Consider the following 57,671-nt stretch of genomic DNA (forward strand, 5'->3'; position numbering starts at 1 on the left):
GCCATCTTTCCTTTCAATGATTCATCTTTTGTACCATAGGCAAGATATCCGTACAATCGCAGGTTCCGGCTAAATGCTGCTGTAGTACCGAGATCAAAGCGGAAACGCATTCCTTCCAGCGGGTTACGGCTGATCCATTTATACCAGGGGCCTATTTCTACTTTGCCCAGTTTAATATGACCATCTACTAAAAAAGTAACGGTATTACTGAGTTGCCGGAATGCCGGCATTGATTTTAGTGTATCCACTAACGTGATAGCGTGCAGTTCATTGGTGGTGAGTGCTTCCGGGCGATGTTGTGCCAGGAAATCATTAGCGGTAGTGAGGGCACTATCGGGAATCACCACTTCTTCCTTTTTTTTGTTGGTATTCAGTTTTTGGGTGATATAAGGTTGGTTTACCTCCACATGCTGATATAGTGTTGTTTTCCTCCCGATAAAGGTTGTTTTTTCTTTCCCTAACGGGGCCAGCTCCGCAATAAATTTATCTTTGGTTACCACCCATTCCTTTTCGTTGAGCAAGGAAAATTCCTGGATGATGTCCAGTCTTTTTACAAAATTGATGTTCACTACTCCTGACACAGAAAGGCTGATCTTCTGCAAAGCCCAGGTAGCAGGGTGTATCCAGCAGTCGCCTGAAAAGAGGTTTTCACCTTCCCGCTTTGGTGTAAAAGCAAGGTGGTAATATTGCTGACCGCCAAGCATAACGGTATCAAGGCCTTTATAATTATAATATTTATCGCCTACGTTGCTGACAGGGCTCACAAACTCTTTTCCAAAGATGTACATGTAGTTGTCGTAGGTATTCACCTTTTGGTTGATACCGCCCATGTATTCCATCACGGATTCATTTTTGATACCGCTGCAACGTAGCGCTTTGATCTCTTCCCGCACTTTAGGTGGTGCGCCGGATACATAATAATCAGATATAGATTCGCTGAGAAATACCGGCAAAAAAGGCGTTTGTTCGGAGGTGCTGTCAATCTGCTGTATTACAAAAGCAAACGGGTGGAGGGTTTTTGAGCGTTCCCATCGCCGCTTGTTGAAGTTGGCCAGGTCTATTTCCAGTTTATTGTATAATTCCGAATGGTAGGTATCATAATGCCCTGGCGCGTTAGCCGGTTTATGTGCAACAATGTGCCGCCACCATACCAATCCTCTGTCGAGTTTTCCTTTTACCTCCACTCCCTGATTCATGGTGACTTCCAGCTGAACAAACAGCGGGGTTCCATTATCAGTTGCTTGTATGGGAATATATTTCACTGTGTATCCTACATAACGGATAACGAGCGTGTCGGCAGTCCTGAAACTTTTCTTCAGTCTGAATGTGCCGGCACTATCGGTCATGCTGCCAAAGCCAGCGGCTTTCCAGTAAACAGTGGCAAATGGTAAAGGTTCCTGTGTAAATTTGTTCACTGCTCTTCCGGTTATCGTCCCGGAGCTTTGTGCACACACTGCTCCCACCGATGCCAGCATGAAAAAAAGTAAAATCAATCTCTTAAGTATACAGTTGTAGGCACACGGCATTTACATTACAATTTCTTACAGTAGAAATCCTACAGTACGGTCACTTAAAAGACGGTAAATAATCATTTGCCCTCCATTAGAGAGAAAGAAAAAGCAGTCCTTATAGCTGATATTCATCCCGGGCTTAACAAACTACCCTTCTTTAATAACTGCCTGGGCCAGCTCATCCACCTTGTTATCATATGCCGCTTTACCTACCAAATGTGCATCTCTTACGCCTGCCTGCCAGGCTAAAAACTGCGCTTCCCGCATTTTTTCGTAGTCATTTTTCAGGAGCGTGGCTGCCTTCATTATTTTTTCAATCAACGCAGGCGTAAATTCTTCCTTATCTACTATGGTAATATAACAGGCAGCAATAAGATTTCTCTGGTATTCTTCTCTTCCATGCGACACTGCCCAGCCATATGATCCCTCTCTGGGTTGTGCCCTTGCACCCATAGTAGCCTTTCCTAGTCTTTCAGAATGCCCCATGAAAGCGGAAGCTCCGGTATGTGGCGCTCTTTCCTGCTCTTGTGCAGCTTCGCGTTCAGCTTGTGCATGCAAGCGCTGTTGTTCCTGCTCCTCCCTTTTTGCGGCCTCGTAATTGCCTGCCAGCGCATGCGGCGCCACTCCTATATGTACCGGTGCCACCGGTATCTTATGAAATCCTCCAGAAGGATCCCATACATCACCGGTACTATGAGATGGTTTGCTGGGATCCGGCTCTATAGCGTAGTGTAATTCTTCTGCACTTCTCAGTTTATCTATCACTTCTACTGCTTCACCGTGGGTCATAACAAAGTCATCTTCATTTATTTTCAGTGCCAATACCTGCAGTTTGAGATGAATGTAAATAGGTTTTACCACCTCCTGCGCCAGGCTTTGCATTTTCGCACTACGGGGCGTTACAGCCCCATCATCAGCAATAGTATGTACCAGGTCAAGAAACTCTTCTCCCGGACTACTTTGTTCCCTATTATTGTGTGGATCATCTAACCGGGCATCTGAACTTACCTTTCTTTTCTGGTAATCTGCTGAAATAAGATTGGATGTTAGTCTGGCCAATGCAGCCGGACCAGCAGATCTCGGTAAACTCAGGCGCTGTTTTAACAGGAGCTGATCTGCCTCGCTCATATGTTCATATAACCAGGCCAGCGCGCTTTTAGGAAATTTATGATGTGCATTGATCAGGCTTTCCTTGCCGGCATTCCAGCCACTCAAATCGGCTTTGGGATTTAGCGCACCCAGAAAACCTGCCGGAACGGGGTACTCCTCCGGATGAGTGGAACGCCTGGCCAGGTGCCACTCTACCCATTTTTTATGATCCCCTTCTCCTTCACGATAATCCTGCCTTCCGGGTGCTATTACTTTATACCACATATTCCCGGCTTCGTCTGCATACCATCTTACACCATCCATCAATGTATCCCATTCAAAAGCAGCTCCCCTTTCCCTGCTGGGATCCCATTTGGGTTGCAACACCTGTTTGGAATGGTCCATAGCAGGCAGGTAGCCTTTATCCAGCGGCAGCTCATTACCGGATTTCCGGAAAGCAACAACTGCTGGTAAAGCAATACCTGCAGAATGAGTATTATTAGCTACAGAACGATTTTGAAGATGATTAGACCGGGCTTTCTCGCGACGTTGTTCCATAGGAAAGTAATGAAAAGGTTATAGGAAGTTATGCAGGCATTAATGTACTGAAATCCGGTCATATTCACTGAAAAAAGTGGCTATGCTAATTACCGGTTGTCGGAAATCAGCTAAGTATTTTATCTATAATTGTTTCAAAAAAGTAAGCATCTAACAAAAGTTTCGGGACGTCACCATGCTCTTGTTCAATATACCTGGTAATATCCGTAAAATGTCCATGTGGGTCAACTTCACCAGGATTAAATCCAATAGCATGACCTAATTCATGTGCTAAAGTAACGATGGCTTCTCTCGCAGTTCCGGCATCCAGGTTAATGGTTATTCTTTGTCCTACTTCAAGACTTTCCCTGTTATTACTCCAAAAAGCCTCGGGAGTAGCTTTTGCATTATCCTTGGTTTTTCCAAAAACATCATTTAACTGAGCTCTGTCAAAAACAATATGAATCATGTTATTTAATGCCGCATGCCATCGTACTACAACTGCTGTTGCAAATGCTTCAATTCTCTCTGCCTTTACTGATTTTGCATTTTCTTTCGCAATAGAATTAATCATTGATGTATTGGCCTTCGCCCCGGTAGCGCTGACAAGGGTATGTAACGTTTGCTTAAAATACGGTTCAAGATTCTCTATGAGTATCTTACTCCATGCTGCAGGCTGAATATTTTTTATTGTTTGAATCAGTATCCTGCAACCATCCCGCATACTAAGTATATCTTCCTCCTTGACACGATTAGTAAAATGCAGTATAAATCCATCCACACCTATTACTGCTTTTTGTAACCCTATCCGATATTTTTCATCAGAACTAAACCCTTTTTCATATCCTTCCTCATCCTCCAAAGAATCATTTAAGTTATTCCAGATGCTTCTGTTATATGCTGTACGTATCTCTTCCTCGTTTACGTTAACTGCATAATATCTGCCACCTGAAATTGTTACATAACTTTCTTTTACTCCGAATTTATCATCCTCAAACCATTTCCAGTTTTTCAGATAGTCACGCATCCTTTTGGAAATTTTCACCGAAAACTCTTTCATGATACCACTATCAGGTGCTGCCCCTGTTGAAAGACTCCTGACCACCTGAATACTGAGCCCATTTTGTTTTTCGTCGGTATTAAAAGATTTTATACAAGCCAGAATAAGCGGGTCTGTAATTTCACTTCTTTCGGGCTCTATAGCAGGAGGTTCTGGCTTTTTAATTTCTTTTTCCTCTTTTTTCTCCTCCTCTTCTTTTCCGTTTTCTTCTTTTTCGTTTTCTTCATCTTCCACTTTATATTCCTCTTCTTCTTCAAAATCTTTATTTATTTCCTTCGGAAGACTGACATGAGCATTCCTATCCCATATCGTATCGCTCTTTTCCTGGTTTTGTAACGCTTGTATACCCGCTGATTTATCTTTAGGATTTTCAAGTGTAAAAAAATATTTCTTGTTCTCCGTATTATAAAACCATTTAAAACCGTCAATTACTTCATCCCACTCTTCAATGTTACCATCTTCTTTCTTTTTCCAGACAAATTGAAACACTGGCTGCGAAGAACCGGCAGGCGACAGCGCATCTTTATGCAATTGGAAAGGCTTTGTTAGTAAAGGAGGCATACCTGCTTTCTGCATCACAAACTGCGCTGGCATTGTCTGCGCCGGATTTTGTTGAACAGACCACTGGTCTTCTTTTAGCAACTGAACAGGAGTAACAGCAGGTAAAGCAATACCTGCAGAATGAACGTTATGGGCTACAGCACGACTTTCAATATGATCAGACCGGCTTTTCCCGCGATCCTGTTCCATGGGAAAATGATAAATGGGTTAAAGGAAATATACGGGTATTAAATTACTGAAATTCGTTGAAAAAAAATGGCACTAAAAAGAAAAGGCCGACTTAAAAGTCAGCCTTTTCTTTGTTCAACACCTGATGATCATCATCACCAGGTATTATTCCACTACAACAATTTTTCCGCTTGTCACTTGTTTAGTCGGATTGATTTTACTGTTGAAAATATTATACATATAAATACCTGCCGGTAAATCGCTGGTATTAATGCTGCCGGCTCCACTGATGTGTTCTACCTTCAGCATCCTTCCTTTGACGTCATACAACCGCACGATAATTGTACGCGATGCACCGTCCCTGATATTAATGTTTCCACCCCGCTGTACCATGGTTGGATATACTTTAATATTAGCGGCCATCTTGGTAAGCATAGGCGCCATTGTATTATCAGGACAACCAGTAAATGAAAGTTCTCCTATGGAGGTCCAGGCATTACCATTTACTTCACTGGTAGCTATCAGCTTCACATATTTTGCCTTCACGGTTGGATTAAATACCACATCCTGTGCAGCCGTACTGTTTACAAAGTTGCCGGTGGCCACCTGTGTCCAGGTAAGGCTATCGGTACTAACCTGCACCTGGTAGGCATTTATTCTGCCATTTACGCCTGCTTGTCTTGGCACGTAGGTAAGCTTACTCAGATCGTATCCTCCACCCAGGTAAATAGCTACATAATGCGGCATTGGCGCAGTAGCATTGTACCATTGTGTATGCCAGTAGGTATTGATATCACCATCAATCACATTGGTCACAGGTGCACTCTCTCCTACAATTTCCTGGCTATCGAACTGGTACACTCTCAGTTGTGTGCGTGGAATAGGTGTGTTACATGCGGTAATAACCGGCGGAGTACCCGGAATACCTACTCCCAGGCCACCCAAACCTGTATTAAACGTAGCTGTTACATAATAGATGGTAGCACCTTTTTTACTGCTGGTATCTCTGCCTGTATCAATAGTGCCTGCACCATCAGGGTATGGATTAGCTGGTGTTACATTGCTCACGCTGCTCTTCACTTTCACCATTTTAATGCTATCCCATGATTGTGCGGTAGCAGTTTCCCATCCTGTTTTTTCTGCCTGGCTGTAATACAGTGTAACGCTCACCTTGCCGGAAGTATTATTATTAGTGGGCGTAATCTTCACTGTTTTTGATGCCAGGTAATGCGCTGCAGTACTATCCCAGAACTGTGCGGAAGTAGTGCCTGCACGGTCTACCTTCACAGTAGTACAACCATAGTCAAAGCTGCTCTGGTTTTGCACTTTAGCGATAATACTACCGCTGGTATCTGCAAAATAAATAGTTGCATTTGGTCCGAGGTATTGTGTGGTACTGATATTTAATGCACTCGCAACTGCTGTAACAGACGGCCTGGTATTGATGATCAGGTTAGGTCTGGTAGAACCGTATCCGGGTGCATTGAAAGTACAGCCAGAACCACTGGTCTGACGCTGGAAAGCAGTAGGATTAGCACCACTTACCGATATGGATGCTACAAGGTTATCTCCCTGGTTGGTACCATCCGGATTATCATAACAAGACTGTATCAACAGGTTAGAATACCCATCCCAATAGTAAGGTTGTGAAAATGGTATTTGTACCCATCCGGTATCAGTAACACTAATGCTGCCTCCATACACGGCTGTCAGCGGACTCGCATCAAACTGTGTATTTGTGAAAGCTGTTTGTGGTGTTGCTGCTATGGCTACATTAAAATTCTGGAAAGTGCTGGTAGTGGTTACGGTTCTCGATATCACGTGATAAGCAACAGAATAGATATATCCTTTTTGTATGCCCGCAGCTCTTAGTTCATCTGCAGGGTAAATGGTCTGCGCTTTTTTATCAGATTGTGTGCCGTTAAACGGACTGGAAGCACTTCCGCCCGTTGTGCCGTTACCGTAAGTCAGGTTTACACGCGCGGTATCTCCTACCGGTGAAGCATCCGGATAAGTAATATTTACGCGGGCAGTTTGTGCAGATGGATTAGCCATAGCATTTGTTGTGCCGCTCACACTAAAAGTAAGCAGGGAGAACTTGCTCATGGGATCTGTTTTGCTGCCGTAAACCCTGATGGTGACAGGTCGCGGCGCTGTTTGCCCCGAAGCAAATATCAGTGTATCACTTGTTGTAGTGAAATTGCCGTTGGTGGTAACATCATAATCCACACCACGTATGGCTGATGAAGTAGGGCCTACCACCAGTTGTACATTGGCGTTGCCAGTAGGCGCAGGACTTACCGTCATGTTAACAACATAATCCGTATAAGGTTTACATCCCGACAGGCTGGTACCGGCCGCAGTAGTACCTATGGTGGTGGAGGCAAAAGAAATCAGTGGCGTGATCGCGTTATTTAACTTTGTACCAAAAACACCTCTTCCATAAAAGCTCACCCTTAATTCACTGCTATCGGCAACCCCATTATTGTAAGCAAATATATCTGTAATATCGGCTACTGTAGGCAGTCCTATGGAATAGAGCGACCAGTCCGTCATTGTTTTATTGCGGTAATAAACACCGCGAGCGGTAGCCAGGTACACAGATTCATTAGTGGAGAAACGGTCTTCCAGCAAACGGATCACATTCACCTGCGGCAGGGTGCCACTGATATCTGTGTAGGTGCTTCCCTGGTCGGCCGACCTGTACATCCTGCTACCACAGGCCAGGTACACCACGTTGCTGTCGCTGGAAATGGTAGTAACGCTGGCGGCTACACTGGTAGCTGCCGGTGCAGCTATGCTGGTAAAAACCGGCGAGGCTGCGGTGGCGTTGCGGCTGCGGTATACCTTCTGATTAGTAGTAACATAGTATACCACATTAGCACTGGCATTGCTTACATGCAGTGCGTTGATTTTTTCAGCAGTACTCACCAGTTGTGTCCAGGAAGGTGATGCAGCGGTAATGTTGGCACTCCTCCACAGGCCGGTATCTGCAGCAAAAGAAATAGCTGCATTTTGTGGCGTAAATTCCAGCTGCATATTATTAGTGCCGGTAAACGGTAAATTGTAAGAGGCATCGCTACCTGTTACCGATCTTCTTTTTCCGTTATAATAGTACACCTGGTTATTAGTGTTGTAGTCAAAGGCAGAGCGTGCGCCCCAGTCGCCTCCCCTGTTGGTAAACCAGGGATTGCTGCCGTATTTGTAATACAGCTCTCCGTTATCCTGGGTGCCTATGCTGATCATATCCCGTCTGATAGGGCTGTTGGAAGCGTGATATACTTCTGAGGAGGAAAGACCATTGCTCTTTGGCGTCCACGTGGTGCCGCCATCGGTGCTGAGCCATACGCCGCCATCATTGTAATCAAATAGTTTACTGGTGTTATAAGGATCTACTTTTATGCCATGCATATCAGTATGGATCATAACCGCCCAGCTGGACTCCATTTGTGTCCAGGTACTGCCGCCATTGGTGCTTTTCCAAACCAGGTGACCTACTATGTACAAGGTGTTGGCATTGGTAGGATCGGCGCACATGGAATAATTATAATTACCCTGCCCGGTAGTAGTACCCGAGTAGCCGTTGAGGTTAGGCGCTACATCACCTTTTACCTGGGTAAAAGAAGTACCACCGTTGGTAGACTGATACACAACACCTCCTGCAGACCCGCTGTTGGAGCCCACCATGGTTACATACACCCGGTTAGAGTCTGCCGGCGTCACTGCTACCCTGGTGCCTTTGGCGCCGTTGGCAGGCAGTGTTAAAGTGGTAGCTGTCCAGGTATCTCCCATATTGGTAGAAGTGTAAAAGCTGCCATCCATCGTCACGGCGAATATTGTAACGGTATTACTGACAGCTTTAAATGTCATGTCGGTAAATTGTCCGCCCACCAGTTGCTCCGTCCATGAGATACCGCCATTGGTGGTTTTCCAGATACCATCGTTGGTAGCTGCCACCAGTACATTGTGATCGGTGGGTGACATCAGCATCTCTACAGCCATACGGCTGCCGATGCTGCTGTTGGCCGGTAACCACGACTGTCCGCCATCAGTAGTTTTGTAAACGCCCAGGGAAGTACCGTAGTAGTTGGGATCACCTGTGCCCAGGTACATTATCTGATCATTGGTATTATCAATACAAACGGATGCACACGCAGCTTTAGGCAGTTCATCGGTGCCCTGCAGCTGCCAGGTGTTGGCGGTATCCGTGCTTTTCCATAGCCCCCAAACGCTGGTAGCATAGATCGTGCTGGCGCTGGAAGAATGGAATTTCATTTGTGTAACACGGCCGATACCATTGATCTGGCCGGAAGAATTAATGGGAAACAACACAGGACCTATGTTTCGCCAGTTACCATAATTCTGTGCAAGTGCTGTTGACGACAGCAGCAAACATGCAGGTAAAATCAGGGATAGATATTTACGTATATGCATTTCAGTTATTTCAGGTTGATGTGGGAAATGTTGTGCTGATACTACTCATATGATGAGTGTTTGCTAGTAGCGCTGCTGGGAGCCGCTGGTATCTTTCTCCTTCTCTTTCCTTTCCCTGGCCTCCTTGGCGTTGATATTGGTTTTCAGCTCCTTTTGTTTTTGCCAGATCTGGATTTGCTGATCCTTATTGAGGATAGTGCCGTCGGATTGTACATAAGGCAGTACCTGCCGCCGCCACCACTGGTATTTTTTATATTCAAAGGCATATTTCTGGCCTTCTTCCTTCTTTTCAGCAGACTCTTTTCGTTTGAATAACCCGAGAAAACCACGCTTCCTTTCGGAATTGTTTTTTACATCAAGTATTTCATCTTCCTCTACAGGTAATTCTTTGCCTTTCCAGTAATCATTAAAGGATTTGTCGATAACAAAAAAATTGACATTCGGATCATCCATCATTTTGATCCAGTCCGGTTCTTTGTTAGCCTGACGGGCATTGTTATGCTGCTGTGCCAGTGCCGGTGCGCCACCAAACAACAGAACTACCAGCAAGACATAACGCCATAGCGTTTTTTTGACAGATTGTTTTTTCATTGTACAATTTAATTTTGAGTTGGAACAAGAATTTTTGGTTGAATATTAACAGCTGTTACAGCACGCACGCAGCAGTGCAGCACAGCCATCAGAAAAAAAGAAAATACCTGTCTGATGTTTCATAGATCACCGGCTCCAGCCGGTAAACCTCCCGTATATGCGCTGACGTTAGTACGGCTTCCCGGGTACCACTGCATACCAGCTTTCCGTGATGCAGCAGTAAAATATTATCTGCAAACTTCGCCGCAATGTTAAGATCATGTACCACCCCAATGATCACAAGGTCCTGTTGTTGCAATAATGTTTTTAACAACTGCATAAATTGAAACTGGTAATGCACATCCAGGAAAGTAAGTGGTTCATCCAGCAACAGATAACGACAGGAACCAGGTACCGGTTCCCATATCTGCGCCATAATGCGGGCAAAATGTACCCTTTGCTTTTCACCACCGGAGAGGCTCATATAATCACGCTCCGATAATTCCTCCAGGTCAAAAAGCTGCATCGCTTCGTGGCAATAACGGATATCTTTTCTCACATGATTACCATGGATATGAGGATACCTGCCCATCATCACCACTTCCCATACCTTCAGCGGGAAAGATAATTCCATATGTTGCGACAGTGCTGCACGCACACGTGCCAGTGCCTGATAGCTCATCGTTTCCAACCGTTTTGTTTCGTACAATACGGTGCCTGCATGCGGTGATATTTGTCCGCCTGCTATTTTCAGTAACGTGGATTTTCCTGCGCCGTTAGGGCCTATTACCAAATGGAGTTTACCCGGTTCAAACCGGGCATTGATATTCTGCAATAAAATTTTATTGCCGGCTTTACAGGTAATATTGGATAACTGTATCATCAGAAATAATAATTTTTTTTCCGGAGCAGAAAGATGAAAACGGGTACCCCTGCCACTGAAGTAACAATACCAATGGGGAGTTCCGCCGGTCGTAGTAATAATCTTGCTGCGATATCGGCAAGGCTAAGCAACACCGCACCCGCCAGGGCGCTACCAATAATCAGGTAGCGGTTGTCGGCGCCTCTCCATATACGCAGGAAATGTGGCACTACCAGTCCCACAAAGCTGATCACGCCGGTAAACGCTGTTACTACCGCAATCATCACTACGTTGATAATTAATATTTCTCTTTTTAAACGTTGCACGGAAACACCCGCCAGCAAGGCTTCTTCTTCTCCCAATATCAACAGGTTCAACTGCCTGGCATTGGATAATGCACGCCAGAAACAAATCACCAGTACTACCGAAGTAATGATAACTGCATGCCAGCTGGCCCCTGAAAGCGTACCAAGATTCCAGAAAGTAATAGAGCGCGCCTGCGGATCGCGGGCAATATAAGAGAGGAAACCGGTACCACTCAGGAACAAAGCATTAATGGCGATGCCCATCAGCAAGAGTGTAACAATAGCTGTTTTACCCGCCTGCTTTTTTTCTGATAGTCCCAGTACCAGGAAAGTTGCCAGCATTGCACCGGTACATGCTGCTATAGGCAAGGTCCATTCACCGGTATTAAAATGTAACGTTGACCCAAGTACGAAATATAACGCGGCACCAAAAGCAGCACCGCTGGAAGTTCCAATCAATCCCGGTTCTACAATCGGGTTCCTGAAAAGTGCCTGCAGCAATACACCACCAACAGCCAGGGCTGCACCCGCCAGCAAACAAAACAGCGTACGGGGCAAACGTATCTCCATAAAAATACGTTCGTGTAGGGTCAGGTTACCGCTGCCGGCAACAGTTTTACCAAAGGCATGAAAGATCTCTGCTGTACTGATATCTATAGCTCCATAACAAGCCGACAGGATCATGGTAATGATCAATAATCCTGTCAGCAGAGGATATACTCCCCGGTATTGTTTATTTAGCTGCATGTATCAGTTTTTGAAAAGCCAGCACATTGGCGCCGGTACGTGGTCCCAGGTATACAATATCATGTTCTTCTATCCGGTAAATGCGGTTGTTACGCGCTGCTTTGGTACCGGCAACACCTGGCAGTTCTTTTATTTTTTCTACACTACCCAGTCGGTCATAGCCAAAATCAGTGAGTAGTATCACATCAGGATCCGATTGTGCAATCAGTTCTGCAGACACCTGCTGCATGCCTTTGTCGCCCCCGATAGGAATAACGCCCCCTGCCCATCCGATCATTTTTGCAGCCGTGCTTTTTTGCGTGATGGCGAGATAAATATTCATAGCGCGACCAAAATGAATGATCACTACTTTCGGTGTATCCGTATATTGGTGCGCGTTAGTAAGTGCCTGGTTCATTTCCAGATCCAGCTTTTTACAAAGACTATCTGCCTGCGGCACTTTTTTGAAGTAGTTACCCAGCTGCTGTATCATGGCTTTGTCCTGCTCAATAGTGTATACACTGTCGGCGAAGGTTTTCATTGGTATCTGCATTTTTTGCAGCTGCCGCATTACCTGTTCGGGGCCTATGTTATTGTCGTGCACCACCAGCGTTGGGTTTTGCGCGATAATACCTTCTGTACTCAGGGCACGATGATAACCTACTGTTGGCAGCGACTTTATCGCTGGCGGATAAGTACTGGAAAGGTCTACTGCTACCAGGTTTTTTTCAGCTCCCAGTGCATAAATAACTTCGTTGTATTGTTTGGATAAACAAACAATACGTGTGGCTGTTTCTTTGTTATTATTACTGTTACCAAATCTTCCGCAGGAAGTAATGGTAACAGTAATGGCTATATGAATAATATGTTTTAATCTCATTATTTAAAATTTATAGCTAAGGTTAAATCCGCTGTACCACGTGGCTTTATAAGGGCCGGGAAGATATATATTCGGCGTCGCTCCGCTGAAATTAGCATTCAAAAATACCATCGTATAATACCGGCTGCCAGTGATATTATTACCACCTGCAAATACATCCAGATTAAAATGTTTTCCCAGGGAATGCTTGTACCCTAATTTGGCCTGCAATAACGTATAGGCATCAGCGTAGTGATTATTATCGTAGGTAATAGGCATTTTATCTACATACTGCAAAGTAGTATTCAGGTAAACGCCCCATTTGGTAATAAAATCTATTCCACCGTTGAAAAGATGCGGTGCTACGCCGGAAGCTTTGTTACCGCTGTAGTCAATAGTTTTGGGATTATTGTTATTATCACTTTTAAAATGATCATAGGTAAAGTTGGAATACGTATAACTGATAAACGGGCGTATCAGTGAAAATACAATTGGTTTATCATACCGTATAGTATAAGCCAGGTCCACTTCTGCACCGCGGTTTTGTTGTCCGCCGGCATTGGAGGTAACAGTATACAATACAGTGCCGGTATTATCTGTTATCGCCTGTGAGGTGAGTTTATCCTTTATCTCCATGTCAAATACAGCCAGCTGAAAAGACAGTCTTTCCTGCAACAGGTTTCCTTTTGCGCCCACCTCATACTGTATTGATTTTTCAGGTTGCAGGTCTTTATTAACCTGGCTGATCTGTGGAATAATCACCTGTCCGGAGGTAGGTGCGGAATAACCTTTGCTTACACCCGCATATACTGATACCGCCTCATTCAGCGATTTCAATACAGTAATTTGTGGGGTAACTACGGGTGTAAATGTTTTATGTCCTGATTGGTCTTTGTGAGTAGGATTTGCTGAATTGGCTAAACGGTCGGTAATGCCATATTCAATATAATTATTGCTTACACCTGCCGTGACCGTAAAACCCTGCGGCAGTTTTATCTCCCACTGTGTGAAGATGTTATATTGCATGGTAGCCAGTTCCAGATCACCACCAAGCGCACCGGGTACATTATTGGCGAGGCCATAACTCTTTTTAAAAGAATTTGTTTTCTGGTATTCTGCGCCAATTGTACCATTCCAGGTAATGGCGTTGCCTGCGAAGTTCAATCCCAATGCAGTACGTGCACCAAGATTCTGCACCATATTGCTGGATAACCCTACTGCAAATGCCTGCGATTGTTTATATCCGCTGAAGTAAGCGCTGGTAAGATTGCTCACATGGGAAGAAAATGCGTAGTTATGGGAAAGCCCTGCACGATAGGTTTCAAACGCTACATAACCGTGATTATTCAGATAAGGCACTTCACCTGTATCTTTTTTCTGTGCAAACTGTATACTGTCCAGTTGCCCTGCCAGCTGATCATTAGAACTGTTATAGGCAGTATAAACAGAGAAGGTTTGTTTATCATTTGGATGAAAATCACCGATGAAGGAAACAAAATCTTTTTTAGAGGCGCTGTTGATGCGATAGCTATCATAGTTCTGATGTCCGTAGTTCAGCATAACAGAAGATTTATCATCCGCATATTCCACGCGTGTATTGGTACGGAACAAACCGTAGCTGCCTGCCAGTGCTTCCTGTGTAATGCGGGTGCCCAGGGTAGCCGGTTTTAATGTATACATTTTCAGTACACCTCCAATGCCGCTGCCATACAAGCTGGAAGCAGGTCCTTTGATCACCTCCACGCGGCCTAATATAGAAAAATCAATATCATCCAGGATGGTAGTGCCTTCCGCATCTGTAACCGGAATACCGTTCAGATAAGCTTTATAGCCGGTGCCATTAAAATTGGTACCGTTGCCATATCCGCGGATGGTGATACGCTGTCCGCCTGACATGGTCCTCTTTTCCATTCTTACGCCCGGCACCAGGTTCAGGGTATTTTCAAAGAACAATCCATCATTACGTTGCAGGTCCTGCCGGGTAAGTATGGCAACAGATTTAGGCACCAACAGGTTGCCCTTGGCAGTTGCGGCATTTACCGTTATTTCATTCAGGTTATAGCTGGCCGCTGTAAGGCCTATCATGAGTTGTTTGTTGCCATCTTTACCTTGTACCGTTTGCGGATCATAGCCCGCTGCCATTACAGTAAAGGCATAGCTGTTATTACAGTCCAGGTTGAAATTACCTGTCACATCTGTTGTTGCTAATATTTTGCCGTCAGCAGATATAAACGCGCCCTTCACGGGTACCTGCGTATAGATATCATATACTTTTCCATGCAGGGTTTGCTGTGCATAGCATTGTAAGGATATGGCTGTCATCAGCAGCCAGGTAGTAATTGCTCTCATTCGTTTTTTTGCTTATTATGTTCAGGATAGTGGTTAAATGCGGCGTCTGTGGATCCGGTATTATGCTGTATTAACGGGTAAAAGGCAGGCATGCAGGGTCATAGCAATGCCATTGTGCGTAAAGTTTTTTTTCATTGCAAAATGTTGATTAAGGATGATTACAAACTAGTTGGCCAGTGATGTGCGGGTCATTGTTCACAATAAAGTCGGGTTCATCAGGGGGCGGTCATTTATGCTATTGCACAGCACACGCTGGATCTTGGTTGAGTGGTCTTACAGTTGATTCTTTTCTCTTTTAATTGGTCTCACTCATTTCGTTTTTCATTTACTACCGGGTCAAAAAGCCCTGCAGTAATGTGGATAGGAGCTTTCATTGTTCATTGACAGATTAGTGATAAAATAAATGGTAAGTCGTACTAAGATTATAAAAGTAATAAAAAATTATCTTGTTCCTAATTTTTCCCTGACTTTCTACATTATTTCTGCTAACACGTTAGAGCTAAGTGTTTTATTCATTACTACCGATGTTATTTCCATCTTAATTCAGATTTGGCATAGGGAAGTTACTACAGTATCATTGGATTTCAAATGTTACAAGCAATTTGACAAATCCATGTTCTATGGCTGAGGGTAAAAAATACAAATTGACATCAGATTGTAATCTGATGTCAATTTGCCGGATTCGTTCGGTGTGGTTGTTGATATGCTTATTCCACCTTTTTAATTACAGCAGTGCACTCAGCAGGAAAATCCTTGCCGCAGTTATTATTCAGGATACAATAACTGATCTTCTCTCCAAAAGTAAATCGTTGTATAATATAACCTTGTACCGGGCTATATTTCTTCACTGTATCATTAAAAGAAAACAGATACGCTGCTTTATAATAATTCAAATCCATGATCTTATCAGGCATTTTACCCTTTTCTGCCTGGATTGCTGACGTATCCTGCACAATGGCAAATAACCCAAACGATTGTTTGAATGTGTCAATAATTTCAGACCTGGATGCGTACTTCTTTTTGCTTAAAGCACATATAACGGAATCTATTTTCAAGGGCATATTTGATTTAAGCAGATATAAATCACCGATGTTTACGGAAGCAACTTCAATAAAGTTAGATGCATAAATCCCATTAAAAGCAATAATGTAACTGTTTGTACTCACTTCCACTGTTTGTGCAAAAGAAGAATAGTACCCGATAGTTAAAAAGTATGTCAGCAGACTTATCTTAAATATTTTCTTGGCTTTTAGTTTCATAAACTAAGAATTTTAATTAGGGATGCACCGCTCCGGCCGCAGCTCCTGCAGCAGCTGCGGCAGCCGGATCTACGGCCGGAGCCGGTCTTTGTGGTACTGATTGTAATATGTCTGATACGTTGGTTTGAGTCACTCCTTTCAAACCATCAAACGATACCGTTGTCTTTTGGTCAGGGCTTGATTTGATCTGCCCGGGGAAGCTGAAAACAGCAGTACCATAATTTAATATCCCGCCTCCGGCCCCCGCGTGTCCGGCAGGCGTATTATCAGGGTCCCTGACTTCTTTCAGCGGATGCAACCGCAAAAAGAAGTGGGTAACCTCATGTGCTAAAGTATGGCTTTTTTGGTTTCTCGCACTGTAATACTGATCGTTTACACTAATATTAAATCCGTGCTCAAAATAACCATCTTCTGTTACCGGCAAATTTGTTGGCTCAGCAGGAACAACCTGTTCAGATATGTGTTGCCGTTGCACTATCACACCTCTATATTCAGTTTTTCCTGCTTCATTAAGCTTTGCAAATTTATCATCTCCTGCAAGCGTTTTATGCTTACTATCAATAGTGCCCTTGTCATCAACCTGAAAAGTGGTGACATTAAATTTCCAGACAACATCGTGACCTTCGGCATCTTTAAATTTGTCATCTTTAAATTCCTGCTTCAAATCACTTTCCACACTCTTTTTAACATCTGCATCATCCGCCGGAGTTTTTGAGTAAAAATGAACAGACTTCTCGTTTCTGGATATGGCAACATACACATCCACCTCAACAACACGCTTCATAGTAGTTTTACCTTTTTTATCTGTATGCGCCTCTAAATACTGTACTCCTTCCAGGCCATCTAAATCAACCGCCCGAATAGGTGTATTACTTGCAAATTGATAAGGTGTTAATTCAGGATACTTCTTTTGTAATGGGTCTATACTTAAAAACCGTCCTAACCTCGGATTATAAATCCTGAATCCATAATCATACACATTCCCCTGGCCATACACTTCGTCAGATTTTTCTTTTCCATTAAATCCATACCTGTACCCCTCTTTACTATAACTCCTGCCTACCAGTGTCATCCCAAATGGCGCATAGTCGCTTGCACTCATTATATCTGCATCATACCCATTATTTGCAAAGAACTTCTTATCGGATACGGTAAGCAATACGTTACCCAAATGATTGTTCATTTCATACTGCCGGGTACCGCGTAGCTGCTGGTCGCTATAGGTAGCGCCTAACTTGCCCAGGTATTGTGAAGGTAGGGAAACGTTGTTATTTAATATTGCGTTTCTGTTTATTGTCCCCAGCCTGCTGCTACCATATACATACTGCTCATTTAAGGTTACCCGGTTACCGTTATTATCCAGTTGGTACACCGACAGTGTATTTCCCTGAGCATCACGGGCATACCAGGTAAAAACAGATTTACCTTTTGTCCGTACTTCCTTGCTGATGCGGTTACCTGCTACATCGTAAGTGTATGCAATAGTGCTTCCATCTGCTTTCGTTATCTTCTTTATTTTTCCGTATAATGTCCACTCTATATTATTTATACCTTCTTTAAAATCTTTTATGAGATTACCAATTGCATCATAAGTATAATTGCCCGGCGCCTGGTTATCAATATCCTCACTATACGCAGCATCCCCAACTGCATCCTTTACATAATCCAGCAGGTTGGTGCCATTTCTATACTGATAGGTAAGCTGATCCATGGCTGGCTTGTCCGCACGGCCATCACGCCTGTACGTTTGTATATTACCGTTAGCATCATAAACAATACGCTCACTGTAAGCATTGGTGGGCGTAATAGCGCTCCAGTTGTTACGCAGGCTATCAAAACCTTTATAGGCATCCATACTGACCAGGCGATTCAACTGATCATAACGGTAGTTATACAATTGCGTTTGCAGGCCTTTGATGCTGACATGCATGCTGCTGATATTGCCGTTAAACAAGTCTTTGTAAACGGTACTACCCAAATAGCCACCGGCACTGGCAAATGGCTGTACACCGGCATTGATGGCTTTATAATCGCCCATATAATAGCTGAGGCTATAACCAAATGCATCACGGCTTGCGAGGCCTGCACCATCTCCATTCATATCAAATGCCGGATTCAGTGCCGTGCTATTTACCCCTTTCATCCAGCCCTGCAGGGTATAAGCATAATCCAGCCCCTGTACCCTGTTCTGTCCTGTTTCCTGACGGGCCAGCGAACCATGTTTATAGTAGGTATAACGGCTTTCATGTTCTTCCACATTCTTATCGCCAATATAAGCCGACCGGGTACTGATGTATACATCTGTTAACCGGTTTACCGCGTCATATTCATAACGGTGATACAATGCATCTGCCTTACCCGGCTGATAGCTCACCAGGTTTACCTTGCCGCTGATCAGGTCATAGCCGTAAGCCACCAGCTTAAACTGGTTATAACCATTTTGCGACATGGCACCGGTGCGATAATGATGTAATAAAGTATCTACATTCCCATGTACATCATAGCTGTAATAAATACCATAATCATAATTGAGATAAGTAGGTATATATATGCCATTTACAAATCCACCATACTGTAGTTGCGCAAAGTATTGCGCATAACTTACACGGTTGCGCAACGCGTAGGCTTTCTGGTTAAACTCATTGTATAAACTATTGATAGTGGGAGATGCAACATCATATACTGTGCGGGTTACCTGCTGCTGCGGATAACGATTATTGGCATAGTTGATCCAGCTGTTTAATGATACCGGGTTTGCAGATATCGTATTAGTGATCTGGTTAGGTTGTTCTTTCTCTCCTACTTCTGTTATCCTGCCCATTACATCATATGCAGTGTAACTGTATTTATTGCTTTTTAATTGCTCCGCATTCCTGCTTACTGCCAATCTTCCCAGTCTGTCATACCAGAAGCTGCTGGTACCGGCATCTGGTGTATACTGGCTCACTATATTATTCAGGCTGTTATAACGATATATAGTAGCCATGGTGTGAGCAGGCGCCTGTAACTGTCCGGCAGCACGTTTTTGCGCTACCTGGTCCAGCCAGGCTTTATTACGGTTAGGCTGCACACCTGCAGGAGGTACTGTTTTTATCAGATTACCCGACTGATTGTAATAATACAACGTGTAGTGGTATTCACTTACTGGATGCAACACGGCAAATTGTTCGTAAGCACCGGCACTCAAACATTTGCGGCTGTAGCTATCGGCAAAGTTGCCCACCAGCGAGTCTTTATAGTGACGGAATATTTCTGAGGCAGCGGCATATGCCAGCGATATACTGTCTTTACAAGGGTCCGGCTGTACATCAGTAATTGTCTCAAAGGACGGCCGGGCGAAGCTACAAAGCAATAACGTATCCGGATACACGCTTTTGCTAACGCAAGGTGTACCCGGCGTTGCAGTAGCACAATTATTATCAATATCCAATCTGCCTTTTGAAGAGAACAGGCTCTTTATAGCCACCAGCCCCAGTTGGGTGCCCAATGCATTATTTACAAATGTGGTAAATACATCGCAGCGGGCAGCGGTATAGTTTACTACTAAAGTAGCTCCTTTACCGACAGGCAAACTGCTTCCTACGCCACCGAATGTATACCGTTTATAGGCATTGCTCTCATCGTTGAGATCCAATACAAACGGATAGTTCACTGCACTGGCATGCACGGCATCGTAATGCGGCTTTAACATGGCCAGCATATCAAGACCAGGGAAATCCTGGTTACTATAAAAATCACCGGACGAACCTATATTGGCTATTTGTGTTACCGTTGGAATTATTCCCTGAGGAGCACCATCATGAAATGGTTGGCTTACCCAAACAGTGGAACTGGGAATATAAAGCCCTGTTACACCAGATAAGACACCATTAACATTCATATTAGCGGCATACCTGAAATGCGCTGCACCATTACTCCATGGATACATCATGGCAGATAGGCTCAGCTGCGCAGCGGTAATATTTGCATTGCCAGGTATTACATTCAGATCCAGGTGAAAACTACTGCGCTCCGTATACCAGTAACCACTGGTCCAGGTACCGGCTTCCAGGTATGGATACGTTGGATCCGGACGACCGGTAACATCCACGTTACCATCGTTACCAAAATAAGTGTGCAGCAATTTATACATTGGCACATTTACCGGTTCACTGATGATATTGTTGCCTGCAGGATAGCGCTGTATGAAACGGTTCCAGATGTTTTGCAATGTGTCCTGCCGTACATATACCGTATCACTCCAGGGCAGCTGATTCAGCTTATAGCCGCAGCCATTCACCAGCCAGTCGGCATAATTGGCGTACGTATAGCCGTTGCCCCCTGATCCCAGGTATTGTGCAAAGTACCATTCAAACAATTGCTTTGCATTCATGGTGGTATCTACCCACTGTCCGCTGATAATTGTTGAGCCGGCAGCAGGTGCCAGCATGCGGGCAGCTTTGTGGTTGATCATCGCTGTATCAGGCAACGGTGTTGCTTCCTGCACAGGAGCAGTAGAGAGTGCGCGCGCAGAAAGAGCGGCAGCGCCGCCACCACCTGGAAGATATATCTTAAAAGTAGCTCCATTCAGATGTCCCGGAAAATCGGCGATGAAGTTTTTATATGTTTCGCTCAACAGCGCACAATTAATAGTTGCCGGCATCACCACACCAGCAGCAGGAACGTTCAGGATATCCGGAACAGTGCTGCAAGGTGTGCTTGTGCTACAACTATTATCAGCAGGCGATCCGGTATAAGCAGGTGCATCATTGCAGTTATCATTAATACTTAATGCTGCATGGTATTTATATAAGTCTTTTATTTCTGTAACATTCAGACTTGTACCCAGTACATTATTTACAAATGCAGTGAATACATCACAACGTGCGGCAGTGTAAGAAACATTTAACCGATTGCTGAATGCGTAACGGCCATCCTTATGCAAATCGCCCTCTATTACAGCGAAAGCAAACGGATAATTTACTTTTACAGCACTTACATTATTGTAGGCAGACTGCACCAATGCAGTAGCATCCAGGCTCGTAAAATCCTGTGCACTGATAAAAGTAGTTGTTGAACAACATACTATTCCATCCGTAACAGTAGGTATTACAACAGTTGCTGTGCCTAACTGCGATGGGGCTTGCAACAGATTATTTACTCCCGGAATAAAGAACCCACCGGCCATACTTATCTGGGCATGCGGGTTATCATTAATGTTACGATAATGTGCAGATCCAAAGCTGCAATTGCCTGTACTACCCCCCGGATTGCAGGAAACCCCTTGCCAGTCATACAAGCTATAGGTAGCACTGGTGATGCTGGCATTTAAAGGCAGTAAACCCATCTTCACCGGTAAATAGGACCGTTCCTCTATTGTAAGTCCGGGCACACCATTAAGAGATCCGTTAGCAGCACGCTCCATCACCGGGCCAGGAAAATGACCCACATCCCATTTATCGTATACATAGCCATTTACCCATTGCGTTTGATTATATCCCTGGAACACATCCACAAAAGATAATACCGGTGGCTGGTTGCTGCCACCTATGTCAATCGTTTCACTAATGGTTGATTGACTGGCAGGATATTTATTATTGAATTGATTCCAGATCTGTTGTAATGCTGATTTATCTGCATAAACAGTATCGGTACTCCATGGCAGCTGATGCAATTTATATCCGCAGCTGTTGATGAGCCAGTCGGCATAATTCAGGTACGTATATCCCTGACCTTGTAACCCAAGCTGACTCGTAAACCACCATTCAAAAAGTTGTTTCGCATCGAGGGTGGTATCTACCCATGTACCGGTAGGGGTAGGCGGAGGGGCTACCGCCAGCGCCGTTGCTGACATAGTTGCAACCGTTGTATTTGTTGGGGCAGGGGTGCTTCCACTTCCCGGCTGCGGGAAGACAGTTACCTTACCCATTGCATCATGCACCGTTGTTAACTGCTCACCGGTTTGCGGATCAGTAACAGTAGTTGTATCAGGGAAAGTGTGTACGGAACTGGCAACAGTAGCCATACGTGCAGCCAGGGGCTTAACAGCCGGTATAAACATTTTAACGGTAGCACCTTTATTATGTTGCGGAAATGCATTCTGATACAACTCGTACACATGCTGCAATTTTGCACAATCCACCTGGCCTGGTTTCGTTACACCGGAAGAAGGAAATGTTAATGAATCAGCGTATGCAATGCAACCGCCGATAACCTTTTTCATAATGCTGCGGGTACTACTGGTACTGCCTTGTGCAGCCTTGCACTGTTGTATAAATGTAAGATAGGCATCTACCGTTTGTTGCTGCCCGGTTTTCATGTTCATAAATTTCACAAACAGGTTATTCTTTGCTGTTTGTGATTCATTATCCCATGTTTCCGGCACAGGGGTAATGCCGGGGTATTTTACATTAAATGTGCTGTAAGCTGCCATTACCGTATCGCAGGTAGTGCAGGCAGTGGTTGTTCCACCGCATTGCAATACCGGGGGCAATAGTATAGGCTGCGTCAGTTGCTGACACTGATTACCGGCACAAAGCCCGCGGAGTGTATCCAGCGCACCATTGCTGATAGTAGTATTATATACGCGCAGCATATAGTTACTGAACGAACCATAACTGGCCTGCAATTGCAGATAACGATTATATTTCTGTGTAATATTATCACACTCGCACGCCGTGGGTTTACCACTTACCTGTGCATTACCTGTTCCCAAAGGCTGGTTATAGGCTGCAGGTACATCTATCAAAAAGCCATTGCAGATAACGGCATCGGGGTTGCCGCCTTTCACTGTATTTACATAATCCCGTATCGCATCATCAAAATTCTTCCAAACGCTGGTGCTGCCTGGTTTTACGCTGCTGGCACCAAAAGGATGCGTGGCATCTCCACCTTCCTTACATACACTGATCAACCGGTTGATGATGGCAGCAGAATCTGTAGACTGAACAAATCCGCAGGCAGACAACTTATTCCACCAATAGCTGGCGTAATTAATACAATTGGTGTTTACCATCGCATCCACCTGTTGCTGCACCTTTTGTTTTACCAGGTTGGTATCAGTGGCATTCAGCAAACTGTTATCGATATTTGCAGCGATGATATTTTTACTGTTCTTAAATACACGGGATAATTCATCCGGTACTGCCGGCATACCTCCAGCAAAAAGGTACCCCTGCTCTACTACCTGGCGTTTTTCCTGCAGATAAGCTGTTTTAAAATAATTCCAGGCCTGATCCAGCTCCGGTGTGCAAAGCAATGTAGTGTTGAATACATTCCCTGCTGTTTCAAACTGTTTTTCGCAGGTTGCATCCAGTGCACCACCAGTTCCGCACTTCACCATCGTATTGGAAAACGCCCACATATTGATATAAACCGCACTAAATATCAACTGCCTGACCTTCCTGTATCGCAGCATAATATCTTTCATCACGGCCACCTGGCTGGGGAATCTTTTGAAATACGGATCAGGATTATTGGCAGAAAAATTAGATGCCGGTGCCTCCGTCATTGCCAGCGGGTTCAGGAAACCTTTTTGTACTGCCTCCTGAAAAGTGCTGATATTATCCATCTGCTCATCCCAGTTATGACTGTCGCTGATGGCCTCCCATCTGTCCAGTATTCCTTTTTCAGGATGTACATAAAGGAGTGTATTTGCCCAGCTATCTTTAAAATTATCGGAGAAATAGTCTTTGAATGCAGCTACACCTGGTCCGTTAAACCGATATTTACTGATGCTGTCATTAATAATATCCAGCTTATTATTATCATCGTAATAATAAATTCTTCTGAAAATACTGGAGAGATGCAGGAAACGATTGTTATCGATCACCGAATTAGGATCCGTAAAACCGGGCGTATGCCGCGCGTACAAACCAAATGGTGGTGTCATCTGCTGCAGCATCATGTCGCGATAATTTTCATACGACTTTTTCTGAACAGTATCTTTTTTACAATTCGTTAATTCTTTCTTTACCAGGGCCATTTGCTGGCGGTAAAAATCTTCAAAGCTCAGACAAAGATTATTTTTCATGTAGATGCTGTCCTGCATGTAATCCATACCATATCGACTGATAGAAAGCCGCTTGGCTACACTGTAGGAACCTTCTTCCAGGAAAACGCTGAAAGTAGTATCTATCTTTCCTCCTGATTGTCCACAACCACTGGTGATATTGTTCAGCGAAAAATTATGTTTCTCTATCGTTACCGGTTTTTTATCCGGCATATGCTGGTTATTACAATCATCTGTAATAGTGATGTTAAGATCGTACAGGCAATCATAGCACACAGGTTGTTTGTTGCAGTTATCCAGCAGCATTGACTGCGGATCTACTGAATAATGAAAGGTATAGGTGCCTCTTTGTGGAACCAGCAAGCCTTGCGCAGCTACTATGTCACTACCCGAAATAATGTTATTGGTAGGACTGATCAATATATCTGTTTGCAGTGAATCCCGGTAAGATGCCAGTGTGGCCAGGCTGGCTGGAGCAGATCCGGCCAGTGCAGTAGCTACTGTTCTTCCCTTCATATCTACATAACTAACACTGTATTGCCCGTTGGCATCACGTACCATGTTTTTGCGGTAATGGGAAGCATCACCGGCTTCCGTACCAAACAACGCATCCAGGTCGCTCTGGCTGGCAGGCCCGTAATAATATTTTGTTTCCTTACCACCGCCCAGCTGAAATACGGGACCTGCTCCTCCTTGTGCCGCTATGCGCCCGGTATTGTCCTGTACATATTTTATTTCTGAAAAAGGATATCCTTCCGCATCGGGAATGTATTTATTAAACCCGTTATTTACATCAGGATTTTGTGGCGAATAGTAATTGGATGTACCGGCAGACACATTCATGGGCCTTGCGCCGGTAGCACAATAATCCGCCGGATTTATCAGCGTATCATATTGTGATGCATCATAGTATACAGCACTGTTGATGTTGTTCCGGTTAAAGCCCGGCGTAAATCCTATCACATTATTCACAGTAGGTGCCGGCAATACCTGTATGGCCGGCCTGCCCTGCTTATCATAATAAGTAGCCCCTACAATAGTGGTGTTGGTGGTATTATCTTTTGTTACCGTTTGCCTGTTACGTAATGTACCATCGTAGTATTGCACCACACTTTTTCTTTTTCCTTCTTCCGCAAAAGAAGTGGAAGCCTGCCAGTTGAGCAACGGCTCATGATTACGGATGACTGCCTGACCGAGTCCGGCACCACCAAAGTCGCTGCTCCAGCGGGTCGTCTGCCGTTCTCCGGATGACATTTTCTGGGCACCTCTTACACGGCAAAATACGGTACCGTCATTGTCGTATAAAAGCGGAATACGATAGCGTGTATCCGTTACTGTTACCCGTGTAGCATTATTTCTGAATATATTGGCAGGATAGTCCGGCGCCCCTGTATAACGGCTCAGCATATCCGCACTTACAAATGCCCATTCCAGGTCATATTCTGCAGCGCTTTTACTGATACCCCAGCTCACTGCCAGCTCATCATTCATCACATTACCGGAAATCGCAGTAACATCGCAACCGGCGCAATTCATCGCATAGTTACGGTTAATACGGATATCAGCAGAAAGCATTAAAAAACGGAGCGCAGTGGCCGGATCTATTCCTTTTGCCGTTATATCGGTAACGACTATACGTACCTTATGGGCATCATTGAAATAGAAGATATCGTTTTTATTATAAGCATTATTCTTACTGTACGTAAGCGTAAACGCACGGTTGGCAATAGTGCCTTCCTGTGTACTGTTGGCAGGCGTATAATAAATAGTTGCCTTCAGTACTACAGAAAAAGTATCCGGCAATGCCCCGGTAGCCGTGCTGAATTGCTCCGGCTCATTATAGGCAAACGTGATGATGTTAATCATCTCGCTGGTACTTAGCACGGTAGACTTCCTCGCAGGCGTGAGCAGCAAAGAATCTGTTACTACCAGTTCAGCATTCTTTACCAGCTCCCCTTTATTGCCTAACAGGGAAACCGTATTTTCTTCATATTTCGTTTGTGCAAATATCTGTTGACCTGTTACCAGGCTCAACATAGCGTACAGGCTTATTGCAAACAGGATACTAATGCGCTTCATAAGATTCATAGATAAATTGACAATGCTTCATTTACCTCACATTACGGGTATCACCTTATAACCTTCATATTTTTTTTGTGCATAAAACTTTTGCCCTACCTGGTAAATAAAATTGCTTTCAGCAAAAATATTCAGGTCGTATGCATCATTTTTCTGATCGCTAAAACTCATGTTGATCACGCCGGTCATGGTTTTTCCCTGCGGCTCCTTCTCTTCCCGCTTATCTTTTTCGTCCCCTCCTTTCCTGTTATCTTTTTCTTTTTCCTTCTCCACTTCTTTTCCTTTTTCTCCTCCAAAAACTACTGTGGAATAGTAATAAGAAATTTTACTCAACAGGTAGGTAGTGGGATTATACACTAAATCCATTTGCGAGTACTGCATGCCGGGGTTGAAATAAATGCTCAGCGTTTTGTTGCCGTTGGCTGCAGTAGTGAGTTTAAGATCCTTCAGGAAGGCCTGGTTAAAAGACGAGTCCAGCAGCGGTGCATCAATAAATTTCTGGTATGGCTGCCGGGGGTAAATATAGATAGCAGAGTCGTGATGATCAACAACCAGCATATATTGTTCTCCCTGCAAAGACTCAACACTATCACGCATGTTCCATAAGAGATTATTATGAATTTTGAACATGCCGGTGGCGTGTTCCAGCACTGTGGCCTGGTGTGCACTGTCAGCAAAATCGTAGTTCATATTACAACTGAAGTATTGCTGATCAACATACTGATGCATGATGGAACTCATTTCCATCAACTCTGCTCCCCGTTGCCCCAGTCTTATACTTGTATTCTCATCGTTCTGGGCTTTGATACCGGTGGCCAGGGCCATCAGCATAAATATCATACACATTTTTTTCATACCTGTATTTTTAGATCTCCTGATATTATTTAACTGATTGAACGACATCATTGAGAAATTTTTGTTTGACTACTCCTTGTTTCCTTCAGTGTTTTAACGCCTTCTTCTGTTTCTTTTTTCACTCTTATCAATGTGCCTTCATCATCATATTCATAATAGGTAGCGTAGTTATTCTCGTCCAGATCAGCCACCAAGCGAAGGCTTACAGGATCATACACATAAGATTTCATATTGGCATTAAACGGATGTATCCGCAGATCATCAAAGAGCAATTCATTATTTCCTGATTGCAGGAATAATCTGAACAGTGTTGCTCCGGCAGGAACATCTACCACCGCATCATATCGCTGCCAGCCTTCAATGCGCACGCCGGTAGCTACCAGCCATACAGCAGCATTACCGCGGCTGCCAAAACCTACACCCAGCGGGAGTTTATTACCTATCACGGCATTGTTGTTATTATCTCCTTTTACTTTTACCCAGCCACTTACCACATACTTACCACCTTTTATAGGTGCCGTACCAGGCAGTATCACATTAGCAGGTTTTACATTATTCATTTTTACACAATAGCTGACGAGGTTCTTTTTGTAGGAACCTGCGCTATCAACCGGATAAGTATTGGGATAGAAACTACCGGCAGGGATAAGCACTTTAGTTGGTGCGTTGTTACGGCTCCAGCTGGCTGTAATACCCAGATCATAATAATCATTACCAAATTGCGGGAATCCGAAATGATGACTACGTTCTGTTTTAAAACTGATTATTACATCATATAACTGGCCTGCCACCAACCGCATCGGGATACTGAAACCTCCATTAAATGTTACCAGCCTGTTGCCCACCGTCATTATATAGGAAGTGCTGCGACCGCCTCTGAAATCAATATAAAATCTATAGAAATCTGTATTGGTAGCCTGCAATTTGCCTCTCCATACAATTGTTTGCCAACCCGTAGTACAGTTCAGGGTAGGATCCGGACTTACTTTTTGTGGCCAGTAAAAATTAACCACAGGATCTATACGGTTAATGGTTCTGCCACAACCGCTGTAAGTTCCCGTGAGCCCCTTGCCCCTTGGAGTAACTATCTCCTGGTAATTACGGGTAGAATCTATTTTTATAGAAAGCGTTTGTAAGGTATCTGCAGCACCGCTTACGGCAAAATCAACGTTGCGGATGTTATTGGCTGGCAGGCTAAGGCTGTAGGTACCGGTATGACTGTCTGCATTGGTAATGGTAAAGCCATCAAATACCCGTTTATCTTTACACAGGTCTGTACATGCTTTGGTAGCATAATTATAATCTTCAAAACCATCAAAGAAGGTTTCGTGTTGACGGGCATTCTGCACGGCTGTTAGCGCCAGTTGCTGGTTATAGCCGTAGCTACCTGAGTTATAACGGTATAGTGCATCGTAATTTTCCGTTTCAAATCCTTTCTTGTTAAAGTATTGCTGTACGCTGGTCCATAACCATTTACTGGTATCTGCTGTCATTTGCAGACCATTGGGAGTAAAGCTCCAGAATGGTACAAAATCTTTCAGCACACCTTCATTGCGTGTATCCGTTTGCGTAGTAGCGGATGCTACACTTTCATTCCGGTCATGATAATACACATATTGTTTATTGCCCCGCCATGCGCCCAGTATGCCAAAACGATAAGGGTTTATCATAGAGTCGCTGATAAACTGTTTGCAGAGCTGCCCAACGGAATCCACGATTATTTTATAGGTCACAGTAAGCTGGGGCGCGGCATGTATCTTACCATTAAAGCTATTTTTAGCATTAAAGCTCAGGAAGTTGGTCCACTGGTGATCGTTATTAGGTGGATCCGTCCGTTGTTCTTCGAATAAAATACCATAGTTCCCGCCCCGGATAATATCCTGTACCAGGTTAGTACACGATATATTCTGGTAGTTATAATTATTTACATTACTTACCCTGTTAGCATCCGTTACAGGGACATTATATCCATTCCCAATACCCCAGGGACTGGTCACTCTTCTCAGGTAAGCAGCAGATGGTGATTGGAAATAAGTATTGTTATTAGCCCAGTCGTAGTTAGATTCCCGGCACCTGCGGCCACCCTGTGTTACACGGGCAAAAAGATCTCTCACTGTATTATAGGGTACAAAAGAGATAGTGGCATTGGTAATGATAGCATTAGATGGAATCAGCGAAAAGTTAAAAGACAGCACAGACTTACTAAGCTGTTGCCTGGATGCCCTTCCATACCAGCAACCCCATGACCCTGATTGAGAATCTATATAATCCATGCTGCCGATCACATAATCATTATTATAGCGTGGTGTACTTGCAATTGGGCTATTGGGCCCCACTCTGTCGGAACGAAACAGGGTTACTGAAGGTTCCAGCGTAAGCGGTTGAAAATACCGTGGCACTTTGTATACGGTGTCCTTTACATACCAGTGATTTGCCACTTTCCAGAAATCATTGAAAGTAGCTGTGCTGGCACTCAGCACCCTGGTATCATTATCGATCACAATGCGGCGCTGACCATTTATTGTACGCACAGGATTAGCAAGAGATACGATACTGCCGGCACCGGCACCACTCATATTTCTCCGGCCGGAACGCACAATTTTCATGGTCACAATCTTACCTGTAAAAGGTCTTCCTTCCTGGTCAATAAAATAAATACCACTGTGCTGCTCTTTACCTTTGGCAGCATCCAAAGCCCAGATCCTTGTCCTGGACAGGTTGTTGTCCCAGTTAACCGGGCCACATAAGTTAGGATCATTCACAATCACAGCAGCACTGCGGAACACCGGTGTAATATTCGTTACACCTGCTTCCAGGTAAGCATCTACCACCATTTCATCACCGCTCCTGAAATATTTTTCAAAATAGGAAGGCACATTATCACTACCGAAAAGTTTGCCTCTTACAATCTGTAAGTTCTTATTATCAAAGGTGGCACCGAGGTTGGTATAAGCTGGCCCCATACCATCATACGCCCACCAGGCAGGATAAGTGAAATTATATACAGGATCATTAAACTCATTGTTGGTACGGCTTACTATTACTTCTCCACTTTCTCCGTCCCATACCAGGTTTTTAGTACTTACCACACTTCCCTTATCCACGCTTACCACACTGTCCAGTATCGCATGCCTGTTGATCGTTTTTACTACGGCTGATGAACGGAAACGCATTTCTTCCGACTGCGGGAACGGAATGGCAGAGGGCAATACCAGCGGGATAAAAAATGCCGGTACGATATCCGCATTGATACCAACATTCAGTGAAGTTGTTTTGGATACCTGTTCACGGAAGTCTGTCATCAATTCTATTTCCTTACCCATTACACCGCCGGTCAGTGTACCTGCAGCACCCTGCACCATTAACACATCATTATTCAAATGTTTTTGTGCGGCTTTATCATCATCTACCCGGTAATAATATTTCGTGCTGGTCACCGGATTGGCGCCATCATTTTCCGGGTAAGATGCCTGCGATTTCATTTTGCCATGCATATCGTTCAGCTCTACTTTAAAGCCTTGCGAAAGGGTCACATAATCTTTGGCATTCACACGGAAAAAACTGTTCAACTGTGGTTTATATCTTTTTTTACTATACACATCCAGCGGTGTAAAATCAGTCAGGGTAGGGAAATCACGGCTGGTATAAAATTCTGTTTCTTCCCATCCATCAGCCGATTTTGTTTTGTCGGCATTGATAGTACGTACCCGTACTTTACTGTAACCCACTACCGGTGCAGGGAAAAAGCATTCTCCCAAAGGTTCTTCCGAATACATGAGGTTAGCCGGCGCCATTAAATTTGTTTTTTCATTCAGCTCTTTAGCTACCCTGAATGGGTTTTCATCTGCACCAATACCCGGCTCATAACTGGCTACCCCACTGCTGATAGTTACCTGTTTACCGTTAACATCTCCAGTTGTGGTGTAGTTATATTCCTTCCCGTAAGTGCTTTCCCGTTCTCCTGTCATTTTATTATAACTATCACTCAACTCTACCCGCTTTACCCGTAACCCGCCGCCATAACGCTTAAAATCAGGTTGATCCAGGCGAATAAAAGAGTGGTTCAGGTCAGCATCTTTACACCAGCTTTGCCCTTTTGCAATTGTTTCAAATTTTTTGAAGATATCTACATATTGTTTGAGCGATGAAAATACTACCTGCACCATCTCCGTAAAACCTACGTCATCACCCGTTTCAGAATTGGGATAGGCTTTGGATGGCAGGTTTAGCCGTAGAAACTGGATCGCTACTTTAGCAAACGGGCTACCGCCGTTCACCTCTTTTACTTTGATCCAGGCGCGGTTTTTATTTACCAGTCCTATGCTTTCAATATCAGCATACAAGGGAATCCATTCGTAATCATTCCCTGTTCTCCATTTATCAGTAACGGGCATTTTTACAGACAACTTGAAATATAGTTGTGATATACCCTGCAAATAGCGGGTATTAAATTCGCCTGCATTTTCCACAGCGGTAGGTAAGTCTACAAACACATACCTGTTTTCTGCAGTCTGACTGTATAAAGCACCTGAAGGAGCAGCACTTTCACTGGCAGCAAAACCAGCTATTTTGAATAACTGTGCGGCACGTTTATTTTGTACATAAGCATAATCGTCTCCTTCATAAGTCACTTTTAGTTTTCCACCGGAAGGCAGTCTGATTTCTTCCAGGTTCCAGGCAGCCACATTTTTAGCAGCTATAGCACTATCCTGCACGGCATAGGGATAATCCAGGTTGCCGAGGCCTCCGGGATTATTAGCAGGATCTTTATAGTTGCCCCAACGGTCATAACGCGCAGGATTGTAATCGGGATTATTGGCGTTGTAATTAAATATATATGGATTACGTTTACGTCCGCCATTGTAACTAAACCATACTGCTTTCAGGGTGAGCTTAGCAGTACCCGGACCACTTATATTTTTACACAAGGCAGCATTCTGTGGATAGTACTCAAAAAATACCGACTTCACCGGTTTTGCATTTACCCCGTTTTTGATAAAATCTGATTTGGAATAGAGGTCTATTCTATCCAGCTTCCGCAACATTTTACCACCAGCCGTATTTAACCCGCCACTGCGATCCGCCACACTTACCACATCTTCTCTTGGTGAAATACGGAACAGCGCAATCATGTTTTTAGACGCGATAGAATTGGTATACCACAATTCCTTTTTACCGTAGATATAAGTACCCTTATCATCCCGGCTGTAGGATTTAAAACCTTCATTATAATTGGCCAGGTTATGTTCTGTGGAGTAAGGTACCCGCCAGCTGAAAGGATTATTTTCAGTGGTGATCTGCGTATAATTAAATTTAATGGCATCTCCCAGGTCATCGTCTGTAACACCGTCGCCGCGCAAGTCTACATAATCAGGCGATAAAATAGCCGTCAGTAAAAACGAATGCGGATAAGCAGGCGTAATCGTACGTGCGTAATAGTTATCCTTCCCTTTATTGTTGGAAACGCCATCATCTGTATTATCATAACGGGTTAGCCCACGGTCCAGCAACGCAGCATCAGTTTGTTGTGCCACTGCCATGGTTGCTTCCTGTTGTTCTACATTATATACCGGTAAGCTATACACGTATTTTTTACCATCAGTGTTCAACACATCTACTTCGGAGATGTGATTAGCCTTGCGATAACCTGATACACGCTGTATTTCTGTAACACCGGAAGGACAATTGGCTTCCGGATAACTGTTTTCAGGATAAGATTTAATCGTTTTTTCATAACCGTATCTATCTGCCTGTTCTGCAGTAAGACAAGTGGTCATTTGCGTACGTTTATCACGCTTGTTTTTTATGATCGGTGTATTAATATCGATGTATCCTGCCGGTTGCGCACTAATTACCTTTTCCAGTTGCGGTGCCAGCGAAACATTTTTGTCATCGCCTGTAAGCCGCGCGCGTACGAGGTCATCGCCACCAATGGCTTTATGAAAATCCTGGTCTGCGGCTGTTTGTTCACCGGGATTTTTTACATATACACTTTCATAAGTGGTATCACTATCGGTAAAATCAACTTTGGGTAACAGATCGTTCTGTCCCAGCCATGCTTTATTCTCTGTACTTGCATCCACCATCATCAGATCAGTACCAATATGCACATAACCTCCTGCGCCAATATCTACGGATAGTTTATCTGATCCGCTTTCTGTTTGCATTTTATGATCATGGATATAACCAATATCACTTCTATAGGCCCTGAACATGCCGTTAATGCCTTCTCCCGATATACTAAATGCATCGTAGGTGTAGGCAGGAATGGCAATATGCGGGGTACTGCTGTAGTTAAAACATAATTCCTTTTCGCGGTTAAAATCCAGCAAGGCGCCGGCATCATTTTTCCCCTTTGTATAGTTCATATAACCATATGCAGGAAAAGATTTCTGTATATACGCCAGCTTCTGACTTTGTACAGTTCCGGTTATACCAAAGCCGGGCCTCACTCCCCATATTTCTCCTCCTACCTTTACACCAAAAGAATAGGTGCTATTTTTAAAAGGCATGCTGATGGTAGGCATATAAGATGGCACCGCAAATGAAATGCTGGCATTTACACCCGCACTGCTGTAGATATGATCGTCATTCGAATTTTTAAGCGCATACACCGATTGTTTTGCCTCTGCATGCAACTGCAACGCAGACATGCCAGCGCGGTTATTGTAGTTGCTACCAATGCTGGCGCCGTACACCTGGCTTTTATTATTGGAGCTCAGCCGGTATGCTATACTGGGCGATATATTGGCGCCATATTGTGAACTGGAAGTAATAGATAAAGAACCGGTAAGTGTACCAGCTGCATTTTTACCACCACTCAATGCTGTGGAAATAGAAGGACAAATACCTGTTTCCACTCCCCAGCCCATATAGTTATTGTGTGTAACTCCCAATGTAAATCCGGCACTTACTTTTAGTGCGGCTGTATTGAGCCCGAGCAATTCCACATCAATATCTCCGGCTACACTGACTGTTTTATTTTCTTTGATAGATTCTATTTTGGTGATAGAATCCTGTCCGTTAAAATCGTCCGGCAAACCACGCATGGTACGGGTAACTGCACCGGGATTTACATTCCAACCACAACCCACCCAGCTGGCTTCCTGGTCCATCGTAATGCCACTGTTGTAATGCAGCGACAGCGGGTAGCCACCCACATCCATCAATGGAATATTATAAGAAAAATCTCCGGTAAATAAATCCACCATATTGCTGGCATTCACACTTTTGAATGATTGCATTTCCGGCTGTGTTGGGCCACCATAAGGCCTTCCAGCTGCTCCCTTTGTAGCAGCTGCTGCAACTACTGGTCCGGCGCTGTTGTTATGCATGCGTGAGGGTTCACTATCATTGGATATTTCCCCACCTGCATAGACGGTACTGGTAACAAATGAATGATCACCCCTGCTATGAAATCCATAAACAGCGGCTTTGAGGTCACCGATGTAACCCAGTGTCAGGAGATAAGCTAAAAAAAATGCAATCTGATTCCTGTACCTGTTGCCTAACAATTGTACCATAATGGTTTATTTACAATGTCTCTACTTTGGTTATATTATTTACCTGCGAATTCGAACTTCATTTTCCATTTTTCCCCTGCTGCATCTGTTAGTTCAAATTCGTAGAAGTGGTTACGTTTAAATAATCCCGTGCCGGCCAGATCCACCACCACCTGGTTTTTGCCAGGTTTGAATTTTGGAAACAGTTCCTGCTGGAATGCGATGTCTGTATGTTTACCTGAGCTGATGTCTGTCAGCTTCATCACAAACAGGCTATCGTTGCTGTCATTATTAAATTCAAATTTCAATACCGACGTTACCGCAGCATATCCCTGTCCCTGCCCTTCTTTGAGGAGGCGGGAAAACACGCTACCGTCGCCGGCCTTATTATCTTTGCTGTCCGGATCTTTTAGAGTAAAAGTCCATACATCACTGGCTATCCGGGTGGCTGCGCTAACAGCAGTAATTTGCCAGGCATAAGGTTGTCCTTTTTCCAGCGTGCCCGCAAAGGAAGGATAGTTCATGAACGGAGCCGCCAGATTCGCTGCCGTATACACCGGCACATTACTATTCACCGCATCTTTGGGCGATTGCAGCTCATTCACTTTTACCAGCTTATATTCATAGGTGCAATTCTTGACTAACATGGCAGGAGCCGGTGGAATCCAGCTGAAGGAAGGATTGGTTTCTTTCAGTGTTGATTTATTTTCTGGTAAGACCAACTGCGGCGGAGATAATACTTCCACAGTGGCATCTACACAGGTGCTGCCTAAAACAAATCCCTTTTCGCTGCTGAAATTGTAACATACCTGGTAGCTGCCTACCGGTAAAAATCCATAGCCACCCAGGTTTATATCGGCAGACAATGCATTGTATACTACCGGCATTACATCGGATACCTGTAACTGACGGGCACCGGGAGGTACCACCAGGTAGCCGGAGGAAGCTGTCAGCATACGCTGCCCGTTGATTTTGTTGATAATAGTCAGTGAAATATGACCACTTTCTGTAGCAGCAGCGGGATTAGCGATCATAATATTCCATAACAATTCTTTCTGGATCAGCCCACCGGGTGGTATGAATGCGTTAACGATGAGTTGCTGCGACATTGCCTGCATATAAAAAGTCAGGATAACTAACAGTGCAGCCATGTATTTTACAAACTTCAACATATGCTTATAGTATATTTATTTAAAGAATGTTGTAAATCCTATTGTACCCATTATATTTCGATGTAAGGTGGCATACAGATCCGGGTAAAAACCGTAATCAACATTGACAGATAAAATGCCTGTCTTAGCCAGATTAGCTGTCAATCCACCATATCCACCCAGCTTTGCATTGTATTCAGCTGCAGCCATGCTGTTTATTTTGAATCCACCTTTTACCATTAACCGCTGCATCACCTGTGAACTCACATAACCATCAAACACCACATATTTATAGCGTGTATTTTGCAATACAGATGCGTTGAGCCCTGAGCTGTATTTCTCAAACTGAAATACCTGGTTCAAAATAAAATTGGTAGAATTACCATAGAAGATGGCTGTTTGCGCGCCTCCGCTTATAAAATGGTTGATGATAATTCCGGAACTGGCCATAGCAACTCCCAGCTTATACTGATAATTCAGCATGGCGTTGAGCACCTGGTAGCGGTTCTGATAGATAGTATCGTTAATGCTTACATATTGATAAGAAGGGATGTAACCAACAGAAATGTAAGGCCACCTTCTTTTTCTAAACCCGGCCTGCACAGAAACAATAGTATTTTGTCCGCTGTAAACCTGCTGCACATATGGGTTTTGATAATCATTTTTCTTAACTGCCGCATTAATGCTCAACAAACGTCCAAAGAAATATTTCTCTGCCTGTACACCCCATAAACTATTAGTAGCAGGAATCCGATAGGCATTAAAACCATAATAATTGATGCCATAATATTTATAGTATCCGCTGGCATTAAGCTGTAGCTGCGGCCAGTTTGTATAGGCAGTCATACCGTAAGCCTTATTGGTATGATCATTCAGGTTAAAAATCTTACCTGACCTGGCAGTATCGGGATAAGTGCTTTGTGCTACTTCTGCGTTGAGCGTAATATTTTTTCTTACCCACTGCCCTGAAAGACTCACCCCCTGCACATTTTTATGGGGAGCTGCATTTGTTACTCCTGAGTAGGAACCACCTCCCATTTCCCCTCCAAAAAGTGATACCATTACATAATCGCTATTTCTTTTTCCCCAGCCAACACCGGTAGCGTATACAAAACTCGAAATGCGTTGTTTATCCTGTTTGAATACAAAATCACGTAAACCAAAATCTGTCCATCCCGCCTGCAGCATTACAAAAGCGTTGTTAAACTGGTATTCCGTGTTAATACCATTAATAGAAATATTCTGAAAATTCAACTGCGTGGAAGAAGGAAAACTTCTGCCTAATACAAGCCTGTTAAATCCTTCTATAAAAGTATGTTTGCGTTCAAGCGAGGTAGTATCAAAGTTTTTTAAAGAACTGCTATATTTTAATAAAAGTGCACTGTAATTTTTACTGCCCGATTGTAGAGAGCCCAGCATATTATTTACATCCGACAGGCCGGCCTTATATTGATTACTAAGGCTATCGATGTTTCTTTTTACAGAATCGGTATAGTGCTTTCTTTTTTCATACCACGCTACAAATTGTTCCGCCTGAGAAAGTGAATCTTTATATTTCCCTGCCTCACCGGAGGCGAGTTGCCCGTATACATCTTTATTCGACACCATTTCTTTGCAGTGGATATACCGGCTCACACATCCATCTGTTGATGGCAACACCAGCTCCGATTGCAGTTGCTCCAGGTTTTTAAGCTTATTTTCAAAAAGCCCTTTTAAAGCCTGGCCTTTTGAACGATAGGTATTTTGCAGATTTTCCTGTCCCGCTTTTTCAGCCAGCGATGATATTTGATTACCCTTGAGATCAACCTGGAAATCAATGTAATTCCTGAAATACGGTGAATTGGAATATCGAGCGTTCAGGGTAAGCCCTAACGGTATATCTTTAAATACAGAGAGATCTGTTTTATATGTCAAAAATTGCTGAACAATATCACTGTAATCGTACACCCCTTCTACATGCGAAACATAATTGAGGTTGTAGGATAAATAATGATTGGATAATAACCGGTTGCTGGATAACGCTGTACGCGGAACAGCCATACCAGGCAAAGTATCCTTTACTTTATTATTATGATGCCTGACTGAATCTTTCGCCACTGATTTCACGATCCGGTCCAGACGATCTTTTACAGCAGCCTTCCATGCACTATCATTGCGGTTACACCCGCACATAGTACTATCCTGTGCAGATGCATAAACAGTACACAGATGCAGACATGATACAAGGATAAGGCGCAGCACAAAAGAACGCTTCATAGGAAACATTAAATCATAAAACGAAAGGGTCAATACTTAGTACGGTAATGAATCAGGGATAAAAAATCATTAATTCTCGCAACATGAAAAAGGGTGATTTAGGTATATAATAGGGATACAAAAAGGAATTAACTGCCAGGACACATACTGTCGGGGAATTGAACCCGGCTATACTATAAACAAATAAGAAGCTCCCATAATAATCATAGGTACGGTACTGTTACACAAACGGAGCCATCATTATAAAATGCCTATAAAACCAACTCACATAATAAATGCTGCCAGGCATCTTTTCCTGGATGTAGTCCATTCTGAAAAGCACTTACTATCTTTGTCAATATTAACAAATATTTTTAATATAAAATAATTTTAACATGAAATTATTTTTAATATCATGCTAAACAGATGATTATTTTCTAACAGCAAATAATCATCTCCCTTACAGAAAATTGCTTAAATTAAAGGATGGCAAATCTTTAATCATTATCCCGGCAGCTATGCATTCTCCTTATCAACCAGGCCGATCTGAAAAAACTAAACATCAGGCAGCAGCTGATAATGCCTCCCATAATGGAATTTCAGCACCTGCAGTAGTACCGGTTTTAAAGAAGGAAGTGGGATACCCGGAGCAGCAGGAATTTGCAATAGCACAGGAGCCGTTTAAACTCAGGCAGGCTACCTCCCCGCCTGCTCAGTTGGTAATCCAGCGAAAGCCCCAAAAGCAGGCAGAAAGCACTGTTTACCTGGATGATGAATTACCCGGACATGAATTAACGCTGATATCAACCAGTGATGATGGCAAAGCATGTTTTGAAATAAAGGATACGTCGGTACAGTTTTATTTCAAGGATGAACAATACTATAGTTTTGCAACGCCAACAATCGTTATCGCACCCAAAAAGTTATTAACGCGTGCGCAAACGGAAACGAAAGTAACCGGCTTAACAGATAAATTAACCATCGACCTGGGTGAAGCCGAAGCAGATACACCAGCACTGGCATCGCAGGAACCACCAAGGGAAAGAGTCCCCGTTCCTATTAAGCAGACCACCAACATCGAATACGATCCTGATCTTCATAAAGAATTAAAAGAAAAGGAGCTGAGAGAATTTGCAGACTTACCTGGCAAAGTAACAGACAAAACCAGGTTTACCTGGCACCATATTGTTCCGCAATCTCATTTAATTACCAAAAAATTAGCCAATAATAAATTATTATTCCGGCTGGGGCCCTCTACCAACAACAGAATTGATGACCCGGGCAATGAATACCTTGATCTTAACTTTAATCCCATCGGAGATGGAACGCTCACACCTGTTAGCGAAGCAATAGAAAATATTTTCACAGAAAATAAAGGCAAATTAGACCATGATCTGCTGGCTAAGAAGCTGGAAGAATTGGTAGCCAAACCGGCACATAAAGACAAGGAAAATTTCTCCGACCCAAATCAATGGTTCATTGAATCAAAAACGCTGTTAGCAATTGTTGGTCTGTTGCCGGACGAGATAGCCCAATTGAAAAGCATGTCTGCAATTGCGCATTACCAGGTAAAAGGAGATATATTGGAAGCACCTGCCATTGCATGGGGAAGTATGAGAAAAGATGTACTGGGAGAAACATTGTTTGATAAGATTGATAAAGCGATTGACGCGGGGACCAGAATATTTTTCCGGGGCTACTCTCATCAGGATACCACCAGCAAAAACGTGTATCATTTAAACAATGCTTTACAGGAACTGGCCAAGCTGGATCTGGAAAAAAGCATCAATGAAAATGTTCCGTTGAAACAAATCATAACGAAAGGCGGCGCATTGTTGGTTTTTTATAGAAAGATGGATACCAAAATAACCATGCTAAACAAGAGTGTTGAAAAAGTAATCAAATCACAGCGTTTAAATGCCCTGCAAGGGAAAAAACATAAATATGTTCCTGGAAGTGGTAAGGTCAGCCTGCAGAGCAGTGATGCAGCAGACGCGGTATATGCGGAGTGGGCAAAAATAAAAGAGCAAAGAGACGTGGTTAATCCATATAAAGTAACAGGCACAATACCACTCTATGAACAAAAATTGCTTTCATTAAATGAATATAAAGCCGCAACAGATATTCCTATTCCGGAGGAAGAGCTATTGGTAGCAGTAGAAGAAGTTAAAAAACAATATCATATAAACAAGTCCCTTCCTGTTCAACAAGGGAAGAAAAGAAACAAAACCGACAAAAAAGGTATTTATTCCGAAGCGGAAGCAAAGATATTAGAGGGTCGTAAAGCGGAGGCTGAGCTCAGAAAAGTCATCGTGGCCAGAAAAGAAGGCCCCTTTTTTGAAGCGGAGGCCAGAAAAGAATTATTAAAACAACATAACGAAAAAAGCGAGATAGCGCATAACGAACACGTAATTACTTCTTTCAAAGCAACACAGGATGCAAATATTGAAAGTGCTAATGAACAGTACCAAGAGTTACCGGCGTTTTACAATCGTACTAATCTCGACGAAGAAACCAGCATTGTACACAATACCAGCAACTATGATTTTTTAATTACCTACTATCAGTCATCAGGTGAGATTTTTGAAGAGATACATGAGACACTGAAAAGCAAAAAATTAAGAAGGCCAAAAGATACTGCCGATATTGATGCCTGTCTTGCTGAATTTACAAATGAATGTAAAAAAGCGATAGACAGTGGCATCGTAGAACTGCATGATGGATTAGACCATGCAATAGCTGACGTGGCGGCGAAACTTACAGAAATAGGCGCTCCTGTAATGAAGGATTTTAAACTTTAAAAAACTGTCAGACCATGATTGTATTCCGGGAAAAATTTTCTTAGGTTTGCCGATTCTCTTTTGCAAACAAAAATGAGAAAATCACTAATATGACAGGAATGAGAAAATCAGTGAACATCGCCATCCTGGGAGCATTCACCCTGCTTTCCGGCATTACGGCAGCAGCCCAAACAAATGAAAAGCCCAAACTGATAGTGGGCATTGTGGTAGACCAGATGCGCTGGGATTATTTATACCGTTATACCGACCGCTATGAGGCAGGAGGGTTTAAACGTTTGCTGGGAGAAGGATTTTCCTGTGAAAATACATTTATCAGTCACCTGCCCTCTTTTACTGCTGTTGGCCACAGCACTATATATACCGGCAGTATTCCTGCTATTCACGGCATCACCGGCAACGACTGGCCCGACCAGGTAACTGGCAAAGAATGGTATTGTACAGAAGATACCGTGGTGCAAGCCGTAGGCAGCAACAGTGCTGCCGGGAAAATGTCGCCACGTAACCTGCTGGCTTCTACCATCACAGACGAATTAAAACTGGCGACCAACTTCCGCTCAAAAGTAGTAGGCGTGTCGCTGAAAGACCGCGCTTCCATACTTCCTGCCGGACACACACCTGACGGCGCTTTCTGGCTGGACGATAACAACGGCAGCTTCATTACCAGTACCTACTACATGAAGGAACTGCCCACCTGGGTAAAGCAGTTCAATGAACGCAAAGAACCACAGCAACTGATGGCCAGGCCATGGGAAACTTTATATCCTATTAATACCTATGTACAGAGCAGTGAAGATGATGTAAACTGGGAAGGTACTTTTCCGGGAGAAAAAGCACCTGTATTTCCACATCAGCTGAAAGACGTTTACAAAAAAGATCCGGGCAGCCTGAGATCCACTCCTTCAGGCAACACGCTGACACTGGACTTCGCAAAGGCAGCAGTAGCCGGCTACGACCTCGGCAATGGCCCTGCTACTGACTTCCTGACCATCAACTGCGCCTCGACTGATTATGTAGGCCATAAATATGGCCCTAACTCTATTGAAGTAGAAGATACTTACCTCAGACTGGATAAAGACCTGTCTTCCTTCTTCAGCTATCTCGATCAAAAAGTAGGAAAAGGTAACTACCTCGTTTTCCTCACCGCTGACCATGGCGCTGCACATGCTATTAAATTTATGCAGGAACATAACCAGCCTGCCGGGCTCGTAGAACCCAAAAAATTGATTGCCGGGCTGGATAGCACACTGAATAAACGTTTCGGCGTAAGTGGCCTGGTATCTTCTTTCATGAACTACCATGTGAGCTACAACAAAAATAAAATAGCTGCAGGTAAACTGGATTACGATGCGGTGAAAAAAGAAACAGTCAACTATTTACAGCAACAACCAGGGATTGAGTTTGCAGCAGACCTGGAAAACATCGGCAACAGCCCTTTGCCTGAACCCATTAAAAGCATGGCTATAAATGGTTACAATCCTAAACGCACCGGAGCCGTTATCGTGATTCCTGAACCAGGATGGTTTGAAGGTTCGCTGAAAGGCACTACACATGGTAACTGGAACCTGTTTGACATCCACATTCCATTGGTATTTATGGGATGGCATGTAAAACATGGTGCTACCAATGAAACCGTACATATGACGGATATTGCAGCTACCCTGGCAGCCATGCTGCACATACAAATGCCTAATGGTTGTGTAGGCAAACCGGTAATGGCGATTACAACACAACAGTAAAGCATATACGATATACGCATAAAAAGAAGAGAGGCAATAGTAATACTGCCTCTCTTCTTTTTATCCTGGCCGGGAAATCTTTTAACTGATATAAGGCCGGAAGATATCAGGTGCTGCATTTAATTTTTTCAATGCTGCGATCAATGTTTTAAACAATGTATAATTTTCGGTCAGTGCTTTGGAGAAAGCTGCATAATGCGCGTCATCAAAAACAATAGTCCTGATGATATCGTCTGTGGAAGCAATACTGTTGCTCCGGGCAGCCTGGTAAGTATCATATATCCCTGCAGCTTTAGTGGCCAGTTCAGGCAAATAAAAGCTAACCCCTTCGCCGGTAGCTGTTTCAAATACTTTTGCACTTCGTAGATAAGTCAGGAAATAGAACAATTTACTTTCGGTGGCCGATAATTGGTTATCGAACAATCTGCCCTTTAAATGGTCTTGTACAAATGTTAAAACGGCTTCCGTATTATTAGGTAAAGGGTTTTCATACACACTTTTATCTAATGCCAGGTATTGGTTATCAAAAAGCCATTTGATGATCATCCCATGCAATTGAATATCGTAATCGTATTCACCTCTTTTAAATTTAAAATGGGCAAAAACTTCCCTGTGTTCCTCCAGCTTTACCCAATAGGCGCTTAATGCATCATCTTCCGTGTTGTATTGTACACAAATCTTTTTATCCGGACCGTAGTCTTTTTCGCAATGGAGATAATTGAATGCTTCCTCGTGTTTAACCCTGTCAAAATGTTTTACCATTTCGTTCATGGGTGTTTGGGGATTGGGCGATACATTCCAGAATGAATCTGGTTTAGTGTCCTTCTTTTTCCGGATAGTGCTCTCATTAACAAACCCAACACGCGTTAAATAAGTTACCCAGTTACGGCCTTCTTTCCTGTACGGATAAAAACCATCGCGGATAACCTTGTAAGCAAAACTATAAGTAACATTGTTGGCTTTATCATCTACACTCAACCAGGCATTATTAGGCGTACAGCTTTTAGGCTGTTTCAGTCCGTGTTTATTAAAAAAAGCAATCAGTTTTTCGTCGGTAACTTTCAGGCCGATAAGGTCGATGAGGTCTTGCTGGATCATAATTTATATTTCTTCAAAATAGTTCAAAAGATAGCATATTTAAAATATTCCGGCTTCGTCCGGCAAAAATACCTATGATAATAGTATAATGCATGATATTATTTACGCGATAAAATATAAATTTGATATAATTATTTAACAGCGAAATATAGATCATGGACAAAATATACCGGCAAGGTGCAGTGGGTGCATTACTGGACGAATATGAAAAAGCTATTTCCGAGCTACAGATATGTATAGCCGATATTTCAGATCATGATCTGGAAAAGGTTGTTGATACTACAACAACTAATCCTGATTGTAAGTCGGTGCAAACAATTTTAACACATGTAGTGAGTTCAGCCCATAGTTATGCCATCTACATTCAAACATCAAGTGGAGATAGTGCCCTCAGACCGGCTAAAGTATTGCACACAACAGTGCAGGCATACATAAAAGGTTTAGCCGACGCTTTCATATTTACAACTACTGTTTTTAAGGATATTAAAGATGCCGATCTTGAGCAGTTTGATGATGCCCAAAAAATGCATACTAACTGGGGCCAGGTGTATGATATAGAACAAATGATGGAACATGCCATTGTGCATATATTACGGCATAGGCGACAAATTGAAAGATTTAAAATTGCCTTGCACAAACTTTAAATCTTGTATATTAATGATACAATTCAATCAAAACCCATGAATAAAGGCCGCCTGGAAGCGTTTAGTGACGGAGTAATAGCCATCATCATTACGATTATGGTGTTAGAAATGAAAGTACCACACAGCGATAGTATACAATCCCTGATTCCCCTGGTACCCGTTTTTATAAGCTATATACTGAGCTTCATATACGTAGGGATCTACTGGAACAATCATCACCATATGCTGCAAACCGTAACATCAATTAATGGGCGGGTATTATGGGCAAATTTGCATCTCTTGTTTTGGTTGTCTATCATTCCATTTGTTACAGGCTGGATGGGCGAAAACCATTTTAGCCAATGGCCGGCAGTACTTTATGGCTGTGTTCTTTTTATGTGCGGTATTGCCTATAATATTTTGTCAAGAGAACTCATCAAACACGACGGAGAACATTCAAAGTTAAGGGCGGCGATAAAAACGGACATAAAAGGTAAGGTCTCCGTGGCATTTTATATCATCGCCATTGCCTGTGCTATGATAAATTCCTGGATAAGCTTTGGTTTATATATCCTGGTTGCATTGATCTGGTTTGTTCCTGACAGACGTATTGAGAAGGTGCTTAATACAGAGAAGTAATATTTTCGCTTAAGAATAAAATAGCATGAATATAGAAGCGTATCGCAATTATTGCATGAAAAAAACCGGCGTTACTGAATCGTTCCCCTTTTCCAATATTCCTGATGTGCTGGTCTTTAAAGTGGCCGGCAAAATGTTCACCGCTACTGATGTGTCCACATTTGCAAGCATCAGTGTAAAATGCGATCCTGATTTAGTTGATGAGCTACGGGCAAGATACACCGCAGTAACTATACCAGGCTACATGAGTAAACGTCATTGGAACCGCGTTGTGATGGACAATTCTGTGCCTGATAAATTGTTGTATGAATGGATCGATAATTCATACAATATGGTTGTTGCAAAATTACCTAAGCGGGAAAGAGAGAATCTCCATCTTTAAACTTAACAGTAACCGTCCCAATAATCTAAACAACCCTCATGAACTCATGATTGCTATCAAACAAAGCAATTTCATTGCCTTTCATCATGGCAGGCACCTTTTCTTTCACTGCCTGTAAAAATAGCCAGTCTTCCTCCCGTATGCGGCTTATTTCATCCTGTATGGCATCATAGTCATCTGTGGCCCATGCCAGTGGCCTGGGTTCAAAATTGGAATATATATCCGACCTGATGCCTCCAAACATGGCAACGCAGGGTACCTTCTCCCCTAATGCGATGATATGCAGTGGCAGGTTTTGTAATGTTATTTTCTTACAGGCATATTGCTCATTAATGCTTTCACTGGCTGCAACATTGGCTAATACTACTATTTCCAGCGGATGCTTGCTCACCAGTATGGCGGGTACCAATAATCCTGACTCATAAGCAGCCCCTGCTGCAAGCCCTCTGGACAAAAGGAAAAAATATAAAACAATCAATGTAACCATTAAAACAATAGCACCCCATATCCAGTGGCTGGTCCGGAACAGGTTGATACTGATTCCTAATAACACGAGGCCGGTGGCCATGCTTATCTTTGACTGCAATTTGGATTTAGAAGCGCATTCATCATACCTGTTAATAAGCTCTTTTTGAGAATCTATACGGGCGCCGATTATTGCCTGGGAATTATTAAATGGCTTGCCTTTCTCATGTATGTTTTCCATATATCGATCAGTGATGGTGGGTTACTTAAAATCGGGATGATGTAAATATCCCATGTACTATATAGGTTTCTTTATATACGCCAGGTTACAAAATAATATATTATACAATAATAAGAAAGATAAAATATCTGCAAAATATTCTCTGCCAGCTCATTATCTGTAATCCCCCTTCTCCGTTACCCATACGCGGATTCGCATTTTTAAGATGCTTAATAATATTCTTATCGAGCATTACACTTTTAGGCAGATGATATCCGGATGAAATATACAGGATGTCATAAACAGCTTGCAAATAATGCCAAAAAGACATATTAATAAATCTGGAAAAATATTTGAGCCAATGGTGTTATGGAAAACTCAATTTCATTTCTTACGCACCAGGCGTCGAACGACATGAGTTTGTTAGATGCCTACTCGCAAACGGTTACCGGCGTGGTTGGTTCCGTTGCTGAATCAGTAGTACATATAGAAGTACAGAAAAAAGTAACTGATCGTCGTGCCGACAAGAGAATACAGGCTGGTACCGGCTCAGGGTTCATCATTTCTTCTGATGGCTTCATTATTACCAATAACCACGTAGTGGAAAATGCAGCAAGCATTAAAGTATCCTTTGTTGATGGAAGAAGGGTCAATGCAGAAATAAAAGGCGCCGACCCGTCCACAGATATCGCCGTTTTAAAGATCGATGAAACAGGCCTGAAGGCTATGCTGCTGGCAGATTCATCTACTTTGCAGGTGGGGCAGATTGCCATTGCTATCGGTAACCCAATGGGACTGCAATACACCGTTACCGCCGGCGTGGTGAGTGCTTTAGGACGTACATTACGTGCCAGTAACGGCAGGCTAATCGACAACGTGATACAAACCGATGCGGCATTAAATCCGGGTAACAGTGGTGGCCCGCTGGTAAATTCACAAGGACAGGTAATTGGCGTCAATACTGCCATGATCGCATCTGCACAGGGTTTATGTTTTGCCATTTCTTCTAACCTGGCCGCACAAATTGCAGGACAACTAATTTTAAACGGGAAGATAAGAAGGGCGCAGCTTGGCATAGCAGCACAACCAGTAAATCTTAGCAGCCGCATGATTGCAGCCAACAAACTCACCACCCAAACAGGCATATATGTTTTTGAAACAATACCCGACGGCGACTACTACAACAGCGAAATACATATTGGCGATATCATCATTGCATTTGACGATATCCCGGTGGCTACAGTAGATGATCTTCACCTGTTGCTTTCAGACAAACAAATTGGAAGAAGGATACAAATAGAAGTTTTAAGAGGTGGCAGAAAACAGGCGATCAGCGTGATTCCGGGAGAAATAAAAAGTTAAAAAGGAGAAATAGAAAAGGCCTTAAGTAATAATACCTAAAGCCTTTTCCTTCTTTATTGTACAATCATTACCTTACTTTCCAGCTGCTGCCGGCCAAGCTGAATAGTAACAACATGCAATCCTCCATTCAAATGCAGATCAGACATTACAATATTATTCTCACCTTTTACAACGGCCACCTGCTTGCGATACACAGCCATACCCTGTAAATTATAAAGCGTGATAAAAGTCTGACCCGATTGTTTGGCTTTAAATAATACCTGCAAACTATTACCGGAAGATGGATTAGGGGTAACCTTCAGATTATTTCCATCTGCAGTTGCTGCAGGTAATATTTTATCCTGATAACTAACAGCTGTCCCGGCAATTTTTGCAAGAAGGGAACAACCGCTTACAGCAGCTGCCTGTCCGCCACCTACATACGTACCTGCGATAACAGTTCCGGGATAAGCAGTGCCTAAAGAGGCAGTAGCAACAGCACTGTTGCTGGCATCATCCATCTGCCAGTATACGACCAGCCTGCTGGCTGCAGGGTGACAACTACCCACGGCCTTATCCTTCCATGCAGCAATAGTGGTTACATTTAAAACAGTATCCCATACCCTTACTTCGTCGATCGTACCATTCAGATAAGTATTGGTAGAAGTAGTGGTTTCTTTTCCGGCTAATAACGGCGCAGCATTAGTGGCACTTGTGGTAGCAGGAATAGTACCGGTAAAAGTGAGCGTTTGCAAAACACCATTCAGGTATAATTTCAGTTTACCTGCATTGGCCGACTGGCTGCCGTCGAATGCAACCGCCATGTGATACCACTGACCGGTATTTATTATATTGGATGTCGTTTGTCCGTAAGCGTTAGTACCGTTGCCCGTCATCACATACAGCGAATTTCCAGGCCCTGTTTGCAGGGCAATACGATCTGTACCTGTATTACTTTTAGCCAGTATTGTATTCCAACTGCTGATACTATTGAACTTCACCCATGCCTCTAATGTGTATTGCGTTTTACTTTTCAATTGTATCACATCTCCTGCAGAGATACTGCCGGCCGTTAACCTGATTGCATTATAGGTACCAACAGGAGGAACCGCATTTATTTTATCTGCATTTTTCCAATAAAAAAGATCTCCCTTTCCTCCGTCGAGTGTATCATTGTAGTTATACTTACTGCCGGAAACGTTTACCAGCGGCACCATTTCCACTTGTCCGTCAGATCTTCTCACCCTGTACAAGGTATCTACAGGATAATTACCAAAATCTATATTCAGTGTTATTTTTTGTCTGGATAAAGCAGCTTTACCCAAAATGGTATCCTGCGCAATACCGGGTGTACCGGGCCCATTACAGCAACCATTAGAAATAGTCAGCCCGTTCTGTATCATAAAATATTGTGTGCTTTTACCGGGTACAGGTGCCATCGTAATGCCTGCAGCCGTATCAATACCAATAACCGGTTTAAAATAGCCCACAATTACATCTCCTCTTAAACCATTATTAGTAGCACTTACCAGGTTAGTTGCTGCAATACTGGTGATATAAGGTCCTGCAGTAGTATCCCAAACATTGATGCTGGCTGGTTTGCTATTGGTAACGGCTGTTCCGCCGGATAAGTTCTGACCAGCAATGTATCGCACATCCGTTGTTTGCAAACGCGATAAGTGCGGAGATAAAAATTTAATTTCTTTACCCAGGCTGCCGTATTGACGATACTGCGGAGTGAGGCCACCATTCTGATCCAACCAGAAAAAAACAGACGGATCTCCTTCATATCTGAAAAGATTTAACCATTTGGCACCCATTAACAGGCCGGCATATACTCCCATGTTAAACTCAGATTCAGAAGGATAATAGGTATAATTTTGACCCTTATATCCCTGGAGATAATAACCAAATCCGATAGGCGAATTACCAGTGCCATCATAGCCTTCCAGTGCGAGTTTGCGATACAGGTACATGTCCTGAAATATGGCAGCATAGGAGCCTCCGGGGGCAGGCGACCGGTTGATATAAAAATAGTAATAATCATAGGTTAGCAGATCCGGCTGCGCTGTTTGCAGATAGGTACGCAGGTTAGCCTCTGACCATTGTCCGATGTACTGGTTATTATGTACCAATGCATCCGGGTATTTACTATGGCTGAGTGCATACCAGTCGTGCAGCTGCGTTACCAAACCCGTACTATAACCCTCCTCATCGCCAAAGCAAACAGTAGTCAGGTTATTTATATTAGCAACCTGCAGTGAATTCAGATAGCCGCTACTGTTTTCTATGGTACCCGGGCCTGTACTCAGTTGCGTACAATAAGGGGCTTTAGCCAGCGACCATTGCGCATTGGGGCGCTGCTGCAGAAATGAAGCGCTGTACATAGGCTCTTCATAATAAGTGGGTGCTGTTAAATTCAGGTTATCCCATTCCGCACCATTGGCGTAATGCCTCCCTCCTGCCATCTGGTAAGCGGTAACGCCGCTTTGTGAAAAAGCACTTAACAATGTATTTCCACTGAATACATTGTCCGACACAAATAAATAAAAGCCCCTTAACCTGTCGCCGCAACAATCCGTACGATTCCATATGCGGATAGAATCTATCACATAAGATTGCCCCAGGTCTGCCTGCCACCAGTTTTCCACTTGCAGGTCTGTATGTGTAACAGAATTATTGAAAAAGTTACCATCTGTATTGCCGTCCACTGCGCGGCTGCTGGCACCGCTGTTCACCGTGCTGGATTGACTGGTAACTTTATTCAGCGCAACATTCACTCCTCCGCTGAATACCTGTACTTCTGCCAGGCTGAGGTTATTGGGAAACGCCAGCTGAACTCTTACATACCTCCCGCTACGGGAGATATTAATGTTGCTGGTAACCGGTGGAGTACCGGTGCCACCGTCAGTGGTCATCCATGCCTGATATTGTATCCCTTTCCGGATAAATACCTTACTGGCATGCGACATTGTTTGTGCATGCGCACTCAGGCCCATGAAACAGACAAGGAAAACAGGCGCCATCAACAAACAACAGGAGCTGCGCCTGCCCGTTGGTGCAGGAATAAAATTGAGATGCATAAAATGGTTTTACGGTGTTAATCAATACCAGGGGTTGTCTGTCTTTGGTTAGGGCTGCGAATCTATTATTGTTCCTGGTTTATTTCATAGTTACGTTTTTCATTGATATCACTGATTTTGGTTAATTCCACAGGAAGTGGCACACTATTCAATATTATAGTGTGGTAAAAAAGTAATTTACCCTTACTCCGTAATAAAAAATAATCAACAAGGTTAATATCGGCATAGAATTAATCAATTTTGGCGTATCTATCCAGTGAGCTTTAAATTAAATTCGTGATACAAAATCAAGAACCATTACTGCCATACTGAAGAGCAAGAACGGACCCTTTTCCACAAAGCTTTTTGTGGAATATCATTTCAGCCAAAACGATATCAGGTAACTGTACTACGTTTTCTCCGCCCTGCAGGCTATTATAAACAATAATTCCATTAGCTGATTATCATCTCATCACACAAAATCAATCTTATGAAATAATTTTTTTTACAACACAATCCAGGCATTTACAGCTATCTCTGTTGCCTTATCACCTGTTTTTTTTCACGTTGCATGTAGTGCATTACTACCTGCAGCCACACTTATCTCCATACTTTAAACCATTTTTATGTTACAGTTATCTAAAAAGATAATAGGGCTATTACTATGTCTTATCATCAGCATAGGGGCGGCGGCGCAACAAAACAAGCCCGCAGCGCCCTTGCCGGACCATTGTATTTCTTCCCGCGCTATGCAGGAATTATATAAACAACATCCGGCAACAAAAAAAGCAGCCGGTAACCAGGAGGCATTCATCAGAAAATTCGTTGCCAACCTGCGTCAGCAAAGGCTTTCACAAACTGCCCAACCTGTGCAGTACACCATACCGGTGGTGTTCCATATCAATGATCCGGTAAATCCTTATAAAGTAACGATGGAGCAGATACGCTCTGCAATAGATATCCTTAACCAGGATTATAACCTGCTGAATGCAGACTATTCACAAATTGATCCCCGCTTTATCGGACTGGCAGCAAATCTTCATATTACTTTCCGTCTTGCTGATATAGATCCGCAGGGTAATCCTACTACAGGAGTTACTTATCATTACAACGATCTGGATGGTCGTTCCCCGGATGGTTCCGGGGCGGCAGTAAAAAGTATTTCTTACTGGCCGGGGGAAAAATACCTGAACATATGGATTGTAAGTGAAGTAGAACAAAAGGGTGTGTTTAATAATTCAGGCTGGACATATTTACCGGATGACTGGGTAGCCAGCAACCACCTCGATGGAGTAGTGTATAACTGGCGTTATCTTGGGTTACCTGGTGTAGGCTCCTCTGAAAACGGCTACCCTTACATGAAACGGGTGCTTACACATGAAGTAGGTCACTTTCTTAACTTATGGCACACCTTTGAGAATGGCTGTAACCTGCCTGGTGATTATATAGATGATACGCCACCTACACAATCCAATTTCGGGGGTTGTAACTTAAATGCCAACTGGTGCGGTAGTGTGGCCAACGTAGAAAACTATATGGACTATGCCTCCTGTACAAAAATGTTTACCAATGGTCAGCGTGATCGTATGCTGGCAGCAATGAACAGTACAGTGGCACAACGGAATAACTTATGGTCTGCCGCCAACCTGGCTGCTACCCTGCTACCAGCTACTACCAAAAGGATTGTGCCAGGCTTTACTTTGTTTACAGAAAACGATGCCAATAACGGTGCTATAACGTTAGTGGATACACTAAGAATGCTGGGAGGTGCAAAATTTGCCTTTAGCAGCGGGAACATGACACAGGGTACTCATTTCACCCAGCAAAACCTACCCACGGGGTTATCTGCTGTTATCCAGGTAATCAATGATACCACGGCTTTGTTATCTTTCAACGGTCAGGCTGCACAAAATAATATTGTCAATAATACAGACAGCGTAAAAATAACTTTTCTCAATGCTGCTGTACTAGGAGGGGTAAGTACCTTGTATCGCCCCGGTATTACCTTAGGCATTCATTTCCTGGACCCTTACCGGATCATTTATAATGACATTCCTGACATTGTGATCAATGCATCCAATATATGGACCTATTTCAAATTTAATGTAGGAGATGCAGAATTCGGTGGATGGCTTAACAGCGGAAAATTACGACTGGAAACCTATCAGAAAGCGGCTGTATGCGAAGGTACTTCCCGCAATATTTCTCCGCTCCCTGCCAATACCATTATTGCAGATACTTCTTCTTTTGTTGCCGGTGGCGCCTATCCGGATGAACATGATATTTACAGTAACGCCTATACAAAATGGGCAGGCAAAACTGCTTACATCGGCGTTAAATTCACAATAGCCGGGAAGCCGCGTTACGGTTGGATACGCATTACCGTAGCGCCTGATGGCAGCAGTTATACGATAAAGGATTATGCATGGAATCAAACGCCCAATGGCAGCATCAAAGCGGGAGATGCAGGTTCACCAACGTTGTCGTGGTCTAAATTACAATTCCGCGAAGCCCTTGTCAATGACGGCAGCATCACAGACACTGCTGAAGTAAGTATACTGGGCAACACTTTTGCGATCAGCTCCGGCAACTTTACTAACAATGTACATTACACGGTGAGCAATCTTCCGGCCGGATTAAGTGTGCAACTCACCGCACGCAATAATACGACTGCACGATTATCATTTGTTGGTAAAGCGACTAACAACAATGTTGTTGATAACAGCACTGTTAACATCAACATATTACCTGCCGCCTTCAGCAACCAGCAAACCGCTGATAGCAGCCAAAGGCAGCTTGGCATCCGCTTCCGCGATCCATACCGGATTAAATACGTAGATGTGAATGACACCATCTTTACCGTTAATGCTATCAATAACTGGTATTATTTCCTGGTAGACAGTATCCCTGAAGCAGCCTACGGATTATGGTCAGACAGTGGTAAGCTCCGGCTGGAAACATATCAGCAACCAATGGTTTGCCAGGGAACCACCAAAAACATTGCGCTGCTGCCTGCCAATACCATTATCAGTGATACGTCTAACTTCGTGGCAGGTGGCGCTTATCCGGATGAAAACAACCTGAATACCACCACCTATACTGCCTGGAAAGGCAAAACAGGTTATGCAGGCTTCACCTTTACTACCGGAGGAGAAAAGTTTTATGGCTGGTTCAGGTTTAAAGTAGCAGCTAACGGAAGCAGCTACACGTTAATGGATTATGCCTATAATACCCTTCCCGGTGGCAGCATCAAAGCCGGACAAATGGCACCACCTGTAGATTCCGGTGTACATGTATCTGATTACTGCACTGCCAGTACAGCGCTGAACTATAATTCCATCACACGTGTACGCCTGGCCAACCTGGATAATTCCTCACAATGGGATGGTTATAAGGACTTCACGGCCCAATCCGCCACTGTAGTAGCCGGACAATCATACCAACTGGAAATCAATCTCGGAATTGAATATTGGCCTGACATATCTGTAGCTGCATGGATCGACTGGAACGGAGATAAGCAACTCAATGATACTACAGAAAAGATATTCGTGAAGCGTGGCAGTGGTCCGTTTAAACAAACAATTACTGTACCCGCAAACGCAAAAACAGGATCCACCTTACTCCGGGTGCGCATGGGCTATGGCAGTAATGTACACCCTTGCGGTATCGATAGTTACCAGGGAGAAGTAGAAGACTATACAGTGAAAGTAACCGGAGGTACGGTATTACTGGAAAAACCTTTACCTGCACCCATCGCTTTAACAGCCACCAGTCCTTTCCAGGATAAGATCATTATCAACTATCAGTCAGCTATGGAAGGTCCGGTAATGATCCGTCTTTATAACCTTAATGGCTATGTGATCAAACAACAATCAGAACGTGTAATAAAAGGATCAAACGTACTACAGTTAAATAACCTGTCAGCATTATCATCCGGGTTTTACATGATTGATATCTCCCATGGTATCAAACACTATACGGTGAAAGTGATTAAATAAAGGAGATATAACCAACCTGTCAGGGCAAATAAAAAGGAGCAGCCTCAAAATTACTTTTGAGGCTGCCTTTTTTTAAGTAATAAGCTTATAAATAAAAATACTTTCTTTAGGGATAGTACGCGTTATTTACTGTTCATACTAACGATCAGTGCCACCAGTGCAGGCCCTGATACCGGTTGCAGATTAAAGCTCACGGTAGTATAATTCTGACCGGGTAAAGGTGCAGCAATGGTTACAGTTTTCTGTTCTGCATAAAAAGCTCCATTCAAAGATGTAATGGCTAAAAAGGTTCCCTGCATACCAATAGGAATAGAATTCTGGTAGCTCAAAAAACCTGCAAAGCCAGCAGGAGGCGTAAAGATGGTATTGTAGAATTTGATCAGCGTATTTTGTGCTTTAGGTTTAAAGAACAACATACTGGGTTCTTCTCCTGTGTAACTGGTATTGGTAGCAGTATTGTAGAAGTTAGTAAAATAGCCCAGCACCGTGGTTTTAGGATTGGGGTTACTACCAAGTCTATCACAGTTAACCCATTTGATCAGGCTGTCCAGTCTGAAATTAAGTGTACCGGTAGTACTGTTAAACAATGCAAAAGCACCGCTCTGTGTCCAGTCTACTCCCTTATTGGCGCTTACCAGCTGCGTAACTGTTACCGGCTGATTGATATAACCGGTGCCGGTGAAGCTAGCTGCTACAGCTGAGTCGCCGTTCCACATAGGCACTTCTTTGACATTGACTTGTCCGGCCTTTACCTTCACCTGTATAGCGCTGTCCTTGCGGAGGCTCACGTCCTGTGCTCCCTGCGTGGCCCGTACAAAAAACTCACCATATGAAACGAGTGGCTCAGCGTTACTGGTATTTGTTTGCTTATCGGCCATGATCATGTTACTCACCGTATGTATTTCCTTCACGGATATATTAACGGGGCCTGTAGTAATAGTACCATCCGGGTTCTGTAACGAATTAGGAGAAAGCGCGTAGTTACTGCCATCCTGGGTACTAAACTCTCCTCCTTGTGTTGCATCTATGATAAAATTTTCAAAAACAGGGCCCTGACTGTTGAGCAGCTCGCGTAAAAGAATACCATCTTTACTGGGGCCGGCAGCACTTACAGCAGCAGCTAATGTTTTCTCCTTAGGGGTATTGAGTTCTTCTTTCATTTGCCTGGTACAGGCACAGAAGAATGCCAGTGCTGTGATAGCACATACATTTCCAATGGAAATTAATTTCATGAGATAAGGGTTTAATGATGAGAAATGTGAGAATTGAGGTTGTTAGTTGTGACAGATTTATATGTATGCTTAGAAAACAGGGTTATTGCCGGATTAAACGCACGGTGTAAAAATAGGAAGGGTCACTGAAGTTATACTACAGATGCAAAAAAAGTTGAGAAAGAGATCCGTTACTGCTGAAATTGAGTGGTTATCTCAGGAAACAATACGTATCAGTCATCTGTTCCATACCCGCTTAGTTTATCAAATTTATCGAACACTACAATCAATGTAGTGTTATCATCTTCGTAATCCAACCGGTAGCTGTAACGGCGTTTATCGCCATTTACACTGCGATCAATAAGTATTATGTCGTTGATTTTTTCTGCAACGGTAAGATCCCTGAAAAACGAATTAATATCTTCCTTATTAACGTTCTTAATAAGATGATCAGATAAAAGATTGGTATCTATGCTCGACTTTATAGATCCGTTAATGAGCGCTTTTACTTTGATGGTTATATGCGGCTCGGTGTCCACTATCGGTTTTTCTGTCATAGGTTTTAAAGCGGGCATATGGTATCCGGCAATATGCCGGGCCATTTTCACAGGGTTGGCACTTGCTGTATTAGCCAGTACAATTACAGTAAGCCGGTCATCCGGATAACGTTCAATAGCTGCACTAAATCCCGGAAGTCCACCACCGTGATGAATGCGCCTATGACCGTTAATAACATCTGTAAACCAACCATATCCATAAGGAGCAGCATTACCATTATTTAATATGGCAGGTGTCCACATTTGTTTTTTACTATCAGCAGTCAAAATTGAATCTGTATAAAGTGCAGTGTCCCATTTTGCCAGGTCAATAACATCCGACATAAAAGCCCCGCTGGGCCGGACAGCCAGCCATATTTCCGCATTCTCTGATGCTGTGCCTTCTCTTTCGTAACCGTTAGCACGATTGGGAATGATGTCTGTGACGCTTAGTAACCGGGTTTGAGACATACCGGCCGGCTTAAAAATACGCTGCTGTATAAATTCGGCCCATGGCATTCCGCTCACCTTTTCAACAATTTCCGCAAGTACATAATAATTGATATTGCTGTATCTCCAGTTTGTTCCAGGCTCAAATTCCAGCGGAGCCTGGAAGGTACTTTTAATATTATCAATGTTAGACTGCACTTTAAGCGGATCAAAACCAGGAACATCTCTTATCAGTCCGGATGTATGTGAGAGGAGATTTCGTATCGTTATGTTGTTCCATGTTTGTGGTGTACTATCAATATACCTGCTAAGCTTAGCATCAGGATTTAGTTTACCATCCTGGTGCAATAGCATGATAGCTGCGGCAATAAATTGTTTACTTACCGAGGCTATTTTGTAAACAGTTGCAGGAGTAGCAGGCGTGTTAGTTTCGATGTTGGATAATCCATAACCTTTCATCTGCACAATTTTCCCATCTTTTATTACACACAGGGAAAGGCCGGGAATGTGCTGTCGCTGCATTTGAACACGGATATATTTATCCGTCAGATCCATTTTTAAAGGAACATGTTGCTGCGCAGATACTGTCAAACAGAGCATTTGAACAGACAATGAAATAAACAGCGATAATAAAGACGCTATTTTCATCTTTTCAGGATTTAAGTAATGTTAATCTACGAATAAATTCGTAGATTAACATTTATTTCTCTGAAAAATGAATATGTGCTTATCTAAAATATTCCCGCATCTTTTTTTCTCCTGCAGCGGTGATAACAATGGCTCTTGAATTTTTTGTTCTTCGCACCCAATCAGCTGCCAGCATAGTATCAAGCAAAGAGGCGCCTAGTGAGCCTGCGATATGATATCGTCTCTCCGTCCAGTCGAGGCAAGGTTTTAGAAAAATACGTCGCTGCTGTTGCAGTTCCTTTGTATCAATACCTAATTGCAGGAACCACTTCGCTCCCTTTGTAGTAAGCTCAAACTGTTTGCCTTTCTCAATAATGACT

At 43.3% G+C, this 57,671-nt stretch carries 28 protein-coding genes (2 of these 28 running past the window's edge); 7 read left to right on the forward strand and 21 right to left on the reverse strand.

What is annotated here, in order from left to right:
• The 15 genes from CLV51_RS16315 to CLV51_RS16390 form a co-directional block, all read right to left on the reverse strand.
• Positions 1 to 1,475 carry the 5' portion of a DUF5686 and carboxypeptidase-like regulatory domain-containing protein gene (locus CLV51_RS16315; protein WP_158267041.1) on the reverse strand. 994 nt of this gene lie to the left of the window's left edge, so only the first 1,475 of its 2,469 coding nucleotides appear in the window; the start codon lies at positions 1,473 to 1,475; its stop codon lies off the left edge, out of view.
• Between the two features lie 183 nt (positions 1,476 to 1,658).
• Positions 1,659 to 3,158, reverse strand: a complete 1,500-nt coding sequence (locus tag CLV51_RS16320; protein WP_106529123.1) for a hypothetical protein — start codon at positions 3,156 to 3,158, stop codon at positions 1,659 to 1,661.
• A 106-nt stretch (positions 3,159 to 3,264) separates the two neighbouring features.
• Positions 3,265 to 4,947, reverse strand: coding sequence for a hypothetical protein (locus CLV51_RS29165; RefSeq protein WP_158267042.1), 1,683 nt, complete (start codon positions 4,945 to 4,947; stop codon positions 3,265 to 3,267).
• Positions 4,948 to 5,091: 144 nt separating this feature from the next.
• Entirely contained in the window at positions 5,092 to 9,360 is a 4,269-nt protein-coding gene (locus CLV51_RS16330) for a discoidin domain-containing protein (RefSeq protein WP_106529125.1), read from the reverse strand.
• Between the two features lie 63 nt (positions 9,361 to 9,423).
• A complete protein-coding gene (locus tag CLV51_RS16335; RefSeq protein WP_106529126.1) occupies positions 9,424 to 9,951 on the reverse strand; it encodes a hypothetical protein in 528 nt (175 codons plus the stop codon).
• An 88-nt stretch (positions 9,952 to 10,039) separates the two neighbouring features.
• Complete coding sequence (locus CLV51_RS16340) at positions 10,040 to 10,813, reverse strand: heme ABC transporter ATP-binding protein (RefSeq protein WP_106529127.1); 774 nt, start codon at positions 10,811 to 10,813, stop codon at positions 10,040 to 10,042.
• Positions 10,813 to 11,844 (reverse strand): FecCD family ABC transporter permease, encoded by a 1,032-nt coding sequence (locus tag CLV51_RS16345; RefSeq protein WP_106529128.1) that lies wholly within the window; start codon positions 11,842 to 11,844, stop codon positions 10,813 to 10,815. Before CLV51_RS16345 ends, CLV51_RS16340 begins: the two co-directional genes overlap by 1 nt.
• On the reverse strand, positions 11,831 to 12,703 hold the full coding sequence (locus CLV51_RS16350; protein WP_106529129.1) for a heme/hemin ABC transporter substrate-binding protein: 873 nt from the start codon (positions 12,701 to 12,703) through the stop codon (positions 11,831 to 11,833). Before CLV51_RS16350 ends, CLV51_RS16345 begins: the two co-directional genes overlap by 14 nt.
• 3 nt (positions 12,704 to 12,706) lie before the next feature.
• Entirely contained in the window at positions 12,707 to 15,031 is a 2,325-nt protein-coding gene (locus tag CLV51_RS16355) for a TonB-dependent receptor (protein ID WP_106529130.1), read from the reverse strand.
• Between the two features lie 707 nt (positions 15,032 to 15,738).
• Positions 15,739 to 16,290 (reverse strand): hypothetical protein, encoded by a 552-nt coding sequence (locus tag CLV51_RS16365; protein ID WP_106529132.1) that lies wholly within the window; start codon positions 16,288 to 16,290, stop codon positions 15,739 to 15,741.
• Positions 16,291 to 16,306: 16 nt separating this feature from the next.
• Positions 16,307 to 26,359, reverse strand: coding sequence for an RHS repeat-associated core domain-containing protein (locus CLV51_RS16370; RefSeq protein WP_106529133.1), 10,053 nt, complete (start codon positions 26,357 to 26,359; stop codon positions 16,307 to 16,309).
• A 36-nt stretch (positions 26,360 to 26,395) separates the two neighbouring features.
• Complete coding sequence (locus tag CLV51_RS16375; protein WP_146151302.1) at positions 26,396 to 27,214, reverse strand: LolA3 family protein; 819 nt, start codon at positions 27,212 to 27,214, stop codon at positions 26,396 to 26,398.
• A 47-nt stretch (positions 27,215 to 27,261) separates the two neighbouring features.
• Positions 27,262 to 34,737, reverse strand: a complete 7,476-nt coding sequence (locus CLV51_RS16380; protein ID WP_106529135.1) for a hypothetical protein — start codon at positions 34,735 to 34,737, stop codon at positions 27,262 to 27,264.
• A gap of 35 nt (positions 34,738 to 34,772) precedes the next feature.
• Positions 34,773 to 35,888 (reverse strand): hypothetical protein, encoded by a 1,116-nt coding sequence (locus CLV51_RS16385; protein WP_106529136.1) that lies wholly within the window; start codon positions 35,886 to 35,888, stop codon positions 34,773 to 34,775.
• A gap of 15 nt (positions 35,889 to 35,903) precedes the next feature.
• The gene (locus CLV51_RS16390) at positions 35,904 to 38,123 is read right to left on the reverse strand and encodes a hypothetical protein (protein WP_106529137.1); all 2,220 of its coding nucleotides are present in this window, start codon (positions 38,121 to 38,123) and stop codon (positions 35,904 to 35,906) included.
• Positions 38,124 to 38,620: 497 nt separating this feature from the next.
• Here CLV51_RS16390 and CLV51_RS16395 point away from each other — a divergent pair, with 497 nt between their 5' ends.
• Both CLV51_RS16395 and pafA read left to right on the forward strand, forming a co-directional pair.
• A complete protein-coding gene (locus CLV51_RS16395; RefSeq protein ID WP_146151303.1) occupies positions 38,621 to 40,903 on the forward strand; it encodes a hypothetical protein in 2,283 nt (760 codons plus the stop codon).
• A 98-nt stretch (positions 40,904 to 41,001) separates the two neighbouring features.
• On the forward strand, positions 41,002 to 42,639 hold the full coding sequence (gene pafA, locus CLV51_RS16400; RefSeq protein WP_245898800.1) for an alkaline phosphatase PafA: 1,638 nt from the start codon (positions 41,002 to 41,004) through the stop codon (positions 42,637 to 42,639).
• 81 nt (positions 42,640 to 42,720) lie between these two features.
• Here pafA and CLV51_RS16405 read toward each other — a convergent pair whose 3' ends face one another.
• Positions 42,721 to 43,737 carry a hypothetical protein gene (locus tag CLV51_RS16405; RefSeq protein ID WP_106529140.1) on the reverse strand — a complete coding sequence of 339 codons (1,017 nt, stop codon included), beginning with the start codon at positions 43,735 to 43,737 and terminating at the stop codon, positions 42,721 to 42,723.
• A gap of 155 nt (positions 43,738 to 43,892) precedes the next feature.
• On the opposite strand from CLV51_RS16405, the gene CLV51_RS16410 reads away from it, so the two are divergent.
• Genes CLV51_RS16410 through CLV51_RS16420 form a run of 3 tightly spaced genes read left to right on the forward strand, consistent with a single transcriptional unit; the run spans position 43,893 to position 45,381 of the window.
• A complete protein-coding gene (locus CLV51_RS16410; RefSeq protein WP_106529141.1) occupies positions 43,893 to 44,381 on the forward strand; it encodes a damage-inducible protein DinB in 489 nt (162 codons plus the stop codon).
• 36 nt (positions 44,382 to 44,417) lie between these two features.
• Positions 44,418 to 44,999: a TMEM175 family protein gene (locus CLV51_RS16415; RefSeq protein WP_106529142.1), complete on the forward strand. Its 582-nt coding sequence runs from the start codon at positions 44,418 to 44,420 to the stop codon at positions 44,997 to 44,999.
• Between the two features lie 25 nt (positions 45,000 to 45,024).
• Entirely contained in the window at positions 45,025 to 45,381 is a 357-nt protein-coding gene (locus CLV51_RS16420; protein ID WP_106529143.1) for an MmcQ/YjbR family DNA-binding protein, read from the forward strand.
• A gap of 25 nt (positions 45,382 to 45,406) precedes the next feature.
• On the opposite strand, the gene CLV51_RS16425 is transcribed toward CLV51_RS16420, so the two are convergent.
• On the reverse strand, positions 45,407 to 46,087 hold the full coding sequence (locus tag CLV51_RS16425) for a DUF3239 domain-containing protein (RefSeq protein ID WP_106529144.1): 681 nt from the start codon (positions 46,085 to 46,087) through the stop codon (positions 45,407 to 45,409).
• A gap of 348 nt (positions 46,088 to 46,435) precedes the next feature.
• On the opposite strand from CLV51_RS16425, the gene CLV51_RS16435 reads away from it, so the two are divergent.
• Complete coding sequence (locus CLV51_RS16435) at positions 46,436 to 47,428, forward strand: S1C family serine protease (protein ID WP_106529146.1); 993 nt, start codon at positions 46,436 to 46,438, stop codon at positions 47,426 to 47,428.
• A 53-nt stretch (positions 47,429 to 47,481) separates the two neighbouring features.
• Here the strand turns inward: CLV51_RS16435 and CLV51_RS16440 are convergent, their stop codons facing one another.
• Entirely contained in the window at positions 47,482 to 50,490 is a 3,009-nt protein-coding gene (locus CLV51_RS16440) for a LamG-like jellyroll fold domain-containing protein (RefSeq protein WP_106529147.1), read from the reverse strand.
• A 605-nt stretch (positions 50,491 to 51,095) separates the two neighbouring features.
• Between CLV51_RS16440 and CLV51_RS16445 the strand changes: the two genes are divergently transcribed.
• Positions 51,096 to 54,467: a M43 family zinc metalloprotease gene (locus CLV51_RS16445; RefSeq protein WP_106529148.1), complete on the forward strand. Its 3,372-nt coding sequence runs from the start codon at positions 51,096 to 51,098 to the stop codon at positions 54,465 to 54,467.
• A 122-nt stretch (positions 54,468 to 54,589) separates the two neighbouring features.
• On the opposite strand, the gene CLV51_RS16450 is transcribed toward CLV51_RS16445, so the two are convergent.
• The 3 genes from CLV51_RS16450 to CLV51_RS16460 form a co-directional block, all read right to left on the reverse strand.
• Positions 54,590 to 55,699: a hypothetical protein gene (locus CLV51_RS16450; RefSeq protein ID WP_106529149.1), complete on the reverse strand. Its 1,110-nt coding sequence runs from the start codon at positions 55,697 to 55,699 to the stop codon at positions 54,590 to 54,592.
• Positions 55,700 to 55,911: 212 nt separating this feature from the next.
• On the reverse strand, positions 55,912 to 57,312 hold the full coding sequence (locus CLV51_RS16455; RefSeq protein WP_106529150.1) for a serine hydrolase: 1,401 nt from the start codon (positions 57,310 to 57,312) through the stop codon (positions 55,912 to 55,914).
• A 79-nt stretch (positions 57,313 to 57,391) separates the two neighbouring features.
• A protein-coding gene (locus CLV51_RS16460) for an ArsR/SmtB family transcription factor (protein WP_106529151.1) crosses the window boundary here: on the reverse strand, positions 57,392 to 57,671 show its final stretch. The gene runs 392 nt beyond the window's last position; only the last 280 of its 672 coding nucleotides appear in the window; its start codon lies beyond the right edge, outside the window; the stop codon is at positions 57,392 to 57,394.

The sequence above is a fragment of the Chitinophaga niastensis genome, from assembly GCF_003014755.1.
Classification (GTDB): domain Bacteria; phylum Bacteroidota; class Bacteroidia; order Chitinophagales; family Chitinophagaceae; genus Chitinophaga; species Chitinophaga niastensis.

Coding starts and splice junctions, on each gene's coding strand:
- CLV51_RS16450 (WP_106529149.1), bottom strand. CDS start 55,699: ATGAAATTAATTTCCATTGGAAATGTATGTGCTATCACAGCACTGGCA.
- CLV51_RS16365 (WP_106529132.1), bottom strand. CDS start 16,290: ATGAAACTAAAAGCCAAGAAAATATTTAAGATAAGTCTGCTGACATAC.
- CLV51_RS16375 (WP_146151302.1), bottom strand. CDS start 27,214: ATGAAAAAAATGTGTATGATATTTATGCTGATGGCCCTGGCCACCGGT.
- CLV51_RS16420 (WP_106529143.1), top strand. CDS start 45,025: ATGAATATAGAAGCGTATCGCAATTATTGCATGAAAAAAACCGGCGTT.
- CLV51_RS16395 (WP_146151303.1), top strand. CDS start 38,621: ATGCATTCTCCTTATCAACCAGGCCGATCTGAAAAAACTAAACATCAG.
- CLV51_RS16415 (WP_106529142.1), top strand. CDS start 44,418: ATGAATAAAGGCCGCCTGGAAGCGTTTAGTGACGGAGTAATAGCCATC.
- CLV51_RS16455 (WP_106529150.1), bottom strand. CDS start 57,312: ATGAAAATAGCGTCTTTATTATCGCTGTTTATTTCATTGTCTGTTCAA.
- CLV51_RS16385 (WP_106529136.1), bottom strand. CDS start 35,888: ATGTTGAAGTTTGTAAAATACATGGCTGCACTGTTAGTTATCCTGACT.
- CLV51_RS16370 (WP_106529133.1), bottom strand. CDS start 26,359: ATGAAGCGCATTAGTATCCTGTTTGCAATAAGCCTGTACGCTATGTTG.
- CLV51_RS16355 (WP_106529130.1), bottom strand. CDS start 15,031: ATGAGAGCAATTACTACCTGGCTGCTGATGACAGCCATATCCTTACAA.
- CLV51_RS16410 (WP_106529141.1), top strand. CDS start 43,893: ATGGACAAAATATACCGGCAAGGTGCAGTGGGTGCATTACTGGACGAA.
- CLV51_RS16390 (WP_106529137.1), bottom strand. CDS start 38,123: ATGAAGCGTTCTTTTGTGCTGCGCCTTATCCTTGTATCATGTCTGCAT.
- CLV51_RS29165 (WP_158267042.1), bottom strand. CDS start 4,947: ATGGAACAGGATCGCGGGAAAAGCCGGTCTGATCATATTGAAAGTCGT.
- CLV51_RS16335 (WP_106529126.1), bottom strand. CDS start 9,951: ATGAAAAAACAATCTGTCAAAAAAACGCTATGGCGTTATGTCTTGCTG.
- CLV51_RS16425 (WP_106529144.1), bottom strand. CDS start 46,087: ATGGAAAACATACATGAGAAAGGCAAGCCATTTAATAATTCCCAGGCA.
- CLV51_RS16320 (WP_106529123.1), bottom strand. CDS start 3,158: ATGGAACAACGTCGCGAGAAAGCCCGGTCTAATCATCTTCAAAATCGT.
- CLV51_RS16345 (WP_106529128.1), bottom strand. CDS start 11,844: ATGCAGCTAAATAAACAATACCGGGGAGTATATCCTCTGCTGACAGGA.
- pafA (WP_245898800.1), top strand. CDS start 41,002: ATGAGAAAATCAGTGAACATCGCCATCCTGGGAGCATTCACCCTGCTT.
- CLV51_RS16435 (WP_106529146.1), top strand. CDS start 46,436: ATGGAAAACTCAATTTCATTTCTTACGCACCAGGCGTCGAACGACATG.
- CLV51_RS16405 (WP_106529140.1), bottom strand. CDS start 43,737: ATGATCCAGCAAGACCTCATCGACCTTATCGGCCTGAAAGTTACCGAC.
- CLV51_RS16440 (WP_106529147.1), bottom strand. CDS start 50,490: ATGCATCTCAATTTTATTCCTGCACCAACGGGCAGGCGCAGCTCCTGT.
- CLV51_RS16350 (WP_106529129.1), bottom strand. CDS start 12,703: ATGAGATTAAAACATATTATTCATATAGCCATTACTGTTACCATTACT.
- CLV51_RS16340 (WP_106529127.1), bottom strand. CDS start 10,813: ATGATACAGTTATCCAATATTACCTGTAAAGCCGGCAATAAAATTTTA.
- CLV51_RS16445 (WP_106529148.1), top strand. CDS start 51,096: ATGTTACAGTTATCTAAAAAGATAATAGGGCTATTACTATGTCTTATC.
- CLV51_RS16330 (WP_106529125.1), bottom strand. CDS start 9,360: ATGCATATACGTAAATATCTATCCCTGATTTTACCTGCATGTTTGCTG.
- CLV51_RS16380 (WP_106529135.1), bottom strand. CDS start 34,737: ATGGTACAATTGTTAGGCAACAGGTACAGGAATCAGATTGCATTTTTT.